This is a genomic window from Pontivivens marinum (assembly GCF_900231835.1).
In the GTDB taxonomy this organism is placed as follows: Bacteria; Pseudomonadota; Alphaproteobacteria; order Rhodobacterales; family Rhodobacteraceae; genus Pontivivens; species Pontivivens marinum.
In genome coordinates this window covers 1,013,286-1,070,956 of record NZ_OCTN01000001.1, presented here as the reverse complement: position 1 = coordinate 1,070,956, position 57,671 = coordinate 1,013,286, and the positions used below count along the sequence as shown (strand labels likewise).

Below are 57,671 nucleotides of genomic sequence, written 5' to 3'. Positions count from 1 at the left end.
CCGACCCCGCAAAAGGCAAAGGCCAACGTCAATCCAGTGGCAGTCGCCAGTCCGGTAAAGTCGCTGAAGTCGGGGGTGATGATCCCGCGCCCCATCGCAGCCAGCGTCAGCCAAGGGTCCGGCCGGCGGGCGGTCATGTCGCTGAGCAATATCGCGATCAACGTCACAACGGCAAAGCCTGCCAATGCGTGACGCGCCTTCACCCGTATAGCTCCGCCAGATCGGCATCGCTAATTGCATCGGGGGCGGCATCAATGGCTACGCCGCCCGCCTGCAATCCGATGATGCGCGTGGCGAACTGACGGGCCAGTGCGGCGTCGTGCAGCACGACGATTGCGGTTTCGAACCGGTCCGCAATCCCCCGCAGCAGGTCGGCCCCCTGTGCGGGATCAACGGCGGAGACAGGCTCATCCGCCAGCACAATCTGACCACCGCGTAGTAACGCACGGGCCAGCGCGACACGTTGCCGTTGTCCACCGGACAGTTCCGCAACCGGGCGACGGCCAAGTCCGGTCAGGCCAACACGGTCCAGCACCGCATCCACCTGCGCACGCTGCGTAGCGCGGGGCCAGATCAGCGTGGCCAGATTGCGCGCCGTGCCGAAATCATCCAGCCGCCCCATCCAGACGTTGTGAAATACGCTCAGCGACCCGACCAACCCGTGATCCTGCGGCACCAGCGCGATACGTGGGCCGTCCTGTTGCGCGGCCAGCGCGGAGAGCAGAGTGCTTTTCCCCACGCCGCTGCGCCCCAAAACGGCAATCCGCTCCCCCTGCGACACACTGATACTAAGGTTGGGCAGGACCATATGGTCCCCCCATCCCAGCGAGCGATCCTGTAGGGAGAGCAGCGTTTGCATCAGTCGATAATGTCCAGCGCGCGGGCTGTATCCTCGATCGGCTGGTAGAAGGCGTTTTCCGCAGGAATGAACGCACTGCGCGGGAAGGAAGCCAGCAGCGCCTCGTCCTGCATATCGATCAATGCGGATTGAACACGGTCTGTGAAACCTTCACCAAAGCGGGCATCCACATCAGCACGGATCGTCCAGTTGTAATCAGGGTAGGGCGGGGTTTTCCAGATGATGCTGGCCTGCTCAACCTCTGCCGCGCCATCGGCCACAGCACGGTCGTAGACGGAATAGTTCATCGCGCCGATTTCATAAGCGCCCGATGCGACAAGGCGCAGCGTCTGTCCGTGATCGCCAGAAAAACCGACATCCGAGAACAGCTCCGTAGGCGCCTGACCGGTGGATTCGCGAATCCAGAATTCCGGCATCAAACGGCCCGAGGTCGAGGTCTGCGCGCCAAAGGTAAAGCTGCGTCCTGCCAGATCGGGGAATTCCTCGCTTGGCTGCAATCCGGTTGCGGCATTGGCGATGAAATAGGTCACAAAGGTCTCATCCTCGGCGCCCTGTGCGATGGCCTGCGAACCCGGAACCTGCAACCGCGCCTGCACACCGGAGAGGCCGCCAAACCAGCCCAGTTGGATTTGATCATTACGGAATGCGGTTACGGCTGCGGCGTAGCTTTTGACGGGGATGTATTCGACATCAACGCCCAGCTCGGCCTCCAGATACTCGGCCACGGCGCCAAAGCGTTCGATCAGCCTTGTTTCATCCTCATCCGGGATCGCCGAAAAGTAGAGTGTTTCGGCGCTGGCGGGCGCGCTCATCAGTAACAGGCAAAGAAATAGGCGCTTCATGTCAAATTCTCCAAGAGGTGCATGCTGTTAGGCTGTACCGCGTCGGTTGAATATTTGCCAGTGGAGGGCGCTGTTAAATCGAACACCTGTTTTCATCGGCGTGCAGGGTAAATCGATGTCATTTTGCATCAGGCGACTTGCGCGCCGCCGCATCCGCGTGTAGGTGCGCGTCCTTTCTGAATATACGGGATGGGCGCGATGGCCGACGACATGCTTGCAATCGACTTCGGAACATCGAATTCCGCCGCGGCGGTCCTGCGCGATGGTGTGCCGCACCGTTTGCCGATTGAGGTGGGCGCAGACACATTGCCCACCGCCGTGTTTTTCCAGACCGAGGGCGGCGAGATGCTGCTGGGTGAGGCCGCATCGCGCGCCCTGATTGCGGGGGATGAGGGGCGTTACATGCGGGCGTTGAAAAGCGTGCTGGGAACATCCCTGTTGAACGAGGAGCGCCCCATCGGGGGCCGCCGTCGCACGCTGGCCAGCATCATCACCGATTTCCTGCGGGTCGTGAAGCAGCGGGCCGAGGATGAGGCCGGTCAGACCTTTACCAGCGCGCTGTCCGGTCGCCCCGTGCATTTCCATTCCGGCGATGCCACCCGCGATGCCCGCGCCGAGTCGGATTTGCGCGCCTGTTACAAGGCCGCCGGTTTCGACGAGGTGCGGTTCTTGTTTGAGCCGGAGGCAGCGGCGCTGGCCTCGCACCAGCTCAACAAATCCGGCACGCTGGGTCTGATCGTCGATATTGGCGGCGGTACGTCGGATTTTTCGGTGTTTCGCACCGATGGGCAGCATGTGGATATCCTCGCCAGTCACGGTATTCGGCTGGGCGGTACGGATTTTGACCAAGTGACCTCTATGTCCCACGTTATGCGCCATCTGGGGCATGGGGGTGAGCTGCGCCGGACCTTTGGCAAGGGGCTGCTGCCGGTTCCCAATGATATCTACGCTGATCTGGCCTCATGGGCGAAGATCCCGTTTCTCTATACCCGTGATGTGCAGCGGCTGGTGGATGATATGGTCAAGCAGGCCGTGGCCCCCCGCGATATGGAGCGTCTGTCCTATGTGATCGAGGAACAGTTGGGGCATGAGCTGGCCTTCGCGGTGGAGCGCGGCAAGATTGCAGCGAATGGCGATCAGGATGCCGCCATCGACATGCGCTTTATCGAGGGGGGGCTGACCGCCCCGATCACGCGCACCTCGCTGAACGCGGCGCTGACCCCCTTTGCCAACCGCCTGCGTGAGGCGATGGAGCATACCTTTACCCTTGCCACCAACCGCCCCGAGGAAATCGGCTCCGTCGTGCTGGTCGGTGGTTCCAGTTTGATGGGTATGGTTGAGGAGCAGGCGCGTGCGCTGTGCCCAACCGCTGAAATTTCACGCTCCGAGGCATTTACGGCGGTGGTTGACGGGCTGGCGATCGGAACCGGTCACCTGTGATCGGTGATTAGAATGCCGTTGAGGTGGTCCAGCTCATGCTGAAAGGCACGGGCGCCAAAGCCATCTAGCGTGCCGCCAATCGGCGCGCCGTCGGGCGACTGCCCCTGCCACGCGATTTGCGGCGGGCGGGTGATGGCAACGCGTCCATCAGGGTGCAGGGTTGCGGGGATCGACAGGCACCCCTCCGCACCCTCCTCGGGATCACCACTGGTGTCGGTAATCACCGGATTGGCCACGATCATCTTGGGCGTGCCGGCATGGCGGAGCAGGGTTGTGCCATCGGGCTGCGTCGCGTCCAGCAGGAACAGGCGCACGCCCTCACCCACCTGCGGGGCCGCTATGCCCGCACCGCCCATTTCATGCCGAATTCGGGCCATATCCGCGATAAGGTCGCGCAGCCACACAGTGCCGAAATCAGTGACCGGCGCGGCGATGCCGGACAGAACAGCGGCAGGGGCGGTGACGATGGTGCGCATATGACCTCCTTGGTTATTGGCGTAGGGCCTCAACCTCACGGGCCATATCCTCGGCCAGATTCAGCAGCTCCGCCTGATCTGTGCCCTGATGTAGCTCCAGCCGCAGCGCCGTCAGATTGGCCTGATATCGCCGTGCCAACCGCTCGGGATTCGCATCGGAGGGCAATTCGCCGCACGCCACGGCTGCCTCGAAAACCGCCGCGATCTCTGCGCGCATTTCGCCCATATATTTGCGCGATTGCTGCGATATGATGGTGTCGGTGGATCGGGTGTCCACCATCGTTTTGGTCAACATGCAGGCCTGTCGCGCCGCATCATCGGCGGATAGTTGCGGATAGGCCCGTAGGTTATTCGCCAAGCCCTGTAACGGCGTCGCAGCCCGCGCCGCCTGTTTGCGGAACGAGGCGCGCGAGGCCGTGAAGTATTTTTCCAAGGCAAGCAGGTACAGGTTTTGCTTGCTTTGGAATGCGGCATAGATGCTGCCCGGCTTCATGCTCAACGCGCCCTCCAGATCCTTGAGCGAGGTCGCGTGATAGCCTTTGTCCCAGAACAGGGACATTGCAGCATCCAGCGTTTGATCGCGATCATAGGGGGTAGCGCGGGCCATGGGTCAGGACTCTAGATTTGCCAGTTGGTTCAGAATATTGGTGTAATTCTCAACCCCCTGCGCCCCTGTGACAAGGTGCCGACGGTTAAACACCACTGCGGGAACGCCGGAAATGCCCTGATTTACCCAGAATTCCTCGTTTTCACGCACGGTTTTAGCATAACGCTGATCGGTCAGCACGGCCAAGGCCTCATCCCGATCCAGACCTTGCTCTGCCGCGATATCGGCCAGAACAGCATTGTCGGACAGATCGCGACGATGGGTGAAGTGCGCGGTGAACAGCGCCTGCTTCATGTCGTTCTTACGATCCTGCTCACCCGCCCAATGCAGCAATTGATGCGTGTTGAACGTGTTGTGCATGCGAGAATTATCCGCAAACTGGAAGTCAAATCCCAGATCAGTGCCCAGAGCGGTCATTTGCGCACGGTTTTGCACGGATTGCTCACGCGTGGCGCCGTATTTCTCTGCAACATGCTCAAACCCGTCTTGTCCCTCTGGCGGCATGTTCACGTTCAGCTCGAACGGATGCCAGTGGATTTCGTGTGGCGTGCCGGTTTTTTCCAACGCTGCGGTCAGTTGGCGATAGCCGATAATGCACCACGGGCACATCACGTCAGAGATGATATCGATGCGAAGCGGTTCGGTGGTCATGGCAATCCCCTTTCAGGACGAGCGGCGGTTCAAAAACCAAAGCCGTAGGTCATTGGTGTCGAATATTAGCGAGACAGCATCAACCAGTAATAATGCCGTCAGGAACAGCCCATAGCTGTCAGAGCCATCGGGCCGCGCGAAAATCAGCAGTAGGACCAGCGGGGGCCATGTCAGAACATGCCCGCCTGAAACCAGCTTTGAAAAGCCACGGTCGCGGATCAAAATCCCGACGCTGATCAACATTCCGCCCCATGCAAGGGCAGCAATCGTAATGCCCATCGGCTGATCCAGATAGGCCAGCGTGGCCATATTGATCGGGCCGAGGATCAGCATCATCCATAGCTTGACCCACATTGGTAGTGCAGTGAACGAATGCCACATTTCTAACATGCTGCCCTCACGCACGTGGAATGTGCGGCCCCCGTAGGGACCGCACCATGGATTATGCCTTTTCGGCGCGGGTCCATGCGAACTTCTCGAACACGGAATCCACTGGCGTTTTTGCGAAGTGGTTGGTGTAGTTCGACATGATTTTCTGGCTGTAGCCCAGGATCACTTCGAGGATGTTCTTCTGGGTGAAACCCGCATCCAGGAATGCCTGTGTGTCTGCCTCGGCAACAAAGCCGCGATCGCGAACCAGTTGCAGCGTGAAGGTGCGCAGCGCCTCCAGACGTGCATTTGGCAGGGGTGTCTCGTTGCGCAATGCGTCGATGATTTCGTCATCAACCTTCATCATCTTTGCGATGCCGGTATGGGCTGGAACGCAGTAGTGGCAATCGTTCTCAACGTTGATGGCCTGCCAAACAACGGTCAGCTCATCCTTGTCAAAGCTGGTTTCCATGAACAGCGCATGCGCCTGCTGGTAGGCGTTCAGCAGGCTGGGGGATTCCGCCATAACAGCATGCAGGCCGGGCAGGCGGCCCATGGATGCAACGGATTTAGCGACCAGCTCCTTGGACTCTTCGGGTGCGGATTCTGCGGTGTGCTTGGTGAACGTAACCATGGGTATCTCCTAAGACAGGTTTGTTTCTCGACCCCTGATTTAGTTGTTTTGAGCGATCACTCAATAGGTAATTTGAGCAATCACTCAAATGTGAGGCGAAATGCAAAAAACCGACAGCAACCATATGTTGCTGCCGGTTTGATAAGACTGTTCCTGAAATTCGAGTGAAGCTTAGGACAATACGGAGTGAATGCCGATGTTGTGTCGCCCAGTGCGCTCGGAGTGTACGTAACCGTGCCCATTGCCCGCCGCACCATTCGAGCGCGGTGCTGACATATTCATCATTGCCATAACAATGAGCAAAAGCGCTGCAATCGGAGGCTTTATGCCAAGCGGTAGAATGGATGCGGGAACGTCTGGATGCAGATTCACGTAGACCAAGCTGAGCATGATCACGATGGTGATCGCATTTGCCACCTGAAAGAGCGGATTGAATGCACCGGTTCTGAGAGTGGTCCATGCATAGGAAAACAGTATCAGGACAATGCCGGCGCAAATCTCCGTCGCGTGAATCGTAATGATCGTGGTTTGCGGCATCGGCAGCTGGCTAAGCGTGACTAAATCAACAAACTTGTCGCTGAAAGGTGCGAAAAATTTCGACAGACCACCGATGAGTAGAACAGCTCCGAGAATAGCGCTCAATATGCGGCCAGCCTGTATGGTGGGCGTGCCGCCAATCTGGCGCAAGATCATATAGGCTGCCAATGTCACAGCGGCGACAGCAGCTAATAGAGATCCTTCACGTATCAATTGTTCCATTCTTCGTCTCCACGCTTACTCACATACGAATCACATTTTTGGTGCAATCAAAAAACACTTACTTTAACTACAGTTGCATAGCTTATACCGATCGGTCAACGTGCTGATGATGTGTGTTTTGATACAGAGCGCTGCATTGACCGCATCATTGTTGAGCGTTGGAGTAGAATATGAATGCAGCAGGCGAACGGTACGCGCTTGGCTGGAGGGAGCACTCTTGGATGGCGTGGGAAATAGCGTTCGATGCGGATGAGGTGCTGGAAAGCGCCGCAGAGGTCTTCTCGATCAAGGGATATGAGGCAACATCCATTTCTGATCTGGTCAAGGGAATGGGGATAAATAAAGGTAGTATTTACAATACCTTTGGTGGAAAGCGCGACCTGTTCCACGCAGTGCTGGCGAAATTTGTGGGCGATCAGCAGGCGGATGCGTTGAAGCGTCTAATGGTGCTGGAGGATCCGATTGCTGCGCTGATGATGCCATTTGACGTGGTCATGTCGCATACGGCGATGGGGCAGCAGGCAAAGGGCGGGCTGATTATTACCGTCGCGATGGATTTTCCCAATCATGAGGATGTCGCGCAGCAATTGGTCATGAAATCATTTGGTGGATTGCAGAAGTTCTTCGCAACCAAGATTGCCGAGGGGCAGCGCTCAGGTGCCATTGCGCCTGACCTTGATGCAGATGCGGCAGCAAAATCACTCACAGCTTTGATGGTGGGTTTTCGCGTGCTGTCACGCGGTGCCTTTGACACCGACGCTTTGAAAGCTGTGCAAAGCAGCGCGCTGCGGTTGGTTGGAGTGTCCGTGCCAGCGTAAATGTCGGGGGGATTAGCCGATAGTTCATGCGGTCGCCCAAGGCTGTGCTTGGTGCGGGCATTTGCGACGGTGGTAGCCGCCTCAAATTTTGGTGACACTTTGGATCGCCGCCTTGGCGATCTGATCGAAAATCGCGCGATCGTTTGAGGGGGAGGCAACGATCATGCCGCCCTCTAGCGCCGCAACGATGAGGCAGGACGTGTCATCCGGGTTTTGGACGCCCTTACGCTGGAGCAGCTCAAGCAGCCAAGTCCGGTTCATTTTGAAGAATGTCTTTGTTTTCTGGTTCACATTCTTTGGCAAGCCGATCGCCTCGGCCCCCATGATCGCGCAAAGGCAGATGGATTCGTCCAGCACGAGCGCTTGGGAATAAAGGGCGACGTAGCTGTTCAGCGCTGTTTGCAGATCGCTGGTGTCGATCTGGTCAAGCTGTTCCTTGAACTGGCTGGTGTAGCGATCAACCAAAGCCTCACCCAGATCGGGTTTGGTGGGGAAGTGGTAATGTACGCTTGCGCTCTTGATGCCGACATCGCCTGCCAGATCGCGAAAGCTCATCGCTGAGAAACCTGCGCCACGGACGCGCTTTTCAGCGGCATCAAGGATTTTTTCTTTCATAGTCGGTGGCATGGCTTGTCCTGTCTATCTGTTGGTAGATAGGCGTTGACAGTGTGGGTGGCAACATCTTATCGATTGCCTATCAACTGATAGATAGTCGCAATGCTGCGTTGTACCGGAAGGACGAACCATGGACCTAAATGCAAATTTTGATGAACGCGCCGTTGTGCATTCGGATCAGGTCCCCTGGGTTGCCTCCCCGATGAAGGGTGTCGACCGGCGGATGTTGGACCGGATCGGGGATGAGGTTGCACGGGCGACCACCATTGTTCGCTATGCCCCCGGCAGCGCGTTTTCGGCACATACCCATACGGGTGGAGAGGAATACCTCGTGCTTGATGGTGTTTTTCAGGACGAGCATGGTGACTTTCCGGTTGGCACCTATGTGCGCAACCCGCCGACATCCTCCCACACGCCCAGCTCCGCACCGGGGGCGACGATTTTCGTCAAGCTATGGCAATTCGATATGGATGACCGTCAGCAGGTCACCATCGATACCAACGCGCAGACGCCGCAGCCCGTGCGTGACGGTGTATCGGAAATTCCCCTGTTCAAGGATGCCCGCGAACGTGTGCGCATTGAACTATGGGATGCGAATGTAGCGGTGGCACAGACAGGCCATAACGGGTTTGAAGCGCTCGTGATCGAGGGGAGCTTTCGTGAGGGCGATGAGGACTTCCGCGTCAATTCATGGCTTCGCCTGCCGCCCAATACGCCGCTAAGCGCTGTTTCCGGTCCCGAGGGGGCACGACTCTGGGTGAAATCAGGCCACCTTGCAGCTACACCATCTGCCCCGAATGTTGAGGGCTGACATGTCAGAGCCACTTGCAATAATTGGCGGAGCAGGCGCGGGGCTTGGGAAAAGCTTGCTGCATACATTCGCGCAAAGCGGCTACACCGCCGTAGGTCTGAACCGGTCGGTTCCTGATGGTTCTAGTGGCATGATCCATGGCGTTGATCTGTCCGATCCGGATCAGACGACTCAAGCAGTATCGCGCCTTATCCAAGCCCATGGCGCACCAAAGCTGGTGGTTCACAACGCCGCGAAACTGGTGATCTCGGGCTTTGAGGACACCACGAATGCCGATTTTGAGGCCACTTGGAGCGCGATGGTGATGACTGCGGTTAATCTGGCCCGCAGCATTTTACCTGCAATGGTCGAAAATGGCGGCGGAACGTTTATCGTCTCGGGCGCGACGGCAAGCCTGCGTGGTGGTAAGAATTTTGCTGCTTTTGCTTCGGCCAAGGCGGGCCTGCGCGCGCTGACCCAATCGTTGGCGCGCGAATATGGGCCACAGGGCATCCATGTCGCACATGTGGTTCTTGATGGAATTGTAGATACGGATGCCAGCCGCGCGCTGCACGGGATGGACCCTGCACGGATGATGAAACCTGCGGATATTGCCCAGACCTACCTGTCCCTAGCGGATCAGCCGCGTTCCACGTGGACGCATGAGCTGGACCTCAGACCGATGGGAGAGGCATTCTGATGCAGACCGATATTCTGATTGTGGGCGGTGGTCTGGCCGGTCTTGCTCTTGCGGATCATCTGACCAGTCAAGGTCGGGATTTCTTGTTGCTCGAAGCGCAGGATCGGCTTGGCGGACGCATATTGACCAAAGAGTATTCGGGTGCTGCATTTGACCTTGGCCCTGCATGGTTCTGGCCGGGCCAGCCGCGGATGGCAGCGCTAGCGGAACGTTTCAATATCCCCGTATTTGAGCAATTTTCGACCGGTGACTTGGTTTATCAAGAGCATAGCGGCGCGGTGCAGCGCGGGCGTGGCTATGCCTCGATGGCGGGATCATACCGGTTGGCTGGCGGGATCGGCAGTCTGGTGAATGCCTTGGGAGATATCGTGGACCCAGCGAAATTTCTGACCAATACGCGGCTGATTGCGGTCGAGCATTCAGCAGGCAGCATCACAGCGCAGGTTGATCATGGCGGCACCGCGCAGATCATCAAGGCAAACAAGATCGTAATGGCCATTCCACCTCGGGTTATTGCTGATACCGTTTCGTTCGAGCCCGCTTTGGACGCGGCCCAAATGCAGGCGCTGCAAAATGTACCGACTTGGATGGCGGGTCAGGCGAAGATCATCGCAGTTTACGACCAACCCCACTGGCGGAATGCAGGTCTGTCCGGGGATGCTATGAGCCAACGCGGCCCAATGGTGGAAATCCATGACGCCTCGCCGATGCAGGGCGGCCCCTATGCGCTGTTCGGGTTTGTCGGGGTGCCTGCGGATGTGCGTGTCCTGCACAGGGACGAAATGATGCGCCTTGCCCAAGAGCAATTGATCGCGCTGTTTGGCCCTAAAATGGCATCCCCGATGCATCTTACCTTGCAGGATTGGGCGAGCATCCCCGGGATCGCACGCCCGCAGGATCGACAGCCTGTCAGAAGCCATCCCAGCTATGGCTTGCCTACGAAGCTGAGCGGTCTTACTGCGCGCGGCCTGATTTTTGCATCTACTGAAACTGCCCCTGAATTTGGAGGCTTTCTTGAGGGTGCATTAGAGGCGGCCGAGCGTGTGGCGAATACGCTAAGCTTGAACGAAACGATGTCGATGTAATTACCGATGGCCCAATTCTTGGGGCCATCGGTTGGGGGGCCCTACTGGCCCTGCCTGCGGCATCTACGTGTCTAGAAGTCCAGGTTCTGCACGTTTAACGCATTTTCCTGAATGAAGATGCGGCGCGGCTCAACCACATCGCCCATCAGCTTGGTGAAGATTTCGTCGGCGCTGTCCAGATGGTCAACCTTGACCTGCAACAGCGTCCGTGCCTCCGCATCCAATGTGGTTTCCCACAGCTGATCGGGGTTCATTTCGCCCAGACCCTTATAGCGTTGCAGGCTCAGGCCGCGCTCACCCTCAGCGATCACCAGATCGAGTAACTCGGTAGGTGCGTTCAGGGTCACATGCTTGTCCCGACGGTGCAGTTTGGCTGGTGCGGAATAGACCTCCTGCAAGGGGTCGGTCATCTGTGCAAGGCGCCGCCCCTCGGCCGAGCGGAAAACGCCGCCGTCCAGAGTACGGGTTTCCTCAACACCGCGTAGCACGCGTGAGAAACGGAGGCCGCTATCCTGTGTCGGGCGACCGGTCCAGCCACGTTCCGTATCCGGTGCGATCATGTTCAGGCGATCAGCAACACGGTCGGCAGCGGCCTGTGGGTCGCCCTGAATATTCTCGGGCAATAGCGCACCGGCAATCGCGGCCTGTTCCAGCACAACGCGCGGCACATGGGTCGGGAATGCGTTAACGATATTGCGCACCTGACGGGCCGTGCGCACAACATCGGCCAGATCGGCACCGGTACGCTGCTCACCCGAACCAAGCTCAAGGGTGGCATCGTTCAGGCCCTGTTCGATCAGGTAATCATCCAGTGCGGGGTGATCCTTCAGGTACACCTCGGACTTGCCGCGCGACACCTTGTATAGTGGTGGTTGGGCAATGTAAAGATGACCGTTTTCAATAAGTTGCGGCATTTGACGGTAGAAGAATGTCAGCAGCAGCGTGCGAATATGCGCGCCGTCAACATCCGCATCCGTCATGATGATGATCTTGTGATAGCGCAATTTGTCGATGTTGAACTCGTCGCGACCAATGCCGGTGCCAAGCGCCATGACAAGGTTGCCGATCTCCTGCGATCCCAGCATCCGGTCAAAGCGTGCACGCTCAACGTTAAGGATTTTACCACGTAGCGGCAGAACCGCCTGCGTTCCACGATCACGGCCCTGCGTTGCCGAACCGCCAGCGGAGTCACCCTCGACCAGCAGCAGTTCGGTTTTGGAGGGGTCTTTCTCGGAGCAATCCTTGAGCTTGCCGGCTAAGTAGCTGACATCCATCGGGCTTTTGCGGCGTGTCAGCTCACGCGCCTTGCGCGCTGCCTCACGTGCCTGTGCGGCCTCAACGATTTTGCTGACGACCATGCGGGCCTCTGCCGGGTTCTCCTCGAACCACTCGGCCAGCTTCTCGTTCATCAGGGATTCAACGGCGGGGCGCACCTCGGACGAGACCAGCTTGTCTTTGGTTTGGCTGGAGAATTTAGGGTCCGGAACCTTAACCGACAGCACGCAGGTCAACCCCTCACGCGCGTCATCACCGGCCAGCGTGACCTTCTCACGCTTCGCGATACCGGAGGAGGCAACGTAGTTGTTGATCGTACGGGTCAGCGCGCCGCGGAAGCCGGCAATATGAGTGCCGCCATCGCGCTGCGGAATGTTGTTGGTAAAGGGCAGCACATTTTCATGATAGCTGTCATTCCACCACATCGCGACCTCGATGCCGATCTCGTCCTTTTCACCGGTGATGAAGATAGGATCGGGGATCATCGCCGTTTTGGAGCGGTCCAGATAGCGCACGAATTCGCGGACGCCACCCTCATATTCCAGTGAGGTTTCAAGGGGTTCCACCTCACGCTCATCACGGATGGTGATGCGCACGCCCGAGTTCAGGAAGGCCAGTTCGCGCAGGCGATGTTCCAGCGTCGGGAACTTGTAATTCACGTCCGAAAACGTGTCGGTCGAGGCGAGGAAACGGACCTCGGTCCCTGTACGCTCGGTCGGGCCGAGGCGTTCGAGATGTTTGACGGTATCGCCACGCTCAAAACGGGCGACATGCTCAAATCCCTCACGCCAGATGCGCAGTTCGAGCCAGTCGCTGAGCGCGTTCACAACCGAGACGCCCACGCCGTGCAAGCCGCCGGAAACCTTGTAGGAATTGGAATCGAACTTACCGCCGGCATGCAGCTGGGTCATGATGACCTCGGCCGCGGAAACGCCTTCTTCCTCGTGGATGCCGACGGGAATACCGCGTCCGTTATCGCTGACGGAAACGGAGCCGTCATCGTGCAAAGTGACGCGAACTTCGTCTGCGTGGCCTGCCAGGGCCTCATCGATGCCGTTATCCACGACCTCGTACACCATATGGTGGAGGCCCGAGCCATCGTCCGTGTCGCCGATATACATGCCTGGGCGTTTGCGAACAGCCTCCAAGCCCTTGAGAACCTTGATGGAATCCGCGCCGTAGTCGCTCTGGTTCGCGGGTGTGTCCGCCATGTCCGAAATCCCCTATTTTGTAGCCTTTGTTCTAGCGCTTGCGCGGGGGATTGTCACGCCTCTGACATGAAATTCGCGGGGCTGCTTTGCGGCTGCTTTCTGGCTGCTATGTGGCTGGCACATTTCGGGCCGGTTTCAGGGCGGATGACGCGGCCCCGCGATTGGAGGCCGCGCCGGACATGCCTATCCTATTAGTGCGGGACAGTCAGTGAATGCTGCGCCGGCGTGGTGCTCGCAACATAGGCGTGGACGGCATCGGTGCGACGAGTCCATGCGGCAGTTTGCGCGACCTTTGCCTTGAGATGCAGCACGTCAAAGCCCGCGATGATGCGGTAGCCATGGGCGAAGCGTTCGGCGGCGTCCTGTTCGGTCATGGCAATACCGCCCAGCGGGATGCCGGCACCGCGTGCGGCCTGCTCCACCCTGGCGCATGCTTTCACGAAGTGGGGGTGATCGAACTGGCCCGGAATGCCCATTGTCGCGCTGAGGTCGAAGGCCGCGAGGATCATGTAGTCAATCCCTTCCTCGGCCACGATGGCGTCGATATTGCTGACGGCCTCAACCGTTTCGATCAGGATGCCGCAGGTCAAGCGATCCTCGATGGTGCGGGCATAGGTCATCATGTCGGAGGGCCAGCGCGAATGTGCGATGAACGGGCCGAACCCGCGTGAGCCCATGGAGCCGGGATAGCGCATCGAGGAGACAGCGCGGCGTACGTCCTCTACATCGCGAACCAGTGGGAAGATGATCCCCTCCGCGCCCAGATCCAGCACCCGCTTTACCTCATTATCCGCGATTTCGGACACCCGAACGACGGGCGCGCAATCGGTGCCCTGTGTTGCGGCGATCATGGCGTGGCAGGTGCCGTAATCAACAGCGCCATGTTCACGGTCAATCACAACAACATCCGCGCCCGATACGGCGATTGCCTGCGTCGTTACGGCGGATGGAATGACGTTCACATGCATGGACAGGCGCTGGCTGGGATCTGCGAGTTTTGCTTTGAAGGTGGTCATGTAACTCTCCTTTAGGTTGATGCATCGACCATCGAGGATTTGTTAATTCGGGTAAATGGGATAAGTTATTATACTTTTTATTAAAATCTTAACTTTCACTTAATCGTTGACAGGCAGCGTAAAGTGGCGGAATTGCGCCGTTTATTCGCATCCACAAATGTTAATTCAATGAAATCAGTGGTCGGTAATTTGGGAGATGCCGTTCACATCTTCGACTTTGAGATTCAACGCATGGTTGTTTATCTCTGCAAAGAGGCTTGCATCGGTTCCGGTCATCCATGCCTGAATGCCCAGATCGACAATTTCCGCGTAAAGCGCGGCACGTCGCGTGGGGTCCAGATGGGCCGCAACCTCATCCAGCAGTAAAACGGGGGTTCCCTGATCTTCGGCGGCCAGTGCGCGGGCATTGGCCAATACGAGTGAGACCAGCAGGGCCTTTTGTTCGCCCGTGGAGCAGGCGCGGGCGGCAACCCCCTTGGCCGTATAGATCGCGGACATATCGGCGCGGTGCGGTCCGATCAGCGATCTGCCTGCTGAGAGGTCGCGCGAGCGGTGCGCGGCCAGTCGTGCGGCAAGGTCGCTGCTATCCTCCGGCCCGTCATCGGGGCCGGTCAGGGTCAATGTTGCCGATGGGAATGCGGTCGTGGCCCCGTCCTGTGCGCGGCTGAGGCGGGTAATGGTGTTTTGCCGTGCGGCGGTCATGCGCAGGGCAGCCTCGGCCATATGTTGTTCAAGTGCTGCGTACCATGCGGGATCGCGGACCTGATCCTTGAGCAAGCGATTGCGTTCGCGCATCGCCTTTTCATAGCGCAGCACGGTATCGGCGTGGTCTGGATCAAAGCTGAGCGTCATCCGGTCGAGGAAGCGGCGTCGCTCCGCCGCGCCCTCCAGCCACAACCGGTCCATGACCGGCACCAGCCACACCACGCGCAGCAGGCGGCCCAGTGCGGTTTGCGATGTTGCCTTGTCGTCGATCCGCACGGTGCGCGAGGCATCGCCCTCGGCCCCCGTAACGATCTGGTGGTCAGCCTCTGCGGTGATTTCGGCGCGTACCCGCCAGCCGATAGCGTCGGGTTTCCGGCTCAGCTCATCCGACGTGGCGCGGCGCAGGCCACGACCGGGGGACAGCAGCGAGATCGCCTCAAGTATATTGGTTTTGCCCGCGCCATTCGGCCCCCAGATCGCGACGGGGCGTTTATCCGCCGCGATGGTGGTTTGGGAGTGGGACCGAAAATGCGACAGGCGCAGCGAGGTTATGTGCGGCAACGGACCGCGTTAGACCCGCATTGGCATGACGACGTAGATGGCGCTGTCATCATTGCCCTCACGCATCAGGGTCGGATCGCCCGAGGAGTTGAACAGGAACACAGCGTTTTCGCGGTCCACCTGACTGGCGATTTCCAGCAGGTATTTCGCGTTAAAGCCGATTTCCAGTTTCTCATCCGCATAGGCCACGGCCAGTTCATGATCGGCGGCACCGCTATCGGGGGCATTCACGCTGAGGATCAGGCGATCCTCGTCGATGGACAGCTTTACCGCACGCGACCGCTCGGATGAGACGGTGGAGACGAGGTTGACCGCGGCTGCGAATTCCTTGGCGTCTACTTCCATACGCTTCTGGTTCTGCTGCGGGATCACGCGGGTATAATCGGGGAACGAGCCGTCGATCACCTTGGATGTCAGGATAATGTCGGGGGTGGCGAAGCGGATCTTTGTCTCGGAGACGCTGACATCAATTTGCGCGTCGTCATCGGTCAGCAGCTTCAGCACCTCGGTCACGGTTTTGCGCGGTACGATCACGCCCGGAATGGCGTCGGCACCGTCGGGCAGTTCCGTGTCGATACAGGCAAGCCGGTGGCCATCCGTCGCTACCGCGCGCAGCATCTGGCCGCCCGGCGCTGTGGCCGAGTGCAGATAGATACCGTTGAGGTAGTAGCGGGTTTCCTCGGTCGAGATCGCGAACTTCGCCTTGTCGAACAGGCGGTGCAGCAGCGATGCCTTGGCCGTGAAATTCGTGTCATATTCACTGGATGCCATCACGGGGAAATCCTCACGCGGCAGGGTCGCCAGTGAGAAGTGCGAACGGCCCGCGCGGATTTCCATCCGGCCTGTCGCGGCATCAGCGTTCAGTTGCACAGTGGAGCCGTCGGGCAATTTGCGCACGATGTCATGCAGCATACCGGCGGCAACGGTGGTGGAGCCTGCCTGCTCAACCATTGCGGCGGTTTTGTCCACGACCTCGATGTCCAGGTCGGTGGCGCGGAATGAAATGTCTGCGCCCTCTGCCTCGATCAGGACGTTGGCCAGAATCGGGATCGTGTTGCGCCGCTCAACGACCGATTGTGCGCGGCTCATGGCCTTCAGCAGGGCGCTGCGTTCGATGCTGACTTTCATCGGTCGGACTCCATCTTGTGAGTGTCGGCTTGGTGGATAATCGGACGGAAACGGTAAGGGGATACGGGGCGGAGTGCAAACACCTTTCCAGCGGTCGGATTGCTGTCAAATTGCACGGTGTTGCGACGTGGCTATACCGTGGGGTACCTTTTCGTTTATGTTTCCCCGGTGAAACGCAAACGAAAAGGTGCCCAATGTCCGACGCGCAACAGCCTGCATCGAAACCTGACCGGCGGCGGATCGTATCGTCGCGCCATCTGGCGGATGGCGATGGGTGGGAGGCATCCGAATTCGAATATGGCCTGATTATCGCGCAAAACGCCTTTAGCCGCTGGACGATGCGGTGCATGGCGGCGGCTGGGAACTCGGAAATCAGCGCGTTGGAAATATTAGTTCTGCACAATGTTAATCATCGGGGTCGCGATAAAAAACTGACCGATATCTGCTTTTTGCTGAACATCGAGGACACGCACACGGTGAACTATGCGCTGCGCAAATTGTTAAAGATGGGCGTTCTGGTTTCAGAAAAGCGTGGAAAAGAAGTGTTTTACCGGACATCCGAGGAGGGCGCGGCGCTGTGCGATGCCTATCGTCGGGTGCGCGAACAGTGTCTATTGGACGGGATGCAGCGTACGGATATTTCCGGCGAATCCCTACGGGAAATGGCCACAAATCTGCGCGCGCTGTCTGGATTATATGATCAGGCCAGCCGCGCGGCGTCTTCGCTCTAGACGCTGGACTCCATGCGGGATTAGGTTTCGCACGGAGGTGGCCATATGGATCTTAACGAAGCAATTGACGCACGACGCGATGACCTGATCGCGTTGACGCAGGACCTGATCCGGATGCCAACGCTGAACCCGCCGGGCATCGGGTATCTGGAGATATGTGAATTCCTGCGCAATCGACTGACGCGCAGCGGATTCGAGGTGACGCTGGTGCGGGCCGAGGGGGCGCTGGGGGACAGCGACAAATACCCCCGTTGGAACGTGGTGGCGCGCAAGGAGGGCACGCGCAAGGGCGAGTGTGTTCATTTCAACTCGCATACCGATGTGGTTGAGGTCGGTCATGGCTGGACCAAGGACCCGTTCGGTGGTGAGCTGGAGGACGGCAAGGTTTATGGCCGTGGGGCCTGCGATATGAAGGGGGGCCTGGCCACCTCGATCATCGCGGCGGAGGCGTTTATCGCCACCTATCCCGATTTTGCCGGCGCGATTGAGATTAGCGGAACGGCAGATGAGGAATCAGGCGGCTTTGGCGGCGTGGCCTATCTGGCGGAAAAGGGCTGGTTCGATCCGACCCGCGTGCAGCACGTCATCATCCCCGAACCGTTGCACAAGGATCGTGTCTGTCTGGGCCACCGTGGTGTTTGGTGGGCGGAGATCGAGACCAAGGGCCGCATTGCCCATGGCTCCATGCCGTTCCTTGGCGATTGCGCCGTGCGCCATATGGGCGCCGTCGTGGCGGAGATGGAGGACAGCCTGTTCCCCGCATTGGCCCAAAAACGCACAGCTATGCCAGTGATCCCCGAGGGGGCAAAGCAGTCCACGCTGAACATCAACTCGTTCCATGGTGGTGCTGCGGTGCCTGAGGAAGATTATACCGGTCTGCCCGCGCCCTGTGTGCCGGATCGGGCCAGCATGATCATCGACCGTCGATTCCTGATGGAGGAAGCGATTGCCGATGTGAAGGGTGAGATGCACGACGTTCTGGAACGTGTTGCCGCGCGGCGTGAGGGGTTCGATTATTCGGTCAGCGATATGTTCGAGGTTCTGCCCAGCATGACCGAACGTGATGCGCCTGTTGTCACAGCGGTCAGCGATGCCATTCGCGACATTCTGGGCAAGGAGCCGGATTACGTGGTTTCCCCCGGCACCTATGACCAGAAACATATTGACCGGATCGGGCGTCTGAAAAACTGTATCGCCTATGGTCCGGGGGTTCTGGATCTGGCGCACCAGCCGGATGAATGGATCGGCGTGGACGACATGCTGGATTCGGCCAAGGTGATGGGGCAGGCTCTACGAGTGCTGCTCGATTGTGCGGGCGCGAAATAAAATTGCTTGGGCGCGACGTCAGGCGTAGATTTCTGGCGCGCGCTCGGATGTACTCGCGGCCGACTGCTCTGCACTGCAACAACATGGAGATACCGATGAAAACTCTGGCCCTTACTTTGGCGGCGGCGCTGTGCGCAACAACCGCTATGGCACAGAATACCTCGATCACGCTGGGCATGCAGTTGGAGCCGCCGAACCTTGACCCGACAGGCGCCGCAGCAGGGGCCATCGACGAGGTGGTTTACGCCAATATTTTTGAGGGCCTGACCCGATTTGGGTCCGACGGCGCGGTTCTGCCCGCGCTGGCGCGTGAGTGGGAGGTCAGCGAGGACGGCCTCGTCTATACTTTCACCTTGGTTGAGGGCGCTACATTTCATGACGGCACCGCGTTTGACGCGCAGGACGTAAAGTTCAGTCTGGACCGCGCCCGCGCCGAGGACAGCACAAACGCGCAAAAGGCGCTGTTTGCCAGCATCGCGGATGTTGAGGTTCTAAGCCCGACGCAGGTCGCCATCACGTTGAGCGCGCCAAACGGTGCGCTGCCGTTCAACCTGGCATGGGGTGATGCGGTGATCGTGGCTGAGGAATCCGCCGCCGATAACGCAACCAACCCCGTTGGTACCGGCCCGTTCCGCTTTGCCGATTGGGTGCAGGGTGATCGCGTCGAGATGGTGCGCAACGATGATTACTGGGGCGAGGCTGTGGCGCTGGAAAGTGCGACGTTCAAGTTTATCTCGGACCCGACTGCTGCCTTTGCTGCGATGATGGCGGGCGATCTGGATGCGTTCCCGACATTCCCCGCGCCGGAAAACCTGATCCAGTTCGAGGCGGACCCACGCTATAACGTCATCGTCGGCTCGACCGAGGGTGAGACGATTTTGGCCATGAATAACGGGTTGGAGCCACTGAACAACCCGCTGGTGCGTGAGGCTGTTTCCCGTGCGATCGATCGTCAGTCCATCATTGATGGCGCGATGTTCGGTTACGGCACCCCGATTGGCACGCATTTCGCGCCGCATAATCCGGCCTATGTTGACCTGACCGAACTGTCGGCATTCGATCCTGAGCGGTCGCGTGAATTGCTGGCTGAGGCAGGATATCCTGACGGCTTCACCACCACGCTGAAACTGCCGCCGCCCGCCTATGCGCGCCGTGGGGGTGAGATTATCGCCGCTCAACTGCGCGAAGTCGGCATCACCGTCGAAATCCAGAATGTCGAGTGGGCGGACTGGCTGGAGACTGTGTTCCGCGGGCGCGATTATGGTTTCACCATTGTCAGCCACACCGAGCCGATGGATATCGGCATCTATGCGCGTGACGGCTATTATTTCGACTATGCAAAGCCTGAATTCGTGGCGCTGATTGATGAGCTGGAGGCAACCTCGGATGAGGGCGCGCGCACAGATCTGATGCAGCAGGCGCAGCAGATGATCGCTGAGGAGCATGTAAACGCGTACCTGTTCCAGTTGGCCAAAACCGGTGTTGCTGATGCGCGGTTGCGTGGATTGTGGGAAAATTCCCCGACACAGGCGAATGATCTGACCGGCGTTAGCTGGGCTGAGTGAACTTTAGTTGAAGTTTGAATGAACCTTTCAGGGGTCTGGGCTTGACCCGGACCCCTTTTCGTTGCGCAGTGCGCCATGTGAAATTTAAGGAGGCCTCATGGCTTATGACGCGCTGATCGCTCATGTGAAACAAACGGAGTCGATCTCGCAGGCGCAGGGGATCCTGGGGTGGGATCAGGAGGCAGTGATGCCCCCTCGTGGTGCCGAACAGCGGGCCGAACAGATGGGCGCGTTGGAGGCGGTAATCCACGCCCGCCGCACCGATCCGCGTGTTGGCGACTGGCTGGCCGCAATTGACGAGGGCACGCTGGATGACGGTGCCCGCGCAAATCTGCGCCTGATCCGGCGGGATTGGCAGCGCAATCAAAATATGCCCGGCGATTTGGCTGAGGCGATTGCCCGCGCCACCAGCCGTGGCCATGGCGTTTGGGCGCAGGCACGGGCGGCATCTGATGTTTCCGCGTTTTTGCCCACATTGACCGAAATTGTGAACCTGAAGCGTCAGCAGGCCGATGCGCAGTGTCTGGATCGCGAAAGCCGTTATGACGCCTTGCTGGACGGGTTTGAGCCGGGCATGAAAACCGAGCCGCTGGACGCGATTTTGGGATCCCTGCGCGCACCGCTATCGGATTTGCGGGCGCGGATTGCGGGCAGTGGGCGGCAGCTTGCCACGCTTGAGGGGCAATTCGGGCCGGACGGTCAGATGGCCATCGCCCGCGAATTGGCCGGCGTGTTCGGTTATGACTGGACTGCGGGCCGGATGGATCTGGTGACGCATCCGTTCTGTTCCGGCACGCTGGGCGATGTGCGGATTACAACGCGGGTGGATGAGGCGCGTCCCTTTGATTGCCTATATTCCACCGTGCATGAGGTCGGCCACGCCGTTTATGAGCAGGGCCTGCCTGTCGCGCTGGAGCGGACCCCAGCGGGCAGTCATGCCAGTATGGGTGTTCATGAAAGTCAAAGCCGGGTGCTGGAAAACCAGCTTGGCCGATCGCGCGCGTTCTGTGGCTGGCTGCACGGGCGGATGGTGGACACCTTTGGCATCGATATGGATGCGGAGACATTTTATGGCGCGGTGAACTATGTTTCCCCCGGATTTATCCGGACGGAGGCGGACGAGGTGCATTACAACCTGCACGTCATCATGCGCTTTGATCTGGAGCGTGCCTTGATCGCGGGCGACCTAGATGTTGCCGATCTGGAGGGCGCATGGAACGAGCGGTTTGCTGCTGATTTCGGACAACACGTTACCGATCCGGCGCAGGGCGTATTGCAGGATGTGCACTGGTCGGCGGGTCTGTTCGGCTATTTCCCGACTTATTCGTTGGGCAATATCTATGCGGCTGCATTGCATGAAAAACTGGCGGCGGCGGTGCCTGATCTGGACGCGCAATTGGCGCAGGGCGATACAAGCGCGGTTGTGCAATGGCTGGGCCAGAACGTGCACCGGCATGGTTCCGTTTTGTCCGCGCCTGAATTGATGCAGCAGGCGGTTGGTGGTGCCGTGACCAGCGCGCCGTTGGTTGCCTATCTGGATGCGAAATTCAGTGATTTATACGGGATCTGAGGGGCGGCGCTCAGTTGAGAAGCAAGGGGCGCATTTACGCCCTGTTAACCATCGGCGCGCAGGTTGGACATATCGAACAGGCCGTGACGGTGACGACCGTTTTGTGGGTCGGCTGTTCGGGATTTCCCGTTTGCGGCCCAGTGTGGAGGGCGAATTTTGAACGGCTTGGATGCGGTAATGATCCGTTGGCAATTTTGCGCAGATGACGGGGGGGGCTGCCCGTGTTGATGCATGTTGCGCGGCGGTTGCTCTCTCTTGTTCTGACGCTGGTTGTTGCGTCGGTCCTGATTTTTTGCGTGATCGAGGTTCTGCCCGGTGATCCGGCTGCCTTTATGTTGGGCATGAACGCCCAGCCCGAAGCCGTTGACGCCCTGCGCGCCCAGATGGGTTTGGATGCGGGGCTGGTCTCGCGCTATTTCACATGGGCGGGTGGATTGCTGACCGGTGATTTCGGGGCCTCCTATACCTACCGTGTGCCGGTGGCCGAACTGATCGGGGATCGGGTTTGGGTCAGCCTGCCGCTGGCGTTATATGCGCTGTTGTTGTCCACAATCATTGCCTTTCCCATCGGGATTATTGCCGCGATGCGGCGGGGTAAGGCGGCAGATTACGGGATTATGGGTGCGACCCAGCTGGGTATCGCGATCCCGAATTTCTGGTTCGCAATGTTTCTGGTCGTGATCTTTGCCATCAACCTGCGCTGGGTGCGGGCCGGTGGCTTTCCCGGTTGGGAGGATCCGCTGGCCGCGATTGGCGCGCTGACACTGCCGGCGATTGCGCTGGCATTGCCACAGGCCAGTATCCTCGCACGGATCATGCGGTCCGCCCTGATCGACACATTGGACGAGGATTACGTGCGCACCGCGCGGGCCAAGGGGCTGAGCCAAGGTGGCGTTGTGCGCGGTCACGCCCTGCGCAATGCGATGATCCCCGTGCTGACCATCATCGGGTTGCAGTTTTCCTTTCTGTTGGCCGGCGCGATTATTATCGAGAACGTCTTCTACCTGCCCGGTCTGGGCCGGTTGCTGTTTCAGGCGATCAACCAGCGCGATCTGATCGTGGTGGAAAGCACGGTGATGCTGCTGGTCATGGCGGTGGTTGTGGTCACGTTCCTAGTCGATATGGCCTATGCCATCGTAGATCCGAGGTTGCGGCGATGATTTCACGAAATCTGATTTTAGGCGGTGTGCTGAGCGGATTATTCGCGGTGCTGGCCGTGCTCAGCTTTGTCTGGACGCCGTTTGACGTGGAAACGCTGTCGATCCCTGACCGGATGTTGCGGCCATCGGGTACGCATTGGCTGGGCACGGACCAGTTAGGCCGCGATATCTTTTCGATGCTGATGGTGGGGGCGCGAACCTCGCTGGCGGTGGCGCTGGCCTCGGTTGTGATCGGGATGGGGGTTGGTGTGCCGCTGGGCCTGACGGCGGCGGCGCGGCGCGACGGGTTGCTGGATGATGTGATCATGCGTGGCAACGACCTGATCTTTGCGTTCCCGTCGATCCTGATCGCGATCCTGTTCACGGCGCTGGTCGGGCCCAGCGTTTGGAACGCGATTCTGGCGATTGGTATTTTCAACATTCCGGTCTTTGCGCGCCTGTCGCGTGGCGCGGCGTTGAGCCTGTGGAGCCGTGAATACATCATGGCCGCGCGGGTCGCGGGTAAGGGCGCGGCGCGGATTTCAGCCGAGCATATCTTGCCCAACATCGCCAACCTTCTGATCGTGCAGGGAACGATCCAGTTTTCTGTCGGTATCCTGGTCGAGGCGGCATTGAGCTATGTTGGCCTTGGCGCGCAGCCACCCCTGCCCAGTTGGGGCCGGATGTTGGCCGATGCGCAGACGTTGATCTCGCTCGCGCCGCATATGGCGCTGTTCCCCGGCTTGGCCATTGTGTTGAGCGTGCTGGGCCTGAACCTGATGGGGGACGGGTTGCGCGATGTGTTTGATCCAAAGCTAAAGCGGGGGCGGGCGCGATGAGTTTGCTATCGGTACAAAACCTGTCTGTGCAGATCGGGAGTGTCCAAATCCTGCGGGATGTCTCACTGGAAATGGCGCCGGGGCAGGTGCTGGGTCTGGTTGGCGAAAGCGGGTCGGGTAAGTCGATGACCGCGCTGGCCATCATGCGCTTGCTGGCCGAGGGGATGCAGGCGTCCGGCTCTATCGTGTTGCAGGGGGAGGTGCTGGACACCCTCAGCGAACGGCAGATGTGCATGCGGCGCGGGCGGAATGTCGGCATGGTGTTTCAGGAGCCGATGACGGCACTGAACCCGCTGCACACGATTGGCGATCAGGTGGCGGAAACGGTGCGCCTGCATACCAAAACCGGCCGCCGTGCCGCGTTGGTACGCGCGCGTGAGGTGTTGGACCGTGTCGGGCTGGAACATATCGGCCTGAACCGGTTCCCGCATGAGCTGTCGGGCGGGCAACGTCAGCGGGTTGTGATTGCCTGTGCCATAGCCCTTGCCCCGAAACTGCTGATCGCGGATGAGCCGACAACCGCGTTGGATGTGACCACGCAGGGTGAGATTCTGGAGTTGTTGCGCCGTCTTGTGCGTGAGGACGGCATGGGCCTGATCCTGATCACCCACGATTTGGCCGTGGTTGCGGAAATGGCGGATGAGATTGCAGTGATGCAAACCGGCCGCGTGGTGGAGCGGGGCAGCGTTGATGATGTGCTGCTGCGTCCGCAACACGACTATACCCGCGCCTTGCTGGCTGCGTCGGTCCATCAGCCCGTGCGTCAGGTGCGGCTGGAATCGGAGACTGTTTTGCAGGTCCGCGATGTTCGGCGCAGCTACCCGGGTGCACGCCGTCTGATCGGGCGCGCGCCACCGGTACAAGCGGTGCGGGGCATCAGCTTTGACCTGAAACGCGGTGAAAATCTGGGTCTGGTCGGGGAAAGCGGGTCGGGTAAATCGACGCTGGCGCGGGCCTTGCTGGGGTTGGAACCGGTGCAAAGCGGCGAAATCCGGCTGGGTGAGTATCTGATGGACGCCGATGCATCCCGCGCATTGCGCCGCCGTATCGGCGTTGTGTTTCAGGACCCTTTCGGCAGTTTCGACCCCCGTTGGACGGTTGAGCGTTTGGTAGCGGAGCCGTTCCACCTGCTGGACAACCCACCCCCACGGCGCGCAGCGGTTGAGGAGGTTTTGGTGAGTGTCGGGATGAAGGCCAGCGACGCGGACCGCCACATCCATGCCTTTTCCGGCGGGCAACGGCAGCGGATCGCGATTGCGCGGGCGTTGATTATTCGCCCCGATATCATCCTGCTGGATGAGGCGGTCAGCGCGCTGGATGTGCAGGTGCGTGCGCAGATTCTCGATCTGTTGGCGGAGCTATCTGCCAAATATGAGGTCAGCTATCTGTTCATCAGCCATGACCTTAGCGTGGTGCGGGCGATCACCGACCGCGTGATGGTGATGCAGTTGGGGCAGATCGTGGAAAGCGGCGAGACGGAGCAGGTCTTTACCGCGCCACAGGCCGATTATACCCGCCAATTGCTGGCCGCGACGCCCCGCTTGCCCGAGGGTGTCGCTAACTGAGTGCTGCGCGTAGGGCCGCCGTCAGGCGGTCCGCCGTGCGGCTGATGCGAGCGGCGCGCAGGTCATCCTCGTGCCGGATCATGTGAAAGCTGCGGGTGAAGGCAATCTGATCCGGCAGGATTTGTTGCAGCTCTGGCCGTTTACGCGCCACGAAATCGGGCAGGATGCACGCGCCCTCACCCGCCGCGGTCCAGTCGAGTTGGATGCTGAGCGAGGTGGAGGTCAGTTGCGGGCGCAATTCGGCACCAACCATCGGGACGTAATCCAGCTCCTTATCAAAGATCATATCGGCGATGTAGCCGATGAACCGCACATCCTGTAGCGCGCTGATCTGTGTCAGTTTGTGGCGGGCGATCACCTCGGCTGTGGCGTATAGGTGCAGGTTGTAATCCGCGACACGGCGCGTGCGCAGGCGGCTGGCGCTGGGCGGCGTTAGCGCGATGGCGATGTCTGCCTCACGCTGGCTGAGCGAAAAGACGCGGGGCAGGGCCACCATTTCCAACCTTAGATCGGGATGGGCATCGGCAATACGTGCACAGGCGGGGCCGAGAATGGTGGAGGCGACGCCCTCGGGCGCGCCAATGCGAACGGCGCCTGACAAACGCTCGGTCTGGCCGGCCAAACTGTCGGCGGCGCTGCTGGCGGCGGCCTCCATTGCGGTGGCGGGATCGGTCAGGCGGCGACCTGCCTCGGTCAACGCGTATCCCCGTTGCGAGCGGTCAAACAGCCGTGCATCCAGCGATTGTTCCAGTGCTGCAATGCGTCGGCCAACGGTTGCTGCATCAATTCCCAACGCCCGCGCCGCGCCCAGTAAGGTGCCGCGCCGCGACAGCTCCAGAAAAATCCGCAGGTCATCCCAGCTCGGTTTCGACATGATGCAATGCTCCTGCATTTTTGCAGTATCGGTCAGGGAATTTACCTGTCGATCCGGCGTAGACGCAAGGCTAAGGTGCCCCAAAATTTGGGAGAATGACTATGCAGCAGCTATGGCACTTCATCGACGGTAAGCGCGTTTCGGGAACCTCGGACCGCAAGGCTGACATCTATAACCCCGCAACGGGTGAGGTTCAGGCGCAGGTTCCACTGGCCAATGCCGCCGATATGGATGCGGCTGTTCAGGGCGCAGCCAAGGCGCAGGTCGCATGGGGCGCAACAAACCCACAGCGTCGCGCACGGGTCTTGATGGAATTCGTTCGCCTGCTGCACCGTGACATGGACAAATTGGCCGAGGCGTTGAGCCGCGAGCACGGCAAGACCCTGCCAGATGCCAAGGGCGACGTGATCCGTGGTTTGGAAGTGGCGGAGTTCTGTCTGGGCGCGCCGCACCTGCTAAAGGGTGAGTACACGGACGGCGCCGGCCCCGGCATCGACATGTATTCCATGCGTCAGCCGCTGGGCGTTGCAGCGGGGATTACTCCGTTCAATTTCCCCGCCATGATCCCGATGTGGAAATTCTGCCCGGCCATCGCGGCGGGCAATGCGTTCATCCTGAAGCCATCCGAGCGCGATCCATCCGTACCGCTGATGTTGGCTGAGCTGATGCAGGAGGCGGGTCTGCCCGACGGTATCTTGCAGGTCGTCAATGGTGACAAGGAAGCGGTGGATGCGATCCTCGATCACGAGGGTATCTCGGCTGTTGGCTTCGTCGGCTCAACCCCGATCGCGGCCTATATCTACGAGCGTGGCTGCGCGAACGGCAAGCGGGTGCAGTGTTTCGGCGGTGCCAAAAACCACATGATCATCATGCCCGACGCGGACATGGATCAGGCGGCGGATGCGCTGATCGGTGCTGGCTTTGGCGCGGCGGGCGAACGCTGCATGGCGATTTCGGTCGCGGTGCCGGTGGGTGAGGAAACCGCAGATAAGCTGATGGCGAAGCTGGCGCCCAAGGTCGAGGCCCTGAAAATCGGTCCTTACACCGGCGGCGACGACGTCGATTTCGGCCCGCTGGTCACGGCAGAGGCAAAGAGCCGCGTTGGCGGTCTGGTGGAATCCGGTGTTGAGGCGGGCGCGAAGCTGGTCGTCGATGGGCGCGGTTTCTCGATGCAGGGATATGAGGACGGCTTCTTCTTTGGCGCATGTCTGTTCGACCATGTCACACCGGATATGGATATCTACACGCAGGAAATCTTTGGTCCTGTGCTGGTGACGGTACGGGCCGAGAATTACGAGGACGCGTTGAAGCTGGCCATGGATCATGAATATGGCAACGGCACCGCGATCTTTACCCGCGATGGCGATGCGGCGCGTGATTTTGCGAACCGGATCAATGTTGGCATGGTTGGCATCAACGTGCCGATCCCTGTGCCGCTGGCATACCACACCTTTGGCGGCTGGAAGAAATCGAGCTTTGGCGATTTGAACCAGCATGGGCCGGATGCCTTCCGCTTCTACACCAAGACGAAGACCGTTACGGCCCGTTGGCCCAGCGGTATCAAGGATGGGGCCGAGTTCTCCATTCCGGTGATGAAGTAAGGGGGACGGTCGGGGCGATTTCGTGGGGGATCGCCCCGACCAACTTTGAAAGGGACGCGCATGGATTTCGCACTGAGTGACGAGCAATCGGCGATTGCGGAAATGGCCACGGATTTCGGGCGGGACCGTCTGGGCCCGTCGGCCATTGCGGCGGAAAGTGCCGGTATCGATCGGGCGCTGCTGTCCGAAATCGGTGCGTTGGGCATGGGCGCGATTTACTGTGCCGAGGATCACGGCGGTTCGGCGTTGAGCCGTCTGGATGCCGCCCTGATTTTCGAGGGGTTGTCGCAGGGCGATCCGTCCGTGGCGGCGTTCGTTTCGATCCACAATATGTGCGCGTGGATGATCGACAGCTTTGCCGATGATGCGTTGCGGGCCGAGGTGATCCCCGGATTGGCGTCCTTCGACACCGTGGCCAGCTATTGCCTGACAGAACCGGGCAGTGGCTCGGACGCGGCATCGTTGAAAACAACGGCGCGGCGCGATGGCGATGATTACGTTCTGAACGGGACCAAGGCATTCATTTCCGGCGGCGATTATTCCGATTGGTACGTCGTGATGTGCCGTACCGGTGCTGACGGCCCCAAGGGGATTTCGGCGGTGCTGGTGCCCAAGGGTGCGGCAGGCCTCAGCTTTGGCGCGCAGGAACGTAAAATGGGGTGGAAGGCGCAACCAACCGCGCAGGTTCAGTTCGACGATTGCCGCATTCCCGCCCGATACTTGATCGGCGCGGAGGGCGACGGATTCCGCTTCGCCATGAAGGGGCTGGATGGCGGGCGTCTTAACATCGCCGCATGCAGTTTGGGCGGGGCGCAGGGCGCGCTGACCAAAACCCTGACCTATATGGGTGAGCGTAAGGCATTCGGCGCGACCATTGACACATTCCAGGCGCTGCAATTCCGGTTGGCGGATATGGAGACGCAGCTACAGGCCGCCCGTATCTTCTTGCGTCAGGCCGCGTGGAAGCTGGACCAGAAATCGCCCGATGCAACGCAGCATTGCGCGATGGCCAAACGCTTTGTCACCGATGCGGCGTTCGAGGTGGCGAATGACTGCCTGCAATTGCATGGTGGCTATGGCTACCTGGAGGATTACGGCATCGAAAAGATCGTGCGCGATCTACGGGTGCATCAAATCCTGGAGGGCACCAACGAAATCATGCGGGTCATCGTCGCGCGTAAGCTGCTGGCGGACCGTGGAAACGGCTAAAGGATACTATTCGTGAGCGACACAGATTTCCGGATCGAGGGCCATGCAGGGCGGATCACGCTGAACCGGCCAGAGGCATTGAACGCGCTGACCCATCAGCAGATACTCGATATCGAAAAACACCTGATCGCGTGGCGTGACGATCCAGCCGTGCAGTTGATTCTGATCGACGGCGCGGGGGATCGGGCCTTTTGCGCGGGTGGTGATATTCAAAAGCTATACGATAGCGGGCGCGCGGGCGATTACGATTATGGGCGGCAGTTCTGGGCCGATGAATACCGGCTGAACGCGCTGATCTGGAATTACCCCAAACCCTATGTCGCGATCATGCATGGCTTTGTCATGGGCGGTGGCGTTGGCGTGTCCGCGCTGGGCTCGCACCGTGTGGTGACGGATGGCACGCAGGTGGCGATGCCGGAATGTGCCATCGGGTTGATCCCTGACGTTGGTGGATCAATGCTGCTGGGCTGCGCGCCGGGGCGGCTGGGCGAATATCTGGGCCTGACGGGTGCACGGATGGGACCTGCCGATGCGATCCACGCGACCTTTGCCGACAGCTATGTTCCGACGGAGCATATCGAGGCGCTTAAAATGGCGCTGTGCGTTAAGGGACCGGATGTGATCGACGCCTTTGCACAAACGCCTGAACAGGGGCCGTTGCAGCAGGCGCAGCCACAAATCGACGAGCATTTTGGCGGCGAGTACGCGATGGATATCATCCGCTCGCTGGAACACAAAAATGGGGAATGGGAACAGGCGACGTTGAAAATGTTGCGCCGGAATGCTCCGTTTTCCATCGCCTGCGCGGTTGAGGCGATCCACCGTGCGCGCAACCTGAACCGGTTGGAGGACGCGCTAAAGCTGGAATACCGCTTTACCGCCCGCTGCATGGAACATGGCGAGTTTCTGGAGGGCGTGCGCGCCGCCGTGATCGACAAGGATCGTAACCCGCAATGGGCCGTCGCTCGGCTGGAGGAACTGGCGCAGATCAGTGTCAGCCAGATGTTGAGCCCCTTGGGCGCGGACGAACTGAAATTATAACAAACGTGGCTGTTGGGAGAGAGTGACATGAAGATCGGATTTATCGGGCTGGGCAATATGGGCGCGCCAATGGCGGCCAACTTGGTTGCCGCAGGGCATGAGGTTACGGGCTTCGATGTTGCGGGCGTCACGGTTGAAGGTGCCGAACAGGCCGCAACGGCGGCGCAGGCGGCCAGTGGGCGCGATGCGGTTATCACCATGCTGCCCAACGGTGCCATTTTGCGCGCGGTTTACGCCGAGATTGTCCCCGCCGGTAAAAAGGGCGCGGTGTTTATCGATTGCTCGACCGTGGATGTGGACAGCGCGCGCGAGGCTGCGGTCGAGGCAGAGGATGCCGGCTTGTTGCCTGTAGATGCACCGGTGTCCGGCGGGGTTGGTGGCGCGGCGGCGGGTACGTTGACCTTTATGGCTGGTGGCTCAAACGCGGCATTCGCACTGGCAGCACCCCTGTTTGAGATTATGGGCCAAAAGGCCGTGCATTGCGGTGCGCCGGGCAATGGGCAGGCGGCAAAGATTTGTAACAACATGATCCTTGGCGTTACCATGGTTGCCACCAGCGAGGCATTCGCGCTGGCGGATAAGCTGGGTCTGGACCGGCAGGCGATGTTCGATGTGGTGTCCACGTCCTCGGGCTATTCATGGAGCATGAATGCCTATTGCCCTGCGCCCGGTGTCGGGCCACAAAGTCCGGCGGATAACGATTACAAGCCGGGCTTTGCGGCGGAATTGATGCTCAAGGATTTACGGTTGAGCCAGCAGGCGGCGGATAGCGCCGATGCGGCAACGCCAATGGGCGCACGGGCAACGGCATATTATGAGGCCTTTGTCGGTGATGATGGCACAGGAATGGATTTTTCTGCCGTTCTGCCACGCCTGACGACCAAGGGCCGCAACGACGCTGATTAAGGTCTGGCGCCCGCACGATATTATATTCAAAGGAGATTCATCATGGCTACCGGACAGAATGATGGCCACGGCCCCTCGCTCGCCTCGTTCAAATGGGACGATCCGTTCCTGCTGAACGATCAGTTGACGGAGGAGGAGCGGATGCTGTCCGACAGCGCGCATACCTTCGCGCAGGACAAGCTGATGCCGCGTGTCACGGATGCCTATTTGAATGAGACAACCGACCCCGAGATTTTCCGCGAAATGGGTGAAATGGGCCTGCTGGGCGCAACGATCCCCGAGGAATATGGTGGTTTGGGCGCGGGCTATGTCAGCTACGGCCTGATCGCGCGTGAGGTGGAGCGCGTCGATTCCGGCTATCGCTCGATGATGTCGGTGCAATCCTCGCTGGTGATGTATCCGATTCAGGCCTACGGGTCCGAGGAGCAGCGCCAGAAATATCTGCCGAAACTGGCAGCGGGCGAATGGATCGGGTGCTTTGGTTTGACGGAGCCGGATGCAGGGTCGGACCCTGCCGGCATGAAAACCGTGGCCAAGAAAACCGACGGCGGCTACGTGCTGAACGGCGCGAAGATGTGGATCTCGAACGCGCCGATCGCGGATGTTTTTGTTGTTTGGGCGAAGTCCGAGGCGCATGGCGGCAAGATTCGCGGATTCGTTCTGGAAAAGGGCATGAAGGGGCTGAGCGCGCCGAAAATTGGCGGCAAACTGTCCTTGCGTGCCTCGATCACCGGTGAAATCGTGATGGAGGGCGTCGAGGTCGGTGAAGATGCCTTGCTGCCTAATGTCGAGGGACTGAAAGGGCCGTTTGGCTGTCTGAACCGCGCCCGCTACGGCATTGCATGGGGCGTGATGGGCGCGGCTGAGGATTGCTGGCACCGTTCGCGTCAATACGGGTTGGACCGCCATCAATTTGGCCGCCCCTTGGCGCAAACACAGTTGTTCCAGAAAAAGCTGGCCGACATGCAAACCGAAATCTCGCTGGGATTACAGGCCTCTCTGCGTGTTGGTCGCCTGATGGATGAGGGTCGCGCAGCGCCTGAAATGATCAGCCTGATCAAGCGTAATAACTGTGGCAAGGCGCTGGATATTGCGCGTCAGTCCCGTGATATGCATGGCGGTAACGGTATTCAGGCCGAATACCAGGTCCTGCGGCACGCACAAAACCTAGAGACGGTAAACACTTACGAGGGAACGCATGATGTACATGCGTTGATTTTGGGGCGTGCGCAGACTGGATTACAGGCATTTTTCTGAATAAGATGCGTGTCAGCTACAGACATTTGGGCGCGTGACATGTCTATTGTCGTCAACGCGTCGATGGAGCATGACATGAAAACATCTGTATTGCCGGTATTGGTTCTTCCGCTCGCACTAGCTGCGTGCGGAAGTGGCAGCAACGATCCACTTTCCGTGGTCAACTTGCCCACCAATGTTACGGGAACGGTTCTTGCCGTGCAGTTGTCGGCATCCCAATCATCGGAAACGGTGGATGGGGTGACGACCTACACAACCAGCGCAACGGAGGCGCAGGCCAGCGACCGAACGACAACTGCTGGTGTGACAGTGCAGGTTGACCTGACTGCGGATGCGACGGGCTCCAACACGGTTGAAGGCCGTCGTGAGGTAAACTCCGACACGCTGGCCGATATCTCCACCACGGGGGCAATGATCCGGGGCGGTACATTCACGGATGTGGCGGCTGTATCGGGTGTGACCCATTTTCAGAACGGCAATTTCGGCGACGCATCGGCCAGCAGCAATGCCCAGACCCAGCTAGAGGGCGTGAGCATTTTTGGCGCCGATCTAGCATCGCAAGTTGTGCTGAACGACGTTGCGATTGTGAATTTGACCAGCTTTGACAGTGCTTCGGGCGAGGGGGTCTTTGGTGTCGGCTTTATCGGAAATGAAACGGCGGTTGCCAATGTGCCGGTTGCAGGGGCGGCTGACGGGGTCTATCACGGGTTCCTGAACAGTGGCCAGACGATCTACAATGATGGCGGCACAACGCGGTCGCTGTTCATCCGGCAGCAGGGTGGCAGCGCGGTGCCCGCCTTTGACATCATTGCCGATTTTAATGCCGGTACTGTGACTGCAAATGTCGAGAATATCGAGCTATACGGTATTGATCCCGCCGACAGCACGAACACGATTATTCTGAATGCCGCAGTTGACGGGTTTATCATGGGCGGCTCCATCACGGGGAACACCATTACCGGCACGGATATCCGGTTTGTTGATTTTGCCGATGCGACTGTTGGCAGCATTATCAGCCAGCAGGTCGCCGGTGGCTTCTTTGGCGCCAACGCGGATGAAGTCGCATTGGCCGGTATTCTGGAGGGCGCGATGAGCATCGATAATGGCACCGCAACCGCCGTGCGCGAATATGTATTCGCAGTGACCGCAGGCGGCGCCCAGTAACCTGATGAAGAAGTTGATTTCGGGCCTTGCTCTCTGTTTCGCCCTTGCGTTGACCACACCTGCCGCTGCGCAGGAAACGGGTGCGCAGGTTTTATATCTGGATCTGGAGCAAGGGCAGCAGGTCGCCGTCATCGGGTCTCTGGTTGAGGGTGGCCAACTGGCCGAGGCGCAATTGCTGCTGGATGGCTCCGTCTTTAACGAGGGTGATTTCGGCTATCAGGCGGCCTATTTGCAGGCCGTCATCTATCGTCAAACCGGTCAGTTTGAGCAGGCGGCGGTCCTGTTGCGGCAAATTCTGGCGGAGCGGCCCGAATTCCGGCTGGTCCGGTTGGAATTGGCGCAGGTGCTAGCCGCGCTGGATCAGGCCGAGGGCGCGCAGTTTCACCTCAACATTCTGGCGGATGCGGCGGAAAACGCAGGTGAGCGTGAGTTTTTCGAGGCCGCAATTGATGCCGTAAGGCCAGAGGACCGGCTGAGCTTTTCCACATTCCTGACCATCGCGCCATCATCGAACCTGAACAGCGGCGGCGGGCAGGGCACAGTGTTGATTTCGGGGCTGCCATTTCAACTAGGCACCACACCGGAATCGGGCGTCGGCCTGTCCTATGGCGGCACGGCGATTTACACGATTCCACTGCAGAATGACCGACAGTTGTATTTTGCAGGTGCGGGTCAGGTGAATGAATATCCCGGGTCGCAATTCGACAATCAAATCCTGACAGGCCGCGTTGGTTTGCATCTGGGGCCTGTCACAAGACGGGCGACTGTTGAGTTTGTGACGGATCAGCGGTGGGTCGATGGAAACTCCTCGGATTCCAGCCTTGGCCTGCGGCTGGCCGGACGGTTGTCGCTGGGCGATGGTATGCGGGTTGAGGGGGAGTATAATTATTCCGACCGCAATTTCCGGATCAGCCCCGATCAGATCAATCAGGATGTGGAGCTAACCTTCCGCAAGGCGCTGAACGCGCAGCTCGGCTTTAGCCTCGGGGTCATTGTGGAGGATTCCGCGACCCTGCTGGATGCGAACAGCTATGATGGGCTTGGCATTGAAATCGGGGCCTATCGCGGGTTCGCGAACGGATTGCTGCTGGATGCCACTGCCGAATATAAGGAGCGCCGTTTTCGCGCGGTTAGCGTTGTGGCGGGCGGCGTGCGTGAGGATGCGATCACGCGCTTGCGCCTCAGCGCGCTGTCGTCGCAACTGCAATATCGTGGGGTCACGCCGCGTATCAGCCTGACATGGACGCATAGTGCATCCAATGATGTGCGCTATGATTACGAGGCCTATGGCGCCGAAATTTCGCTGACCAGTCGCTTCTGAATGCAAATGCAACCTGATGTTTTGATTATCGGCGGCGGTCCGGCTGGGCTTGCCGCGGCGGAGGTTGCCTCGGCCGCGGGTGCATCGGTTTTGGTTGCGGAACAGAAACCCAGCTTGGGGCGTAAGTTCCTGATGGCGGGCAAATCCGGCCTGAACCTGACCAAGGATGAAGGCATCGACGATATCATTGCGGCCTGCGGGGCCGCTTGGCTGGCCCCGATCCTGCGCAGTTTCGATGCGCAGGCGGTGCAGGACTGGGCGCAGGGGCTGGGCCAGCCGGTCTTTACCGGCTCCAGCGGGCGTGTGTTTCCGGTCAGCATGAAGGGATCGCCGCTGCTACGCGCATGGTTGGCGCGGCTGGATTCCGCAGGTGTTGAGATGAAAACACGCTGGCGATGGGTGGGTATGCAGGCGGGCGCGCACCGGTTTGACACCCCACAGGGCGAGGTTTTGGTGACGCCGCGGGCCACTGTTTTGGCGTTGGGTGGGGCGTCATGGGCGAAATTGGGATCTGATGGGCGATGGCTGGACATCATGCCCGAAGTTGCCATGGCCCCGTTTCGACCCGCAAATATGGGTTTTGACGTGGATTGGTCGGCGCATATGGCCAAATTCCACGGAATTCCGGTCAAGGATGTCGCGCTGCGCTGTGGCGACGCTGCGCGACATGGTGAATTTGTGGTGGGTAAAACAGGGGTTGAGGGCAGCCTGATTTATGCAATGTCCGCCCAAATGCGGGACCAGATGGGCGCGGATGGGCTGACCGTCTCGCTCGACCTTGCCCCTGCGCGGGATTTGGATGGGCTGCAACGGGCGTTGGCCAAGCCGCGTGGAAAACAGTCGTTGAGCAACCATCTGCGCAAGGTTTCCGGTCTGTCACCGGTAAAGCTGGCATTGCTGCGAGAGGCTGGCCCGCTGGGCACGCCGGACCAGATCGCGGCACGGATCAAGTCCTGCCCGCTTCACCTGACCCGCACCCGCCCGATGAATGAGGCGATATCGGTTGCGGGTGGTATTCGCGCCACGGGGCTGAATGATGCGCTGATGTTGCAGGCCCATCGTGGTGTGTTTGCGGCGGGGGAGATGCTGGATTGGGAGGCCCCGACCGGTGGTTATCTGCTGACGGCTTGCCTTGCGACGGGGCGTCATGCCGGTGCGGCCGCGGCCCAGTGGGCGCGCGGTTAGGCGTCATTCAGCGGCGATAATCCGGTCAGGATCGGCCAGCTCCACCAGATCGAACATGATGCGGTTCAGTTCGAAATCCTTGGGCGTGTAAACCCGTGCAACACCGTCGGCGCGCAATTGGTCGGCGTCTTCCTCGGGGATGATCCCACCGACAACAACAGGCACGGACAGGTTTTCGGCAGCCAGTCGGGCGAGCGTGTCGCGCACGAGCGGCAGGTGTGAACCGGACAGGATCGACAGGCCGATCACATGGGCGCGCCCCTCACGCGCGGCGGCAACGATCTGTTCCGGGGTCAAGCGGATACCGTCATAGATCACGTCCATACCGGCATCGCGGGCGCGGCAGGCAATTTGCTCCGCCCCGTTTGAATGCCCGTCCAGCCCCGGTTTTCCAACGAGGAAGGTCAGCGGGCGGCCCAGCCGTGCGGCGACATCGCCCACGGCCTCACGCAGATCATCCAGGCCGGTGGCGGTGTTGCTGACTGCCTTGGACACGCCGGTCGGGGCACGATACTCGCCAAATTCGGCGCGGATCGCGGTGCCCCATTCGCCGGTGGTCACACCCGCCTTTGCGCAGGCGATGGAGGGCGGCATGATGTTGCGCCCCTCACGCGCGGCGGTGCGCAGTTCGTCCAGCGCACGACGCACGGCGAGGTCATCACGTCCCGCACGCCAATCATTCAAGCGGTCGATCTGTTCCTGCTCCACGGCAGGATCGACGGTCATGATGCCGCCTTGCTCATCCACTAGCGGGGATTTTTCGCCACCGGTAAAGGCGTTGACGCCGACAACGGTGGTGTCGCCGCGCTCAATCTTGGCCAGCCGGTCTGAGTTACTCTCAACCAAGCGGGATTTCATGTAGTCGATGCTGGCAACGGCGCCGCCCATGTCGTCGATGCGGGCCAGCTCCTCACGCGCGCCAGCCTTTAGCGCCTCAACCTTGCGATCCACGGCGGGGTTGCCGTCGAACAGGTCGTCATATTCCAGCAGGTCCGTTTCATATGCCATGATCTGCTGCATCCGCAGGGACCATTGCTGATCCCACGGGCGGGGCAGGCCAAGCGCCTCGTTCCATGCGGGCAACTGCACGGCGCGGGCGCGGGCCTTTTTCGACAGGGTGACGGCCAGCATTTCCATCAGGATGCGGTAGACGTTGTTTTCCGGCTGTTGCTCGGTCAGGCCGAGGCTGTTGACCTGCACGCCATAGCGAAAGCGGCGCAGCTTGGGGTCCTCAACGCCGTAGCGTTCCTTGCAAATCTCATCCCACAGATCGACGAAGGCGCGCATTTTGCACATCTCGGTCACGAAGCGGATGCCGGCATTTACGAAAAAGCTGATGCGGGCGACCAGACCGGGGAAATCCTCGGCTGATACGCGGGGGCGAACCTCATCCAATACGGCGGTGGCGGTGGCCAATGCAAAGGCCAGCTCCTGCTCGGGCGTCGCGCCTGCCTCCTGCAAATGGTAGGAACACACGTTCATCGGGTTCCATTTCGGCACGCTGGTATAGCAATATTCCGCGATGTCCCCGATCAGTTTCAGGCTGGGCGCGGGGGGAAAGACATAGGTGCCGCGCGACAGGTATTCCTTGATGATATCGTTCTGTACTGTGCCCTTGAGCGTGGAAATATCCGCGCCCTGCTCCTCTGCCACTGTGACATATAGCGCCAGCAGCCATGCCGCCGTCGCGTTGATCGTCATCGAGGTATTCATCTGGTCCAGCGGAATATCGGCAAATAGTGCGCGCATATCGCCCAGATGGCTGACGGGAACGCCAACCTTGCCGACCTCACCCGCTGCCAGAACATGATCGCTGTCATATCCGGTTTGCGTCGGCAGATCGAACGCCACGCTGAGGCCCGTCTGTCCCTTGGCCAGATTGGAACGATACAGCGCGTTCGAGGCGCTGGCGGTGGAATGCCCCGCATAGGTGCGGAAAAGCCAGGGGCGGTCTTTCTGGGCCATGATGGGACTCACGCTGAATGTTGCACTGCGACAGAAATAGCGTGAGACATAATGTTGCGCAAGTGTTGTAATTTGTGCATATAGATTGCGTGATGAAATTGCGCGTGCTGCACCCATAGTACTGCAATCGGGCTAGACGTGGCCGCGTGCGTGCCGCAATGTCCCCCCGTGTTACAATCGGTCGAAATCCCGCTCTGGCTTGTTTTGCTTGGAGGATTAACGCTCACCATAGCGGTGCTGAACCGTGTTCTGGTGCCATCGGTGCGTTGGTTTTTTCGGGCGCGCATCAACCGTGCCTTGGGGCGTGTGAATGACCGTCTGCAATTATCGATCAAGCCATTCAGCCTGACCAAACGACAGGTGCTGATCGACCGCCTGACATATGATCCCGTCGTGATGGAGGCGGTTGAGGGTGAGGCCCGCAGTCGTGGTATCCCCCATGAGGTTGCCGCGCAGGAGGCCGCGAAATACGCCCGCGAGATCGTCCCCAGCTTTTCCGCCGCCACATATTTCCTGTTCGGGGTGAAGCTGAGTCGCTGGATCGCGCAGGCCCTATATCGCGTTCGCCTTGGCGCGGATGAGGAAACCTCGCTGGCGGATGTGGATGAAAATGCGACGGTGATTTTCGTCATGAACCACCGCTCGAACGTGGATTATCTATTGGTGACATATCTGGCCAGTGAGCGGACCTCGCTAAGCTATGCAGCCGGCGAATGGGCGCGGGTTTGGCCGCTGGAGCAGTTGGCAAAGGCGATGGGCGCGTTCTTTATCCGCCGCCGCTCGGAAAACCCGCTCTATCGCAAGGTGCTGTCGCGCTATGTGCAGATGGCCACAGATGGCGGTGTGACGCAGGCGGTCTTTCCGGAGGGTGGGTTGAGCCGCGACGGTGCGCTGCGCCCGCCGAAACTGGGGTTGTTGAACTATATTCTACAGGGGTTTGACGCTAGCAGCGCGCGCGATGTGGTCTTTATCCCCGTCGGCCTGAATTATGACCGCGTGGTTGAGGATCGGATTCTGATCGGCGCGGAGATGGACGCGAATGGGCGCCCGCGCTTTCGGGCCAAGGCATCAACCGCCTTCCTGTTTTTCCTGCGCCATGTGTGGATGCGGATGATCGGAAAGTGGAACAGGTTCGGTTATGCCAGCGTCAGTTTCGGCGCCCCGGTGTCACTGCGCTCGCTATCGCCCGATGGCAGTATCTCTGCTGGTGATCTGGGCCAGACGCTGATTGATGCGGTGGGGCGCGTGGTGCCGATTGTGCCCGTCCCGCTGATTGCGCAGGTTCTGTTGAAGAGTGAGCAAAACCTGACCCGCGATGAGATTTTCGAGCGGGCCTTGTTCCTCGTCGATCGGCTGATGGAGGGTGGAGCGCATTTCCACCTGCCGCGTGAGGATTTCGGCCCCGCGATCGAGGTCGGTTTGCGCAACATTCTTAAACGTAGGATCGTTACGGTTGAGGATGGTCGATTTAGCTGTGTTGAGGGGCAACTGCCTCTGCTACGCTATTATGCACGATCAATCGCACACCTTGATGATTCGCTTGAGCAGTGAGCTCGGCGCGAAGATGACCTTACGTAAGTTTCGTTCGATTTCGTCTACGACGTGTGCGTTTTTGCACAGTGCACGCATAGCGCGTGTGGCGATCAGATTCTTTGCCCTAAATTAACGAATACGCGCGCCTAACTATTCGCTGCTCTGATACTGCAGGGGCGCGGTGTGCGGTCATTTATGCCGGGTATTTGCGGGGGTATAGTTAGAGTGAGACTCTTCAAGAGGAAGTCCCCGGGGGAGGGACTGCAGTCGGTTCCTGTGTGGAATGCTGCGAACGAGGCCAGCCGGATTGAGCCGACTGTCCAAAATGATGAGAATGTGGGAAAATTATCTATGAACAATCAAGATTTGAGCGACGTCGAGGGCGTACAGGGCTTTATCGGTGCATGTCTGGTGGACTCCGAGTCCGGTATGATCATTAACGCTGTTGGCGGCGGTGCGCTCGATATGGAAGTCGCAGGCGCGGCTAATACTGACGTTGTTAAGGCCAAGCTGCGCGCGATGCGCGATCTGGGTCTGGACGATGCGATCGAGGATATCCTGATCACGTTGGGCAAGCAGTACCACCTGATCCGTCCGCTGGCATCCGAGCCTAGCGTGTTTATCTATCTCGCGATTGACCGCGCGACTGCAAACCTTGCGCTGGCACGTGTTGCCCTGCGTAAAGCGGACAAAACCATCAGCGGCTGATCGCAGCCCTACTGTTGAGAAAAAAGGCTCCAGCGTATGACGCTGGGGCCTTTTTTGTGCGCTGCACCTAGATTGTGCTTGCGCGATGAGTAATCTCGTTACATATATCAGCTATCAAACGTACTTTTATTGCGCAATTAAATTGCGCGTAGCTGAGGCAGGAGCGAGACATGGCCCCACTAGACACCCCCCTCGCCGTTGCGGCTGAGGATCGTCCGATGAAAGATCTGTATGAAATGGGAGATATCCCCCCCATGGGCCACGTGCCCCGTCAGATGTATGCATGGGCGATCCGCCGCGAGCGGCATGGTGAACCGGATCAGGCATTCCAGCTGGAGGTGGTGGACACGCCGCGCCTCGATTCGAACGAGGTTCTGGTGCTCGTGATGGCGGCCGGTATCAACTACAATGGTGTTTGGGCCGGTTTGGGCACTCCGATCAGCCCGTTTGACGGCCATGGCGCGCCCTATCATATCGCGGGTTCCGATGCGTCGGGCATCGTGTGGGCCGTGGGTGACAAGGTTAAGCGCTGGAAGGTCGGCGACGAGGTTGTCATCCACTGCAATCAGGATGATGGCGATGATGAGGAGTGCAATGGAGGCGACCCGATGATGTCTCCGACCCAGCGCATTTGGGGATATGAGACGCCCGACGGCTCGTTCGCGCAGTTCACCAATGTGCAGTCGCAACAACTTATGTCCCGCCCCAAGCATCTGACATGGGAGGAATCGGCCTGTTACACCCTGACCCTCGCCACGGCGTACCGGATGCTGTTCGGCCATTCGCCCCATGAATTGCGTCCGGGCCAGAACGTTCTGGTCTGGGGTGCGTCCGGTGGACTCGGCTCATACGCGATCCAGTTGATCAATACGGCGGGTGCGAATGCGATCGGTATCATCTCGGATGAGAGCAAGCGTGATTTCGTGATGGAGCTGGGCGCAAAGGGCGTCATCAACCGCAAGGATTTCGACTGCTGGGGCCAGATGCCCACCGTGAACACGCCCGAATATAAGACGTGGTTCGATGAAACCCGCAAATTCGGCAAGGCGATTTGGGACATCACCGGCAAGGGCAACAATGTCGATATGGTGTTCGAGCATCCGGGCGAAAGCACCTTCCCCGTTTCCGTTTTTGTCGTGAAGCGTGGCGGCATGGTTGTGATCTGCGCGGGTACGACTGGCTACAACCTGACCTTTGATGTGCGCTATCTGTGGATGCATCAGAAACGCGTTCAGGGCAGCCATTTCGCGAACCTCAAGCAAGCCAGCTCGGCCAACCGTCTGATGATCGAGCAGCGTTTGGACCCCTGCATGTCCGAGGTGTTCGAGTGGAACGAGCTGCCCGCAGCCCACACAAAAATGCTGCGCAACCAACATAAGCCAGGGAACATGTCTGTACTGGTCTGCGCACCACGTACAGGCCTGAGAACACTGGAAGATGCGCTGGACGGGTGACCCCCACGCACCTGTCAAAATGAGCGAAAATCCGCCTATCCCGCTGGTCGGGATAGGTTTTTTTTATTTTTAATATGAAACCTCCTCAGGGGTGGCGTGTTGTGAGGACGTGGGGCCAACGGCTCTCACTGATTTTTTAACAGAACCAATTTGAGGTTATTTACCATGAAAAAGTTTCTGATTACGACCGCTGTAGCTCTTGCTCTTACAACTACTGCTCACGCACAGTCCGCGTCCGTTGAGTACATTCAAACTGCTGATGATCAGTCGCTGAAGGCGTCCGATTTGCTGGGTGCGCGCATTTACGCGACCGAGACAAATGACGAGATCACATATGCCCCCGGTCTTGAGACCGAGTGGGATGATATCGGCGAAATTAACGACGTAATTGTCTCGCGTGATGGCTCCATTCAGGGTGTCGTGCTGGGCGTCGGTGGTTTCCTTGGTCTGGGTGAGAAAGACGTCGCCGTGTCCATGGATGACCTGCGCTTCGTTTCCGACGGTCCAGAGGCGGATGAGTGGTTCATCGTTGTGACCACAAATGCCGAGGCACTTGAGGCAGCTCCTTCCTTCGAGTTTCAGGATGACGTTGACGCCGCATCGATGGATATGACCACCACCGCCGCGCTGGAAACCGACACATCCATGAACACGTTGGCTGAGGAATCCAGCTCCGAATTGAGCGCTGATGTTGAGCCTACAACAGATGTGACCACTGATCTGAGCAATATGGCCAACGCTACCGGTGATGCGATCAACGATACCGGCGCCGCGATTTCCGACGGTGTAGGCGATGCTACAAACGCAACTGGCGAGGCCGTCAGCGATACAGTATCCAACCTGGAAACCTCGATGGCCAATGCCGGTGATGCACTGGACGAGTCGATTGAAGACACGACAGACGCCACTGAGGGCTTCATGCAGGCCGATATTGGCAGCATTCCACAGGATGCCCTGATGGGTGCGACAGTTTACGGTTCGGAAAACGAGGACGTGGGTGAGATCGACGCCGTCTACGAAACCGGTGCTGTGGTCAATGTTGGTGGCTTCCTTGGTCTGGGTGAGAAATCCGTTCTGGTGCCGCTGGAGGACATGCGTGTCATGACCAACCCATCGGGTGAGGTTCGCATCTATGTCGATGCAACGCAGGAAATGCTTGAGGAAATGCCCGCCTATGAGGGCTAATCTGCCAATCGGCTAACCTAACGTAGCGATATTAAGCCCCGGCCTTGCGCCGGGGCTTTTTCGTGTTTCTGATCGGCCCAACAATAAAATGAGGAAACGCCATGTCCCTGCCTGTGCCCGTAATGCTGTACGACACACCGCGCGCGCCAAACCCGCGCCGCGTCCGTATTTTTCTGGCGGAAAAGGGGCTGGAGCTGCCCTCGACCCAGATCGACATCATGGCGGGCGTGCAGTTCGGTGCGGAATTCCAGAAAAAGGTCGGCTCGCATAACGTGCCCGCGCTGGAGCTGTCCGACGGAACCGTTCTGACCGAAACCGTCGCCATCTGCCGGTATCTGGAGGCATTGTGCCCCGAACCAAACCTGATGGGCCGTGATGCGCTGGAAACCGCATTGGTTGAGATGTGGAGCCGCCGCGTTGAGTTCCAGATGATGATCCCCGTTGCCGCCGTTGCCCGCCACGGCATCCCCGCAATGGCCGCGCTGGAACATGGCGATCAGTGCCCTGAATGGGCGGCGGCGAATGATCGACGTGTTGATAAATCGCTGGAATGGTTGAATGACAGCCTGACAGGCAAGGATTGGTTGGCGGGTGATCGGTTTACGGTCGCGGATATTACGGCCATCTCAACGCTTGGGTTTATGCGCCTGATCCGTAAAAAGGTGCCGCAGGAACATGTTGCGACCCATGCATGGCTGGAACGCTGTGATGCACAGGGTACGATTGTGGACTGATCGCCGGACACGGTAGGATCGCCATAGAACAGAGGGGATTCGCGCCGTGGATCATATCGACCATCAGACACTGCTCGCCGCGCTCGCGTGGCAGGTTGAGATGGGCGTGGATGAGGCAATCGGGGATGATCCGGTGGACCGCTATTCCGCGCCCCCGCCGCCCGAACCCGTGGTGCAGGCCCCGCCTGTGGTTCAGGCGATTTCCGCTCAAAAACTGGCGGAGAACGAGCACGCGCAGTTGATTGCCAATTTCACCGCGCAGGCCCATGCGATGGCGGCGGGTTGTGCCACTTTGCCCGCGCTGCATGATGCGATGCAGGCTTTTGACGGGTGCACGCTAAAACAGGGCGCGCGCAATTTCGTATTCAGCGATGGTCATGCCAGCGCCCGTCTGATGATCGTGGGTGAGGCACCAGGACGGGACGAGGACCGCGAGGGGCGGCCCTTTGTCGGGCGCTCGGGTCAATTGCTGGACAAGATGCTGGCCGCAATCGGGCGGGATCGTAGCAGTGAGGCACCCGATCAGGGCGCCTATATCACCAATGTCATGCCATGGCGTCCGCCTGCAAACCGTGATCCTGTGGGTGAGGAGGTCGCGATGATGCGACCATTCCTGCTGCGGCATATCACCCTAGCCCAACCCGATTGCCTGTTATTGCTGGGTAATTCCGCGATGAAAACTCTGTTCGAGGTGGAACAGGGCATCACCGCCATGCGTGGCCAATGGCGCGAGGTTGCAGGCGTGCCCGCCATCGCGTCCTTCCACCCTGCGGCGCTGCTGCGAAATGGTTTGCACAAGAAATCGGCGTGGCAGGACCTGCTGCACATCAAATCCCGTTTGGACAAGACATGAGCGAACGCGCCTTTATCCCGATCCGCATTGCGGTTCTGACCGTCTCTGATACCCGCGACATAGCCGATGACCGGTCCGGCGATACGCTGGCCGCGCGGATCACGACGGCGGGGCATATTCTGGCCGCGCGTGATATCGTGCGCGATGATCGGGCAGGCATCGCGGCAAAGCTGCGCAACTGGACCGCCGACCCCGAGATTGACGTGATTATCTCCACCGGCGGCACCGGCCTGACGGGGCGCGATGTCACGGTTGAGGCGCATCGCGATGTGTACGAGAAGGAAATTGATGCCTTCTCCACCCTGTTCACCATGATCTCCGTCGGGAAAATCGGCACATCGGCGGTGCAATCCCGGGCCTGTGGCGGTGTTGCGCAGGGGACCTACCTGTTCGCGCTGCCCGGATCGCCGGGCGCGTGCAAGGATGGTTGGGACGAAATCCTCGCCTATCAACTGGATTACCGGCACATGCCCTGCAATTTTGTTGAGATTATGCCCCGTCTGGACGAGCATCTGCGTCGAAAGTAGTTTGCGCGCGTAGATGTGACGAATAATCGGCCCGCTACGTGTATGCTATTATACGGCCTGCCATCTTAGCGGAGTTTTCATGCGATTTGTCTTGCGCAGCCTAGTCGCACTGGTCCTAACGTGCCTGACCCTTGGTTTGGTCGGCGTAGGAGTCGTGCAGATTGTTCAATCGCGCAGCGCCGATGCGTCTGGCGGCTGGCCCCGTGGTGGCGGGCGAGAGCGGACCTTTGCCGTGTCGCTGCAAACCATAACTTTGGGCACCGCGACGCCCGTTATCCGCAGCTATGGTGAGGTAGAGGGCGCGCGCGTGCTGGAATTGCGTGCACCGGCGGGCGGTGTTCTGACGGACCTGACAGATGATTTCCGCAATGGCGCCGCCGTTGCGCAGGGGGACTTGCTGTTTCAGATTGATCCCGCCGATGCGACCGCCGCCCGCGACCGTGCCGCCGCTGCCTTGCAGGAGGCGCAGGCCGCATTGGCGCAATCCATCGCCACCCGCGCCTTGGCCGAGGATGAGCTGGCCGCCGCAATCGCCCAACGCACCCTGCGCGCCGCGGCATTGGATCGGCAGCAGGGCCTGCAATCACGGGGCGTTGGCACATCCACCACCACCGAAACGGCTGAACTGGCCTTGAGCCAAGCCGAGCAAACCGTGCTAACCCGCCGCCAGACGATCCTGACGCAGGACGCGGCAATTGCGCGGAGTGAGATTGAGGTGCTGCGCGCCCAGATCGATCTGACCGAGGCGGCGCGCACCCTGTCCGACACGCGCTATCTGGCACCGTTTGACGGCCTGCTGGCCGATGTGGTTGCCGTATCCGGTCGGCGGGTTTCGCAAAATGAGCAGATGGCAGTGCTGATCGACCCGACCCTGCTGGAGGTCGCGTTTCAGGTGACGAATGCGCAATTCTCGCGGTTGCTGGATGCGCGTGGGGCGTTGATGCAGGCCCCTGTTACGGTTTCACTCGATCTGGATGGTGTGCCGCTGAACGTGACGGGCCAAATCCTGCGCTCCGGTGCGGAGGTTGGTGAGGGCCAGACCGGCCGCCTGATCTATGCCCGATTGGCGGCAGATGGCGGCGCGATCCTGCGGCCGGGTGATTTCGTCTCCGTCTCGATCACCGAACCGCCGCTATCTGATGTGGCAACAATACCGGCGGCGGCTGTGACCAGCGCGAATGAGCTGCTGTTGGTGGATGAAAACAATCGCCTCTATGCCGTGCCGGTGCGTGTTTTGCGCAGGCAGGGCGATATGGTGATTGTGGCCGATGCCCCCGCCGGCGCGTCCTATGTGATGGAAACCCGCCCGCAACTGGGTCCTGGCGTTGCGATCGAACCGATTGTTCCGCTGGGCGAGGCCCCGGTGGTTGAGGCATTGCCTGAAAGTATCGCCCTCGACCCCGAACGACGTGCGCGTCTGGTTGCCTTTGTCGAGGGGAACACCCGCATGCCGCCGGATATTCGGGCGCGCACGCTGGCCGCCTTACAAGCAGATGAGGTGCCCCGCGCCACGGTTGAGCGGCTAGAGGGCCGGATGGGAGGATAAATCATGCTGTCCTATTTCGTCAGGCACCGCACGGCGGCCAACCTGATCCTCGTCATTATGGTGGCGCTGGGGCTGGCGGCGTTGACGCAAATCAGGGCGCAGTTCTTCCCCGATGTGATCGTAGACAATGTCAGTGTCTCGGTCAGCTGGGACGGTGCCGGACCCGAGGACGTGGACAACGCCATCGTCGCCCCCCTCGAACCAGTTCTGCTGGCGGTTGAGGGGGTTATCGCCACCACCGCCGTCGCCAGTGAGGGGTCGGCCTCGCTGCGGATGGAGTTTGAGCCGGGCTGGGATATGGCCCGTGCTGCGGATGATGTGGAAACCGCTGTTGCGTCGATCCGTACCTTTCCTGAGGGGGCGGATGATCCGGTGGTTCGGCGCGGGCAGTGGCGTGATCGGGTGACCAATGTGGTGATCTCCGGCCCTGTCGGGGTCGAGCAACTGGGCCGCTATGCCGATGAATTCGTGGCGCGACTGTTTCGTGAGGGGGTAACCCGCACCACAACATCGGGCTTTGCCGCGCCCTCCATCGCGATTGAGGTGCCGGAGGCCGCGCTGATCCGCAACGATCTAACGCTGGCCACGATTGCGCAGGCGATTGGCGACAGCGCGGAAACCGATCCCGCAGGCGAGGTTGCCGGCGGTGCCGCCCGCGTGCGCACTGGCGTTGCCCGCCGCACGGCTGAGGAAATCGCACAGATCGCTGTGCGGACTGAGGCAGATGGCTCCGCCCTTCTGGTGCGCGATGTGGCCACGGTGATAGATGAGGGGATCAGCCGCAACCAAGCGTATTTTGTCGGCGAAAACCCTGCCGTGTCGATCCGCGTTGATCGCTCGGATCAGGGCGACGCAATTCAGTTGCAGGCCACCGTGGACAGCGTCGCACAGGAAATGCAGCAAACCCTGCCGGATGGTGTGACCATCACCCTGACCAACACGCGGGCCGAGGCAATTTCCGACCGGATCGATATCCTGCTGGATAATGGCCTGATGGGGCTGGGGCTGGTGGTGGCGCTGTTGTTCCTGTTTCTGTCGGCGCGCACGGCGATCTGGGTCGCGGCGGGTATTCCCGTGGCAATGCTGGCGACGGTCGCGATGATGTTTGCCTTTGGCATCACGATCAACATGATCTCGCTATTCGCGTTGATCATCTGTCTGGGCATCGTGGTGGATGACGCGATTGTGGTGGGTGAGCACGCGGATTTCCGGCATCGCCATCTGGGCGAAACACCCGAAAATGCGGCGATCAATGCTGCCAAGCGGATGAGCCTGCCGGTGCTGTCCTCAACCATCACGACGGTTATCGCCTTTTCCGCGCTGGCGGTGATCGGGGGGCGGTTCGGATCGTTGATACTGGATATCCCGTTCACGGTGTCGGTTGTGCTGCTGGCCAGCCTTGTCGAATGTTTCCTGATCCTGCCTGCGCATATGCGTCATGCCTTGGCCGCGCAGACGAAAACCAACTGGTACGATCTGCCATCCTATTGGTTCAATCGGGGGTTCGACGTGGTGAACCAACGCCTGTTCCGCCCGTTTATGCGGCTGGTGCTGGCGCTGCGTTATCCCGTGCTGGGCGCGGCCTTTGCCATTTTTGCCTATATGTTGTCGCTGTTTTTCGCGGGGGACGTCACGTGGCGGTTTTTCAACTCGCCTGAGCAATCCGAGCTGACGGGCAATATCGCGATGGTCAACGGCACGACGCGGGCCGAAACACTGGCTATGGTGGTGGAGCTAGACCGGGCCGTGACCCAAGTCGGTCAGGATTTCGAGGCCGAATATGGCCGCAATCCCATCGTTTTCGCCATGACGCAGATCGGCGGCAGTGCAGGGCGCGCCATTGGCGGTAGTGATCAAAAGGACGCGGATCAGCTCGGCTCGATCGCGATTGAGATTTTGGACGCCGATAATCGTCCCTATTCAGCAGGCACCCTGCAACAGGCGATTGAGGATGCGATTATCCGCCACCCGAAACTGGAAACCCTCAGCTTTCGCCGCTGGGGATCCGGGCCGGGGGGCGATGGCCTGTCGGTGCAATTGTTCGGCGCGGATGCCCAAACGCTCAAGGATGCGTCCGAGAATTTTCAGGCGATCCTGACTGATTATGAGGTCGTGACAGGGGTGGAGGACGATCTGCCCTATGACAAAACCGAACTGATACTGGAACTAACCCCCCGTGGCGCCGCACTGGGCCTGACCACGGAAACCATCGGGCGGGAACTACGGCAACGTCTGGGCGGCATCGAGGCACTGACCTTCCCCGTTGGCGTACGCTCCGGCACCGTGACCGTGCGCATGCCCGAGGATGAGCTGACCGCCGATTTTGTCGAACGCACGCGGGTTCAAACCGGCAGCGGAACATGGGTGCCCCTGTCCGAGGTGGTGTCGGTGCGGTCGCAATTGGGTTTCTCTCGTGTGTTGCGCGAGAATGGCCAGCGGATCATCACCGTGTCTGGCCAAATGTCCGAGGATGACCCCGCCCACGCCGCCGAGGTGACGCAGGAAATCCGTGACGTGATCCTGCCGCGTGTGGCTGGCCAATTCGGGGTGGAGTTCCTGATGACCGGTCTGGCGGAGCAGGAGCGTGACTTCCTGAACGAGGCGATGATCGGCTTCGCCCTGTGCCTGTTGGGGATTTACCTGACGCTGTGCTGGATATTTTCCAGCTGGCTGCGGCCAATTGTGGTTATGGCGATCATCCCCTTTGGCCTGACCGGCACCATCTGGGGGCATTATATCTGGGGCGTTCCGATGAGCATGTTCACCGTGATCGGCCTGCTGGGCATGACGGGGATCATCATCAACGATTCCATCGTTCTGATCACGACCATTGATGAATATGCCGAAACGCGTGGTTTGCTGCCTGCATTGGTCGATGCCGTCTGCGACCGCTTGCGGCCGGTTCTGCTGACCACGCTAACCACGGTGCTTGGCCTCGCCCCGTTATTATATGAGAGCAGCCAACAGGCGCAGTTCCTGAAACCGACTGTGATTACGTTGTGCTACGGGCTGGGCTTTGGCATGATACTGGTGCTGCTGGTGGTGCCTGCAATTATCGGGATGCAGATGGATGCAGGTCGCCTGTCGCGCAGCCTGCGCAGGGCAGTGACAGGGCGGCATGTGCCACGCGGGCCACGGGTGGTTCTGGTTGGTGCGACCTTGCTCAGCGTGTTGCTGACGGTCGGGTATGTGGTGCTGAGCGCGCGCCCCGAACTGCTGCCGGTGCAGGTGCCGTTGCTACCACTCTTCGCGGGCGGATTGGTCGCCATCGCATTGATTTCTGGGGTGTTGGTGCCGGTCATGACGCCACGGCGGGCGATTACAGCGGCGGAATAATCAGCAGCCTGATAGCTCAACCGCGCTGCGGCCTGAATCAACCAGCGTGATCCGCATGTCCTGACGCGACAGGGCAAAGGCGCCGTCGCCGAACCAATCCATCGGTGCGCTGAACAGCAGGCCGTCGCCTTGCTCCACCGCATCGGGCGTGCCGATCCATAGCGCGGGGTTATTCGCCTCGAACACCGCAACCAGATCGGGTGAGATTTCGGCATCCCCCGACAATTCTGCATCCAGCCGCCACGCACCCGCGGCGGAGACAACGGTGCAAGTGATCGCCATACCGCTGGCCTGCTCCGTCACGTGGTCGCGGGCATCTGCCAGCACTGCGGCATTGTGAACCTGCTCCATCGGGGCTGCCGTTGCGGCCATGGCATTGGCGGGAATGCAGATATCCGAGCAAAGACCAAAGCTGAGCGCGAGGTTCAGCGTGGTGTCCTGCGCCGGATCAACAACGTCGAACAGCACCGGAAAAACAACGCGGTCGTGATAGCCTAGGGACTGTAGGCCATATGTCTCGAACACTTCGGGCACGGGCCATTCGATATGAGCGGCGCTGATATTGCTGGACCCGCTCCAGTCAAAAATCGGGGGGATGCCACCCTCACCGGGTTGGCGCCAATAGGTTTTCCAACCGGGGGCCATCGTTACCTCAACCCCCGCCAGATATTGCCCGCTATCGGTGACATATCCGGGCAGCAACCGCACGGCGCTATAGCTCGACGCATCCTGCGCAAATGCGCTGGTGGTCATCAGGGCGAGTGCAAGTGCGGTCCGCATTATGGGCATCCAATCCTAGAATCTGACATATGCGAACAATACGCAGCAAAATAAGAATGGAAAATCACAACGGCGGGATCATGCCGATCTTGACGTTATGACATCTCAAAACAGATTAGAGGGTATGACACATTCCCAAAACCACTCGCCATTTCTGGATGGAACGCTGTTGGTCGCCTCTCCGGCGATGCCTGACCCGCGATTTGCGGGGGCGGTGGTGTTTTTATGCACCCATTCTGACCAGGGCGCGATGGGGCTTGTCATCAACCACGTGGCAGATGGCGTGGAATTTGCTGATCTGGCAGAGCAGTTGGACGTGGAGACCCCCTATACGATCCCCGAGCTGCCGGTAATGGTTGGCGGGCCGGTGGAACGGACCCGCGGCTTTGTTCTGCACTCCCCCGATTATGCGCTAAAACGGGCGACACTGGACGTGACGGATTGGTGCTCGATGACCAATAACGTGGCGATCCTGCGGGAATTGCTGGGCGGTTATGGCCCAGAGCAGGCGATGCTGGCGTTGGGATATTCCAGCTGGGGACCGGGCCAGTTGGAGGAGGAGCTGGGTGGCAGTTCGTGGTTGAACGTCACCGCATCCCCCGAGCTGATGTTTGAAACGCCCGCAGATGACATCTGGGATCGCTGTCTGGCGTCAATCGGGGTCAATCCTGCGATGCTGCATTCGATATCTGGCAACGCATAGCGTCAGCCTTTGCCGCGCCGATCATGCCGTAAATTGGCGTACAGGACATGGGTGCGCCATTTGCCCGCGATTTGCAGATAGCTGCGGGCGACCCCCTCATATTTAAAGCCGACCTTCTCCAGCACCCTGCGCGATGCGGCATTGCTGGGCAGGCAGGCGGCCTGAATCCGGCTTAGATCCAGTGGGCCGAAGGCGTGGTGGACCATGCCCTGCAAGGCCTCAGCCATATAGCCGTTGCCCGCATGGCATTCGCCCATCCAATAGCCGATCGTGGCATACTGCGCGGGGCCGCGTTGGATATTGTCCAAGGTGATCGCCCCCAACAGCACGTTGTCCTGCTGGCGAAAGATGAACAGTGGCACCGCCCGATCCGCACGGATCGCATGGGCGGACCAACGCGTTCGTGTGCGGAACGAGGTTTTGCTAAGGTGGTCATGGGCGCGCAGCGGCTCCCACGGGGCCAGATATTCATACCCGTCGCTGCGCAGTTTCGCCCAATCCAGATGATCTGCCAGTTGCGGCGGGCGCAGGTAGAGCCGATCTGTCTTTAACAACAGCTCTTTGCGCCGTGTGAACATCCGCTTAGGCGACCAGTCGTGCCGTCAATTCAGCCAGTGGCGGCGTCTTATCGACAGGCCCGTATAGCGCCATCGCCGTGTTGCCAGAGCTGACCAGCCGCGCCCCGTGGGCCATGACACTATCGGCGGACACGGCGTCGATGCGCGCGATGCTTTCGTCCAGATCGGGGATACGGTCCCAGATGGCCAACATGCGCGACAGACGTTCGGCGCGTGACGAGGGGCTTTCCAAGCCCATCAGCAATCCGGCCTTCATCTGCGCCTTGGCACGATCAATCTCGATCGCGCTCATATCCTGTGTGCTGCGGCGGAATTCATCCACGGTCAATTCGGCCAAGCCCGCGATTTCATCGCCGCTGGTGCCCGCATAGATCGTCAGCATCCCCGTATCGGCATAGGAGCCGGGTTGCGCAAAGATCGAATAGCACAGCCCGCGTTTCTCACGTGCCTCCTGAAACAGACGTGAGGACATGCCGCCGCCCAGCGTCATCGCATAGACTTGGCTGTCATAGATATCCTCGGCGCGGTAGCCGGAGCTTTCCAGTGCGAAGGTAAAGTGCGCCTGCTCCAGATTCTTGACCTTGCGCCGCTCACCCCCGCGAAACGCTGCGGGTGTGTGTTGCGGACGGGTGCGCCGTTGCAAGTGGCCAAAGGCTTCCTCGGCCGCGCGCACGATGCGGTCGTGATCTACGCCACCAGCGGCGGACACGATCAGGTTTTCCGGCCCGTATTGCTGCGCCACAAACCGCTCGAAATCGGCACGGCCAAAGGCCTTAACCCGTTCCGCCGGACCCAGAATTGTGCGGCCAAAGGCCTGTTCGGGATAGGCGGTTTCCTGCAACCAGTCGAAGATGATGTCATCGGGCGTGTCCTGCGACTGCCCGATTTCCTGTAGGATCACACCACGCTCGACCTCGATCTCACGCGGGTCAAAGGCCGGATTCAGCACGATGTCCGAAATCACGTCGAAGGCCAGTTCGCAATCCTCGGCCAATACGCGGGCGTAATAGGCGGTCATTTCGCGGCTGGTATAGGCGTTGATATAGCCACCAACATCCTCAATCGCCTCGGCAATCTGTAGGGCATTGCGTTTCGCTGTTCCCTTGAATGCCATGTGTTCAAGGAAATGCGCAATGCCGTTCTGATCCGCGGCCTCGTGCCGCCCACCTGCCGTGACCCAAATGCCCAAAGTGGCGCTTTTCAGGCCGGGCATATGTTCTGTTACGACGCGAACTCCATTGGAGAGCCGGTGCAGTTCAACTGTCATAGATTGCCTTCGATGTGCTCTTGCAGTGCGGCCAGATCACCCGGCAGTCGGGTTAGCCGTTCGGTACGTTCATACAGGTCCGCCATTCGTGGTGGCAAGTCCGGTCGTATTCCACACGCTTTTTCAACCGCATCGGGGAATTTCGCGGCATGGGCCGTGGCCAAGGCAACCATCGGGGCTGTTCCGTCCACTTCACGCGCAACCTTGGTCGCGACGGCGCAATGGGGACAGACAACTTCGCCCGTGGTTTCCATCATCAACTTGATCTCGGCGAGGGTTTCCTCCTCGCTGGCGCGACCACTGTCGAATTCAGCGCGCAGGGTTTGCAGCGCGCCTTGGCTCAGCGTGAAATGACCGTCATCCTTTAGCTCACCCATCAATTGGGTGATGGCGGCGCCCTCACGATCATACAGGTCAAACAGCAGGCGCTCGAAATTGGAGCTGACCTGAATATCCATCGACGGGCTGATCGAGGGGGCAACGCCCTCCTTCTGATGATCACCCGATTGCAGGGTCCGGTGCAGGATGTCGTTCTGGTTGGTGGCGATGACCAGACGCTCAATCGGCAGGCCCATCCGCTTGGCTACATAGCCCGCGAAGATGTCGCCGAAATTGCCGGTTGGCACGGTAAAGCTGACCTTACGCGCCGGTGCGCCCAGCGAAACAGCCGCGGTAAAGAAATACACCGCCTGCGCCAGAACCCGCGCCCAGTTGATGGAATTCACACCGGCAAGGCGCACACGATCACGGAATTCCAGATCGTTGAACATGTCCTTGACCAGGGCCTGACAAGTATCAAAATCACCATCCACAGCCAATGCGTGCACGTTATCCTCGACTGGAGTTGTCATCTGGCGGCGCTGTACCTCACTGACGCGGCCATGGGGGTACAGGATGAAAACGTCCACCGCCTCCAACCCGCGAAACGCCTCAATCGCGGCGGAACCGGTATCGCCCGAGGTTGCACCAACAATCGTTACCCGTTCACCTGACCGTTTCAGCGATGCCTCGAACATCTGGCCGATCAACTGCATCGCCACGTCCTTGAACGCCAAGGTCGGGCCGTGATGCAGTTCCAGCAGCCAGTCATTCGGGCCGGTTTGCACCATCGGGCAGCGGGCCACATGGCCGAAACCTGCATAGGCACGTTCGATGATGGCGCGGAATTCGTCATCGGTGAAGGTATCGCCGATAAACGGCTTCATCACGCGAAAGGCGACTTCTTCATAAGGCAGACCGGCCAGTGCAGCGATCTCGTCCTGCGACATTTGCGGCCACTCAGCCGGAACATACAGGCCGCCATCGCGGGCCAATCCGGTCAGCATTGCCTCCTCGAAGCTCAGCTCGGGCGCCTGTCCGCGGGTGGAGATATAACGCATGGGGTCGTTCCTTATGCCGTGCCGGGTCGGATACAGGCTTATCGCTCTAACATGGCGTGGAAAACAGCAAAAACGTAACCATCACATGATCTGTGGCTGTTTGCAGCAGGGTACATGTTATCGCGTGACAGTGGCGGCGTCGGTTCTTATCGATTGGATATGACCCTTGCACCCGCCACACCCGCCTTTCTTGATCGCCTCGCACAGGCGGTTCCTGCCGTTCGGATTGATCCGCCTAGCGCGCGCTGGTTGGAGGAGCCGAGGGGTAAGTGGACGGGACAGGCCGCCGCAATCCTGCGGCCGTCAACTGTTGAGGATGTCTCGACCATTCTGCGCATGTGTAACGAGGCGGGTATCGGCGTGATCCCCTATGGCGGCGGCACGGGATTGGTCGGTGGCCAGCTGACCAGCGCTGAGGGCGTTCTGGTCCTGTCACTCGACCGGATGGCCACGATCCGCGCCAGCGTGCCCGAGGATAACATGATCGAGGTTGAGGCAGGCGTCACCCTGCAAGCGGTACAGCAAGCCGCCGCCGATGCCGGTCGCCTGTTCCCGCTCTCCATCGCGTCCGAGGGGACAGCCTGCATTGGCGGCATTCTGGGCACCAATGCAGGCGGCACCGCCGTGCTGCGATACGGAAATGCCCGCGATCTGGTTCTGGGGATTGAGGCTGTTCTGGCCGACGGCACCATTATCCGCGACCTGAAGCGCCTGCGTAAGGATAATACCGGCTACGACCTGCGGCATCTGTTGATCGGGTCCGAGGGGACGTTGGGCATCATCACCGCCGCCAGCCTGCGCCTGCTGCCGCGTCCGGCACAGCGGGGCACGGCTTTCCTCGCGGTGGATAATCCGGCGGGGGCGCTGTCTCTGCTGCACAAACTACACTCGGAACTGGGCGAAGTAATCACGGCCTTCGAATTGATGCACCGGCAGGGCCTCGATTTTCTGGCCGAGTTCTTCCCGAACATGGCGCACCCGCTGGAAAACAATCCCGAGTGGATGGTTCTGGTTGAGGTCAGCGCCGCCACCGGTTGCGCCGATGCGTTGCAGGACGCGCTGGGCGCGGCATTCGAGGATGGCCTGATCTCCGACGCCGTTCTGGCCCAGTCCGAGGCGCAACGCGATGCGCTGTGGGCTATCCGTGAGACTATACCCGAGGGTAACCGTATGACGGGGGCCATCATGTCGCACGATATCTCTGTGCCGCTATCGCAACTGGCTGATTTTGTCGCGCGCGGTAATGAGCTGGTGCGGGCAATCGCGCCGGATGCGCGGATCAACTGCTTTGGCCATGTTGGCGACGGGAACCTGCATTACAACGTATTTCCCGCCCCGGGGCGCAACCGTGCGGAATATAAGGAGCTACAGGATAGCATCCAGCGCGCCGTGCATGATCTGACCCATGAGCTGGGTGGTTCGGTCAGTGCGGAACATGGCGTTGGGCGGTTTAAGGTGGGGGATCTGGAGCGTTACTCCGATCCGGGCCGTTTACGGGCGCAACGCGCGATCAAGGCCGCGATGGACCCCAACGGCATCCTGAATCCGGGTGCCGTGTTGAGCGGTGTCCCCCTCGGGTAAAAGGGGACACCGGAAACGGGTCGAAACCCGGCAAGCAGCAATTCGATTGCTCGAATACAAACTGCGTAAGTCGGATGTGTTAATCAGACGTTAATTGGTATTATTCGCCGGAATAGCTGCACAGGGCGTGCACCTCGACGCCCATTGCCTCCAGCCGTGCGCGTCCGCCTAAATCGGGCAAATCCACGACAAAGGCGCAGCCGGCAACCTTTCCGCCTAAACGTTCGATCAACTTGATCCCCGCCTCGGCGGTGCCGCCGGTGGCCAACAGGTCGTCAACGATCAGGACGCTTTCACCCGGCTCGAACGAATCCGTGTGCAGCTCAACCGTGGCTGTGCCGTATTCCAGCGTATAATCCTGCGAAATCCGGTCATGGGGCAGTTTGCCCGCCTTGCGCACAGGAATGAACCCGACGCCCAACTGGTGCGCCACCGCGCCACCCAGAATAAAGCCCCGTGCCTCCAATCCGGCCACACGATCAATCGGGCGACCGGCGAAGGGATGCAGCAACGTATCGACCGCCATGCGGAATCCGCGTGCATCATTAAACAGGGTAGTTACATCCCGAAACATGATCCCCTCATGGGGGAAGTTCGGGATGGTTCGAATGTAATCTGCGATCGTTTTCATAGGGGCCGCCGGATGATCTGAATTTCAGACCCTTTTTGCGCAGGCCCCCAAATGGCGCAAGTCCTTAGCGGAACCGCTCCATAAAGCTGCGATACATGCTGCTGGGCAGCCATGGCAGATGTGGTTTGTTCCAGTCACTGCGGTCACGCATGACGATGGCTTGTGCTGCTGCGATATTCATATCAATAACCCCTTTGTTACACGCCTCGAATCGGGCCATAATGCTACTCTGCTATACAACGTATATACATTCGATAGCCTTTCAAGTCTCGGGAATACCTCGTGAACAAAAAATCCGACAAAAAGCCCGATAAAAAGCCTGGAAAAAAGAGCAGCCAGCTGGTCATCAGGGTCGAAAAAGACGAGCGAGATGAGTTCGTTAGGCTATGTGAGCAGATGGACACCTCCGCGGCCCGTGAGATTAGGCACTTCATGCGCGCCTTTGTGAAAGAAAACAGTTAGCGCGCCGCGCGATCCTGTCGAATCGTCAAATCCGCGGTGATACCCGCCTGCGGTGGCCGCTCCAGATAGGTGGACAGAGCGACATAACTGCGCGTCGCCGTCACATCCTCAATCGCATATAGCCGTGCGAGGAACCCCTCCAGCGCCTCACTATCCGTCACCCGTACCTTGAGCAGCATACAGGTGTCGCCGGTGACGGAGTGAATTTCCTCGACCTCCGGCAAATCGGCCAGCGCCATCAGCGCGGGCGATTTACCCCAGCCGCTGGTATCCACATGCACAAAGGCCAGCAGGGTTTTGCCAACAGCATGGGGATTGATGCGGGCCTCAACCGCGTGCAGGGCGCCGCCCTTGCGCAATTTCCGCACACGATCATGGGCGGCGGGGGCGGATAGGCCAACCGCTTCACCCAGCCTGGCATAGCTTTGCGCAGCATCGCGGGTCAGCTCGGCTAACAGGGTTCGGTCGATCGTGTCCATTTGGGCCTCCGGTGGCACTAGTTCTGAATAATATTCGGCATATTTCGGCATTCGCAAAATATTAGTTGCGCGAATAGGGCCGTGGTGCAACCTCCGCCGGAATATCCAATCTGAGGTGCGCCAATGTCATTGCTGA

54 protein-coding genes (2 of these 54 cut by a window edge) are annotated in these 57,671 nt (G+C 59.7%); 32 read left to right on the top strand and 22 right to left on the bottom strand.

Features of this window, described 5'->3' with window-relative positions:
* The 3 genes in view from CR254_RS05350 to CR254_RS05340 are tightly spaced (each overlapping or abutting the next) and all read right to left on the bottom strand, a layout consistent with a single transcriptional unit that may run on beyond the window.
* Positions 1-203, bottom strand: partial view of a PhnE/PtxC family ABC transporter permease gene (locus tag CR254_RS05350; RefSeq protein ID WP_245851387.1) — the start only. It extends 1,264 nt beyond the left edge of the window; only the first 203 of its 1,467 coding nucleotides appear in the window; it begins with the start codon at positions 201-203; the stop codon falls past the left edge of the window.
* Positions 200-859: an ATP-binding cassette domain-containing protein gene (locus CR254_RS05345; RefSeq protein ID WP_097928743.1), complete on the bottom strand. Its 660-nt coding sequence runs from the start codon at positions 857-859 to the stop codon at positions 200-202. Before CR254_RS05345 ends, CR254_RS05350 begins: the two co-directional genes overlap by 4 nt.
* Positions 859-1,701 carry a putative selenate ABC transporter substrate-binding protein gene (locus tag CR254_RS05340; RefSeq protein ID WP_097928742.1) on the bottom strand — a complete coding sequence of 281 codons (843 nt, stop codon included), beginning with the start codon at positions 1,699-1,701 and terminating at the stop codon, positions 859-861. The genes CR254_RS05345 and CR254_RS05340 overlap by 1 nt, the downstream gene beginning before the upstream one ends.
* A 198-nt stretch (positions 1,702-1,899) precedes the next feature.
* Here CR254_RS05340 and CR254_RS05335 point away from each other — a divergent pair, with 198 nt between their 5' ends.
* Entirely contained in the window at positions 1,900-3,141 is a 1,242-nt protein-coding gene (locus tag CR254_RS05335; protein WP_097928910.1) for an Hsp70 family protein, read from the top strand.
* On the opposite strand, the gene CR254_RS05330 is transcribed toward CR254_RS05335, so the two are convergent.
* From CR254_RS05330 to CR254_RS05305, 6 genes are all read right to left on the bottom strand, one after another.
* On the bottom strand, positions 3,132-3,617 hold the full coding sequence (locus CR254_RS05330; protein ID WP_097928741.1) for a peptide deformylase: 486 nt from the start codon (positions 3,615-3,617) through the stop codon (positions 3,132-3,134). The genes CR254_RS05335 and CR254_RS05330 overlap by 10 nt on opposite strands.
* A gap of 13 nt (positions 3,618-3,630) precedes the next feature.
* On the bottom strand, positions 3,631-4,224 hold the full coding sequence (locus CR254_RS05325) for a TetR/AcrR family transcriptional regulator (protein WP_097928740.1): 594 nt from the start codon (positions 4,222-4,224) through the stop codon (positions 3,631-3,633).
* 3 nt (positions 4,225-4,227) lie between these two features.
* Positions 4,228-4,875, bottom strand: coding sequence for a DsbA family oxidoreductase (locus CR254_RS05320; RefSeq protein ID WP_097928739.1), 648 nt, complete (start codon positions 4,873-4,875; stop codon positions 4,228-4,230).
* Positions 4,876-4,887: 12 nt separating this feature from the next.
* Entirely contained in the window at positions 4,888-5,265 is a 378-nt protein-coding gene (locus tag CR254_RS05315) for a hypothetical protein (RefSeq protein WP_145996703.1), read from the bottom strand.
* Positions 5,266-5,317: 52 nt separating this feature from the next.
* Entirely contained in the window at positions 5,318-5,878 is a 561-nt protein-coding gene (locus CR254_RS05310; RefSeq protein WP_097928737.1) for a carboxymuconolactone decarboxylase family protein, read from the bottom strand.
* 171 nt (positions 5,879-6,049) lie between these two features.
* Positions 6,050-6,637 carry a hypothetical protein gene (locus tag CR254_RS05305; protein ID WP_097928736.1) on the bottom strand — a complete coding sequence of 196 codons (588 nt, stop codon included), beginning with the start codon at positions 6,635-6,637 and terminating at the stop codon, positions 6,050-6,052.
* A 221-nt stretch (positions 6,638-6,858) separates the two neighbouring features.
* Between CR254_RS05305 and CR254_RS05300 the strand changes: the two genes are divergently transcribed.
* Positions 6,859-7,455, top strand: a complete 597-nt coding sequence (locus CR254_RS05300; RefSeq protein WP_180955886.1) for a TetR/AcrR family transcriptional regulator — start codon at positions 6,859-6,861, stop codon at positions 7,453-7,455.
* Positions 7,456-7,536: 81 nt separating this feature from the next.
* Here the strand turns inward: CR254_RS05300 and CR254_RS05295 are convergent, their stop codons facing one another.
* Positions 7,537-8,082 carry a TetR/AcrR family transcriptional regulator gene (locus tag CR254_RS05295; RefSeq protein WP_097928734.1) on the bottom strand — a complete coding sequence of 182 codons (546 nt, stop codon included), beginning with the start codon at positions 8,080-8,082 and terminating at the stop codon, positions 7,537-7,539.
* Positions 8,083-8,200: 118 nt separating this feature from the next.
* On the opposite strand from CR254_RS05295, the gene CR254_RS05290 reads away from it, so the two are divergent.
* Genes CR254_RS05290 through CR254_RS05280 form a run of 3 tightly spaced genes read left to right on the top strand, consistent with a single transcriptional unit; the run spans position 8,201 to position 10,645 of the window.
* Entirely contained in the window at positions 8,201-8,881 is a 681-nt protein-coding gene (locus tag CR254_RS05290; RefSeq protein ID WP_097928733.1) for a cupin domain-containing protein, read from the top strand.
* Between the two features lies 1 nt (position 8,882).
* Complete coding sequence (locus CR254_RS05285) at positions 8,883-9,560, top strand: SDR family NAD(P)-dependent oxidoreductase (RefSeq protein ID WP_097928732.1); 678 nt, start codon at positions 8,883-8,885, stop codon at positions 9,558-9,560.
* Positions 9,560-10,645: a flavin monoamine oxidase family protein gene (locus CR254_RS05280; RefSeq protein ID WP_097928731.1), complete on the top strand. Its 1,086-nt coding sequence runs from the start codon at positions 9,560-9,562 to the stop codon at positions 10,643-10,645. Before CR254_RS05285 ends, CR254_RS05280 begins: the two co-directional genes overlap by 1 nt.
* A gap of 71 nt (positions 10,646-10,716) precedes the next feature.
* On the opposite strand, the gene gyrB is transcribed toward CR254_RS05280, so the two are convergent.
* The 4 genes from gyrB to dnaN all read right to left on the bottom strand — a co-directional run bounded on the left by gyrB (position 10,717) and on the right by dnaN (position 16,541).
* Positions 10,717-13,131, bottom strand: a complete 2,415-nt coding sequence (gene gyrB, locus CR254_RS05275; RefSeq protein ID WP_097928730.1) for a DNA topoisomerase (ATP-hydrolyzing) subunit B — start codon at positions 13,129-13,131, stop codon at positions 10,717-10,719.
* Positions 13,132-13,322: 191 nt separating this feature from the next.
* Positions 13,323-14,147: an HpcH/HpaI aldolase family protein gene (locus CR254_RS05270; protein WP_097928729.1), complete on the bottom strand. Its 825-nt coding sequence runs from the start codon at positions 14,145-14,147 to the stop codon at positions 13,323-13,325.
* 174 nt (positions 14,148-14,321) lie between these two features.
* On the bottom strand, positions 14,322-15,413 hold the full coding sequence (recF, locus tag CR254_RS05265) for a DNA replication/repair protein RecF (RefSeq protein ID WP_097928728.1): 1,092 nt from the start codon (positions 15,411-15,413) through the stop codon (positions 14,322-14,324).
* Positions 15,414-15,422: 9 nt separating this feature from the next.
* A complete protein-coding gene (gene dnaN / locus CR254_RS05260) occupies positions 15,423-16,541 on the bottom strand; it encodes a DNA polymerase III subunit beta (protein WP_097928727.1) in 1,119 nt (372 codons plus the stop codon).
* Between the two features lie 194 nt (positions 16,542-16,735).
* On the opposite strand from dnaN, the gene CR254_RS05255 reads away from it, so the two are divergent.
* From CR254_RS05255 to CR254_RS05225, 7 genes are all read left to right on the top strand, one after another.
* Entirely contained in the window at positions 16,736-17,272 is a 537-nt protein-coding gene (locus CR254_RS05255; RefSeq protein ID WP_097928726.1) for a winged helix DNA-binding protein, read from the top strand.
* Between the two features lie 45 nt (positions 17,273-17,317).
* Complete coding sequence (locus CR254_RS05250; RefSeq protein ID WP_097928725.1) at positions 17,318-18,598, top strand: acetylornithine deacetylase/succinyl-diaminopimelate desuccinylase family protein; 1,281 nt, start codon at positions 17,318-17,320, stop codon at positions 18,596-18,598.
* A gap of 83 nt (positions 18,599-18,681) precedes the next feature.
* Entirely contained in the window at positions 18,682-20,163 is a 1,482-nt protein-coding gene (locus CR254_RS05245; protein WP_097928724.1) for an ABC transporter substrate-binding protein, read from the top strand.
* A 97-nt stretch (positions 20,164-20,260) separates the two neighbouring features.
* On the top strand, positions 20,261-21,733 hold the full coding sequence (locus CR254_RS05240; RefSeq protein WP_097928723.1) for a carboxypeptidase M32: 1,473 nt from the start codon (positions 20,261-20,263) through the stop codon (positions 21,731-21,733).
* 227 nt (positions 21,734-21,960) lie between these two features.
* Complete coding sequence (locus CR254_RS05235; protein ID WP_425440246.1) at positions 21,961-22,893, top strand: ABC transporter permease; 933 nt, start codon at positions 21,961-21,963, stop codon at positions 22,891-22,893.
* Positions 22,893-23,711: an ABC transporter permease gene (locus CR254_RS05230; RefSeq protein WP_097928909.1), complete on the top strand. Its 819-nt coding sequence runs from the start codon at positions 22,893-22,895 to the stop codon at positions 23,709-23,711. The genes CR254_RS05235 and CR254_RS05230 overlap by 1 nt, the downstream gene beginning before the upstream one ends.
* The gene (locus CR254_RS05225; RefSeq protein ID WP_097928721.1) at positions 23,708-25,276 is read left to right on the top strand and encodes an ABC transporter ATP-binding protein; all 1,569 of its coding nucleotides are present in this window, start codon (positions 23,708-23,710) and stop codon (positions 25,274-25,276) included. Before CR254_RS05230 ends, CR254_RS05225 begins: the two co-directional genes overlap by 4 nt.
* Here the strand turns inward: CR254_RS05225 and CR254_RS05220 are convergent.
* The gene (locus CR254_RS05220) at positions 25,269-26,150 is read right to left on the bottom strand and encodes a LysR family transcriptional regulator (protein WP_097928720.1); all 882 of its coding nucleotides are present in this window, start codon (positions 26,148-26,150) and stop codon (positions 25,269-25,271) included. The genes CR254_RS05225 and CR254_RS05220 overlap by 8 nt on opposite strands.
* A 101-nt stretch (positions 26,151-26,251) precedes the next feature.
* Between CR254_RS05220 and CR254_RS05215 the strand changes: the two genes are divergently transcribed.
* The 8 genes from CR254_RS05215 (at position 26,252) to CR254_RS05180 (ending at position 35,834) form a co-directional block, all read left to right on the top strand.
* Positions 26,252-27,751 carry a CoA-acylating methylmalonate-semialdehyde dehydrogenase gene (locus CR254_RS05215; RefSeq protein ID WP_097928719.1) on the top strand — a complete coding sequence of 500 codons (1,500 nt, stop codon included), beginning with the start codon at positions 26,252-26,254 and terminating at the stop codon, positions 27,749-27,751.
* Between the two features lie 60 nt (positions 27,752-27,811).
* On the top strand, positions 27,812-28,960 hold the full coding sequence (locus CR254_RS05210) for an acyl-CoA dehydrogenase family protein (RefSeq protein ID WP_097928718.1): 1,149 nt from the start codon (positions 27,812-27,814) through the stop codon (positions 28,958-28,960).
* Between the two features lie 12 nt (positions 28,961-28,972).
* Positions 28,973-30,001, top strand: coding sequence for an enoyl-CoA hydratase/isomerase family protein (locus tag CR254_RS05205; protein ID WP_097928717.1), 1,029 nt, complete (start codon positions 28,973-28,975; stop codon positions 29,999-30,001).
* Positions 30,002-30,028: 27 nt separating this feature from the next.
* Positions 30,029-30,907 carry a 3-hydroxyisobutyrate dehydrogenase gene (gene mmsB / locus CR254_RS05200; RefSeq protein WP_097928716.1) on the top strand — a complete coding sequence of 293 codons (879 nt, stop codon included), beginning with the start codon at positions 30,029-30,031 and terminating at the stop codon, positions 30,905-30,907.
* Between the two features lie 42 nt (positions 30,908-30,949).
* Positions 30,950-32,164 carry an acyl-CoA dehydrogenase gene (locus CR254_RS05195; RefSeq protein WP_097928715.1) on the top strand — a complete coding sequence of 405 codons (1,215 nt, stop codon included), beginning with the start codon at positions 30,950-30,952 and terminating at the stop codon, positions 32,162-32,164.
* A 75-nt stretch (positions 32,165-32,239) separates the two neighbouring features.
* Positions 32,240-33,328, top strand: coding sequence for a transferrin-binding protein-like solute binding protein (locus CR254_RS05190; RefSeq protein WP_097928714.1), 1,089 nt, complete (start codon positions 32,240-32,242; stop codon positions 33,326-33,328).
* A gap of 4 nt (positions 33,329-33,332) precedes the next feature.
* On the top strand, positions 33,333-34,649 hold the full coding sequence (locus CR254_RS05185) for a porin family protein (RefSeq protein WP_097928713.1): 1,317 nt from the start codon (positions 33,333-33,335) through the stop codon (positions 34,647-34,649).
* Between the two features lie 6 nt (positions 34,650-34,655).
* The gene (locus CR254_RS05180; protein ID WP_097928908.1) at positions 34,656-35,834 is read left to right on the top strand and encodes a TIGR03862 family flavoprotein; all 1,179 of its coding nucleotides are present in this window, start codon (positions 34,656-34,658) and stop codon (positions 35,832-35,834) included.
* Between the two features lie 3 nt (positions 35,835-35,837).
* Here the strand turns inward: CR254_RS05180 and CR254_RS05175 are convergent, their stop codons facing one another.
* Entirely contained in the window at positions 35,838-37,799 is a 1,962-nt protein-coding gene (locus CR254_RS05175) for an ethylmalonyl-CoA mutase (RefSeq protein ID WP_097928907.1), read from the bottom strand.
* A gap of 261 nt (positions 37,800-38,060) precedes the next feature.
* On the opposite strand from CR254_RS05175, the gene CR254_RS05170 reads away from it, so the two are divergent.
* From CR254_RS05170 to CR254_RS05130, 9 genes are all read left to right on the top strand, one after another.
* Positions 38,061-39,350: a 1-acyl-sn-glycerol-3-phosphate acyltransferase gene (locus tag CR254_RS05170; RefSeq protein ID WP_245851383.1), complete on the top strand. Its 1,290-nt coding sequence runs from the start codon at positions 38,061-38,063 to the stop codon at positions 39,348-39,350.
* Positions 39,351-39,683: 333 nt separating this feature from the next.
* Entirely contained in the window at positions 39,684-40,040 is a 357-nt protein-coding gene (locus CR254_RS05165) for a hypothetical protein (protein ID WP_097928711.1), read from the top strand.
* A 170-nt stretch (positions 40,041-40,210) separates the two neighbouring features.
* The gene (gene ccrA, locus CR254_RS05160; protein WP_097928710.1) at positions 40,211-41,494 is read left to right on the top strand and encodes a crotonyl-CoA carboxylase/reductase; all 1,284 of its coding nucleotides are present in this window, start codon (positions 40,211-40,213) and stop codon (positions 41,492-41,494) included.
* Positions 41,495-41,659: 165 nt separating this feature from the next.
* Positions 41,660-42,679, top strand: a complete 1,020-nt coding sequence (locus CR254_RS05155) for a PRC-barrel domain-containing protein (protein WP_097928709.1) — start codon at positions 41,660-41,662, stop codon at positions 42,677-42,679.
* 101 nt (positions 42,680-42,780) lie between these two features.
* On the top strand, positions 42,781-43,413 hold the full coding sequence (locus CR254_RS05150) for a glutathione S-transferase family protein (RefSeq protein WP_097928708.1): 633 nt from the start codon (positions 42,781-42,783) through the stop codon (positions 43,411-43,413).
* 46 nt (positions 43,414-43,459) lie between these two features.
* Positions 43,460-44,266 (top strand): uracil-DNA glycosylase, encoded by an 807-nt coding sequence (locus CR254_RS05145; RefSeq protein ID WP_425440240.1) that lies wholly within the window; start codon positions 43,460-43,462, stop codon positions 44,264-44,266.
* Positions 44,263-44,793 (top strand): molybdenum cofactor biosynthesis protein B, encoded by a 531-nt coding sequence (gene moaB / locus CR254_RS05140; RefSeq protein ID WP_097928707.1) that lies wholly within the window; start codon positions 44,263-44,265, stop codon positions 44,791-44,793. Before CR254_RS05145 ends, moaB begins: the two co-directional genes overlap by 4 nt.
* Before the next feature lie 79 nt (positions 44,794-44,872).
* Positions 44,873-46,339: an efflux RND transporter periplasmic adaptor subunit gene (locus CR254_RS05135; protein WP_097928706.1), complete on the top strand. Its 1,467-nt coding sequence runs from the start codon at positions 44,873-44,875 to the stop codon at positions 46,337-46,339.
* 3 nt (positions 46,340-46,342) lie between these two features.
* Positions 46,343-49,675: an efflux RND transporter permease subunit gene (locus CR254_RS05130; RefSeq protein WP_097928705.1), complete on the top strand. Its 3,333-nt coding sequence runs from the start codon at positions 46,343-46,345 to the stop codon at positions 49,673-49,675.
* Here the strand turns inward: CR254_RS05130 and CR254_RS05125 are convergent, their stop codons facing one another.
* Positions 49,676-50,455, bottom strand: coding sequence for a protein-disulfide reductase DsbD domain-containing protein (locus CR254_RS05125; RefSeq protein ID WP_180955884.1), 780 nt, complete (start codon positions 50,453-50,455; stop codon positions 49,676-49,678).
* A gap of 124 nt (positions 50,456-50,579) precedes the next feature.
* Here CR254_RS05125 and CR254_RS05120 point away from each other — a divergent pair, with 124 nt between their 5' ends.
* On the top strand, positions 50,580-51,158 hold the full coding sequence (locus CR254_RS05120) for a YqgE/AlgH family protein (protein ID WP_097928703.1): 579 nt from the start codon (positions 50,580-50,582) through the stop codon (positions 51,156-51,158).
* A 2-nt stretch (positions 51,159-51,160) separates the two neighbouring features.
* Here CR254_RS05120 and CR254_RS05115 read toward each other — a convergent pair whose 3' ends face one another.
* The 3 genes from CR254_RS05115 to thrC are packed head-to-tail and all read right to left on the bottom strand — an operon-like array spanning position 51,161 to position 54,382.
* Positions 51,161-51,736, bottom strand: a complete 576-nt coding sequence (locus CR254_RS05115) for a GNAT family N-acetyltransferase (protein ID WP_097928702.1) — start codon at positions 51,734-51,736, stop codon at positions 51,161-51,163.
* Positions 51,737-51,740: 4 nt separating this feature from the next.
* Positions 51,741-53,003 carry a M16 family metallopeptidase gene (locus CR254_RS05110; RefSeq protein WP_097928701.1) on the bottom strand — a complete coding sequence of 421 codons (1,263 nt, stop codon included), beginning with the start codon at positions 53,001-53,003 and terminating at the stop codon, positions 51,741-51,743.
* Positions 53,000-54,382 carry a threonine synthase gene (gene thrC / locus CR254_RS05105; RefSeq protein WP_097928700.1) on the bottom strand — a complete coding sequence of 461 codons (1,383 nt, stop codon included), beginning with the start codon at positions 54,380-54,382 and terminating at the stop codon, positions 53,000-53,002. The genes CR254_RS05110 and thrC overlap by 4 nt, the downstream gene beginning before the upstream one ends.
* 159 nt (positions 54,383-54,541) lie before the next feature.
* On the opposite strand from thrC, the gene CR254_RS05100 reads away from it, so the two are divergent.
* On the top strand, positions 54,542-55,963 hold the full coding sequence (locus tag CR254_RS05100) for an FAD-binding oxidoreductase (RefSeq protein ID WP_097928905.1): 1,422 nt from the start codon (positions 54,542-54,544) through the stop codon (positions 55,961-55,963).
* A gap of 100 nt (positions 55,964-56,063) precedes the next feature.
* Here CR254_RS05100 and CR254_RS05095 read toward each other — a convergent pair whose 3' ends face one another.
* Both CR254_RS05095 and CR254_RS05085 read right to left on the bottom strand, forming a co-directional pair.
* A complete protein-coding gene (locus tag CR254_RS05095) occupies positions 56,064-56,594 on the bottom strand; it encodes an adenine phosphoribosyltransferase (RefSeq protein WP_097928699.1) in 531 nt (176 codons plus the stop codon).
* A gap of 458 nt (positions 56,595-57,052) precedes the next feature.
* Complete coding sequence (locus CR254_RS05085) at positions 57,053-57,535, bottom strand: Lrp/AsnC family transcriptional regulator (RefSeq protein WP_219617978.1); 483 nt, start codon at positions 57,533-57,535, stop codon at positions 57,053-57,055.
* Between the two features lie 123 nt (positions 57,536-57,658).
* On the opposite strand from CR254_RS05085, the gene CR254_RS05080 reads away from it, so the two are divergent.
* Positions 57,659-57,671 carry the beginning of an MFS transporter gene (locus CR254_RS05080; RefSeq protein WP_097928696.1) on the top strand. 1,136 nt of this gene lie beyond the right edge of the window, so the window shows 13 of its 1,149 coding nt (coding positions 1-13); the start codon lies at positions 57,659-57,661; its stop codon lies off the right edge, out of view.

Coding starts and splice junctions, on each gene's coding strand:
- thrC (WP_097928700.1), bottom strand. CDS start 54,382: ATGCGTTATATCTCCACCCGCGGACAGGCGCCCGAGCTGAGCTTCGAG.
- CR254_RS05310 (WP_097928737.1), bottom strand. CDS start 5,878: ATGGTTACGTTCACCAAGCACACCGCAGAATCCGCACCCGAAGAGTCC.
- CR254_RS05270 (WP_097928729.1), bottom strand. CDS start 14,147: ATGACCACCTTCAAAGCAAAACTCGCAGATCCCAGCCAGCGCCTGTCC.
- CR254_RS05165 (WP_097928711.1), top strand. CDS start 39,684: ATGAACAATCAAGATTTGAGCGACGTCGAGGGCGTACAGGGCTTTATC.
- CR254_RS05215 (WP_097928719.1), top strand. CDS start 26,252: ATGCAGCAGCTATGGCACTTCATCGACGGTAAGCGCGTTTCGGGAACC.
- CR254_RS05195 (WP_097928715.1), top strand. CDS start 30,950: ATGGCTACCGGACAGAATGATGGCCACGGCCCCTCGCTCGCCTCGTTC.
- CR254_RS05250 (WP_097928725.1), top strand. CDS start 17,318: ATGGATCTTAACGAAGCAATTGACGCACGACGCGATGACCTGATCGCG.
- mmsB (WP_097928716.1), top strand. CDS start 30,029: ATGAAGATCGGATTTATCGGGCTGGGCAATATGGGCGCGCCAATGGCG.
- CR254_RS05255 (WP_097928726.1), top strand. CDS start 16,736: ATGTCCGACGCGCAACAGCCTGCATCGAAACCTGACCGGCGGCGGATC.
- CR254_RS05320 (WP_097928739.1), bottom strand. CDS start 4,875: ATGACCACCGAACCGCTTCGCATCGATATCATCTCTGACGTGATGTGC.
- CR254_RS05135 (WP_097928706.1), top strand. CDS start 44,873: ATGCGATTTGTCTTGCGCAGCCTAGTCGCACTGGTCCTAACGTGCCTG.
- CR254_RS05110 (WP_097928701.1), bottom strand. CDS start 53,003: ATGACAGTTGAACTGCACCGGCTCTCCAATGGAGTTCGCGTCGTAACA.
- CR254_RS05190 (WP_097928714.1), top strand. CDS start 32,240: ATGAAAACATCTGTATTGCCGGTATTGGTTCTTCCGCTCGCACTAGCT.
- CR254_RS05295 (WP_097928734.1), bottom strand. CDS start 8,082: ATGCCACCGACTATGAAAGAAAAAATCCTTGATGCCGCTGAAAAGCGC.
- gyrB (WP_097928730.1), bottom strand. CDS start 13,131: ATGGCGGACACACCCGCGAACCAGAGCGACTACGGCGCGGATTCCATC.
- CR254_RS05120 (WP_097928703.1), top strand. CDS start 50,580: ATGACACATTCCCAAAACCACTCGCCATTTCTGGATGGAACGCTGTTG.
- CR254_RS05150 (WP_097928708.1), top strand. CDS start 42,781: ATGTCCCTGCCTGTGCCCGTAATGCTGTACGACACACCGCGCGCGCCA.
- CR254_RS05220 (WP_097928720.1), bottom strand. CDS start 26,150: ATGTCGAAACCGAGCTGGGATGACCTGCGGATTTTTCTGGAGCTGTCG.
- dnaN (WP_097928727.1), bottom strand. CDS start 16,541: ATGAAAGTCAGCATCGAACGCAGCGCCCTGCTGAAGGCCATGAGCCGC.
- CR254_RS05315 (WP_145996703.1), bottom strand. CDS start 5,265: ATGTTAGAAATGTGGCATTCGTTCACTGCACTACCAATGTGGGTCAAG.
- CR254_RS05155 (WP_097928709.1), top strand. CDS start 41,660: ATGAAAAAGTTTCTGATTACGACCGCTGTAGCTCTTGCTCTTACAACT.
- moaB (WP_097928707.1), top strand. CDS start 44,263: ATGAGCGAACGCGCCTTTATCCCGATCCGCATTGCGGTTCTGACCGTC.
- CR254_RS05210 (WP_097928718.1), top strand. CDS start 27,812: ATGGATTTCGCACTGAGTGACGAGCAATCGGCGATTGCGGAAATGGCC.
- ccrA (WP_097928710.1), top strand. CDS start 40,211: ATGGCCCCACTAGACACCCCCCTCGCCGTTGCGGCTGAGGATCGTCCG.
- CR254_RS05180 (WP_097928908.1), top strand. CDS start 34,656: ATGCAACCTGATGTTTTGATTATCGGCGGCGGTCCGGCTGGGCTTGCC.
- CR254_RS05245 (WP_097928724.1), top strand. CDS start 18,682: ATGGAGATACCGATGAAAACTCTGGCCCTTACTTTGGCGGCGGCGCTG.
- CR254_RS05335 (WP_097928910.1), top strand. CDS start 1,900: ATGGCCGACGACATGCTTGCAATCGACTTCGGAACATCGAATTCCGCC.
- CR254_RS05175 (WP_097928907.1), bottom strand. CDS start 37,799: ATGGCCCAGAAAGACCGCCCCTGGCTTTTCCGCACCTATGCGGGGCAT.
- CR254_RS05325 (WP_097928740.1), bottom strand. CDS start 4,224: ATGGCCCGCGCTACCCCCTATGATCGCGATCAAACGCTGGATGCTGCA.
- CR254_RS05300 (WP_180955886.1), top strand. CDS start 6,859: ATGGCGTGGGAAATAGCGTTCGATGCGGATGAGGTGCTGGAAAGCGCC.
- CR254_RS05125 (WP_180955884.1), bottom strand. CDS start 50,455: ATGCGGACCGCACTTGCACTCGCCCTGATGACCACCAGCGCATTTGCG.
- CR254_RS05305 (WP_097928736.1), bottom strand. CDS start 6,637: ATGGAACAATTGATACGTGAAGGATCTCTATTAGCTGCTGTCGCCGCT.
- CR254_RS05095 (WP_097928699.1), bottom strand. CDS start 56,594: ATGAAAACGATCGCAGATTACATTCGAACCATCCCGAACTTCCCCCAT.
- CR254_RS05345 (WP_097928743.1), bottom strand. CDS start 859: ATGCAAACGCTGCTCTCCCTACAGGATCGCTCGCTGGGATGGGGGGAC.
- CR254_RS05115 (WP_097928702.1), bottom strand. CDS start 51,736: ATGTTCACACGGCGCAAAGAGCTGTTGTTAAAGACAGATCGGCTCTAC.
- CR254_RS05330 (WP_097928741.1), bottom strand. CDS start 3,617: ATGCGCACCATCGTCACCGCCCCTGCCGCTGTTCTGTCCGGCATCGCC.
- CR254_RS05240 (WP_097928723.1), top strand. CDS start 20,261: ATGGCTTATGACGCGCTGATCGCTCATGTGAAACAAACGGAGTCGATC.
- CR254_RS05100 (WP_097928905.1), top strand. CDS start 54,542: ATGACCCTTGCACCCGCCACACCCGCCTTTCTTGATCGCCTCGCACAG.
- CR254_RS05130 (WP_097928705.1), top strand. CDS start 46,343: ATGCTGTCCTATTTCGTCAGGCACCGCACGGCGGCCAACCTGATCCTC.
- CR254_RS05185 (WP_097928713.1), top strand. CDS start 33,333: ATGAAGAAGTTGATTTCGGGCCTTGCTCTCTGTTTCGCCCTTGCGTTG.
- CR254_RS05225 (WP_097928721.1), top strand. CDS start 23,708: ATGAGTTTGCTATCGGTACAAAACCTGTCTGTGCAGATCGGGAGTGTC.
- CR254_RS05280 (WP_097928731.1), top strand. CDS start 9,560: ATGCAGACCGATATTCTGATTGTGGGCGGTGGTCTGGCCGGTCTTGCT.
- CR254_RS05285 (WP_097928732.1), top strand. CDS start 8,883: ATGTCAGAGCCACTTGCAATAATTGGCGGAGCAGGCGCGGGGCTTGGG.
- CR254_RS05235 (WP_425440246.1), top strand. CDS start 21,961: ATGCATGTTGCGCGGCGGTTGCTCTCTCTTGTTCTGACGCTGGTTGTT.
- CR254_RS05340 (WP_097928742.1), bottom strand. CDS start 1,701: ATGAAGCGCCTATTTCTTTGCCTGTTACTGATGAGCGCGCCCGCCAGC.
- CR254_RS05085 (WP_219617978.1), bottom strand. CDS start 57,535: ATGGACACGATCGACCGAACCCTGTTAGCCGAGCTGACCCGCGATGCT.
- CR254_RS05290 (WP_097928733.1), top strand. CDS start 8,201: ATGGACCTAAATGCAAATTTTGATGAACGCGCCGTTGTGCATTCGGAT.